Source organism: Streptomyces sp. a15, assembly GCF_059026085.1.
In genome coordinates this window covers 1-55,779 of sequence record NZ_JBWLKM010000050.1, presented here as the reverse complement: position 1 = coordinate 55,779, position 55,779 = coordinate 1, and the positions used below count along the sequence as shown (strand labels likewise).

General features: G+C 70.5%; 52 protein-coding genes. 31 read left to right on the top strand and 21 right to left on the bottom strand.

What is annotated here, in order from left to right; all coding sequences use genetic code 11:
* Positions 1-189 precede the first annotated feature (189 nt).
* The 4 genes from AC5P09_RS35160 to AC5P09_RS35145 all read left to right on the top strand — a co-directional run bounded on the left by AC5P09_RS35160 (position 190) and on the right by AC5P09_RS35145 (position 4,155).
* Positions 190-1,473 (top strand): adenylosuccinate synthase, encoded by a 1,284-nt coding sequence (locus AC5P09_RS35160; RefSeq protein WP_493877765.1) that lies wholly within the window; start codon positions 190-192, stop codon positions 1,471-1,473.
* 145 nt (positions 1,474-1,618) lie between these two features.
* Positions 1,619-2,917, top strand: coding sequence for a helix-turn-helix domain-containing protein (locus AC5P09_RS35155; RefSeq protein WP_493877764.1), 1,299 nt, complete (start codon positions 1,619-1,621; stop codon positions 2,915-2,917).
* Positions 2,918-2,975: 58 nt separating this feature from the next.
* The gene (locus AC5P09_RS35150; RefSeq protein WP_493877763.1) at positions 2,976-3,155 is read left to right on the top strand and encodes a hypothetical protein; all 180 of its coding nucleotides are present in this window, start codon (positions 2,976-2,978) and stop codon (positions 3,153-3,155) included.
* A 1-nt stretch (position 3,156) separates the two neighbouring features.
* Entirely contained in the window at positions 3,157-4,155 is a 999-nt protein-coding gene (locus AC5P09_RS35145) for a peptidoglycan-binding protein (protein ID WP_493877762.1), read from the top strand.
* Between the two features lie 93 nt (positions 4,156-4,248).
* Here AC5P09_RS35145 and AC5P09_RS35140 read toward each other — a convergent pair whose 3' ends face one another.
* Positions 4,249-4,848, bottom strand: a complete 600-nt coding sequence (locus AC5P09_RS35140) for a Uma2 family endonuclease (RefSeq protein ID WP_493877761.1) — start codon at positions 4,846-4,848, stop codon at positions 4,249-4,251.
* Positions 4,849-4,997: 149 nt separating this feature from the next.
* Between AC5P09_RS35140 and AC5P09_RS35135 the strand changes: the two genes are divergently transcribed.
* Positions 4,998-5,291: a hypothetical protein gene (locus tag AC5P09_RS35135; RefSeq protein ID WP_266436187.1), complete on the top strand. Its 294-nt coding sequence runs from the start codon at positions 4,998-5,000 to the stop codon at positions 5,289-5,291.
* 21 nt (positions 5,292-5,312) lie between these two features.
* On the opposite strand, the gene AC5P09_RS35130 is transcribed toward AC5P09_RS35135, so the two are convergent.
* The 3 genes from AC5P09_RS35130 to AC5P09_RS35120 form a co-directional block, all read right to left on the bottom strand.
* Complete coding sequence (locus AC5P09_RS35130; protein ID WP_266436186.1) at positions 5,313-5,963, bottom strand: putative DNA-mimic protein; 651 nt, start codon at positions 5,961-5,963, stop codon at positions 5,313-5,315.
* A 131-nt stretch (positions 5,964-6,094) separates the two neighbouring features.
* Positions 6,095-6,796, bottom strand: coding sequence for a GntR family transcriptional regulator (locus tag AC5P09_RS35125; protein ID WP_493877760.1), 702 nt, complete (start codon positions 6,794-6,796; stop codon positions 6,095-6,097).
* 216 nt (positions 6,797-7,012) lie between these two features.
* Positions 7,013-8,368, bottom strand: a complete 1,356-nt coding sequence (locus AC5P09_RS35120) for an aspartate aminotransferase family protein (protein WP_493877759.1) — start codon at positions 8,366-8,368, stop codon at positions 7,013-7,015.
* A gap of 192 nt (positions 8,369-8,560) precedes the next feature.
* On the opposite strand from AC5P09_RS35120, the gene AC5P09_RS35115 reads away from it, so the two are divergent.
* The 3 genes from AC5P09_RS35115 to AC5P09_RS35105 all read left to right on the top strand — a co-directional run bounded on the left by AC5P09_RS35115 (position 8,561) and on the right by AC5P09_RS35105 (position 11,736).
* Positions 8,561-9,202 carry a type 1 glutamine amidotransferase family protein gene (locus AC5P09_RS35115; RefSeq protein WP_493877758.1) on the top strand — a complete coding sequence of 214 codons (642 nt, stop codon included), beginning with the start codon at positions 8,561-8,563 and terminating at the stop codon, positions 9,200-9,202.
* On the top strand, positions 9,199-9,660 hold the full coding sequence (locus AC5P09_RS35110) for a MarR family winged helix-turn-helix transcriptional regulator (RefSeq protein ID WP_493877757.1): 462 nt from the start codon (positions 9,199-9,201) through the stop codon (positions 9,658-9,660). Before AC5P09_RS35115 ends, AC5P09_RS35110 begins: the two co-directional genes overlap by 4 nt.
* 84 nt (positions 9,661-9,744) lie before the next feature.
* A complete protein-coding gene (locus AC5P09_RS35105) occupies positions 9,745-11,736 on the top strand; it encodes a serine/threonine-protein kinase (RefSeq protein ID WP_493877756.1) in 1,992 nt (663 codons plus the stop codon).
* 243 nt (positions 11,737-11,979) lie between these two features.
* Here AC5P09_RS35105 and AC5P09_RS35100 read toward each other — a convergent pair whose 3' ends face one another.
* On the bottom strand, positions 11,980-12,729 hold the full coding sequence (locus tag AC5P09_RS35100; protein ID WP_493877755.1) for an SLATT domain-containing protein: 750 nt from the start codon (positions 12,727-12,729) through the stop codon (positions 11,980-11,982).
* Between the two features lie 334 nt (positions 12,730-13,063).
* On the opposite strand from AC5P09_RS35100, the gene AC5P09_RS35095 reads away from it, so the two are divergent.
* The 3 genes from AC5P09_RS35095 to AC5P09_RS35085 all read left to right on the top strand — a co-directional run bounded on the left by AC5P09_RS35095 (position 13,064) and on the right by AC5P09_RS35085 (position 14,798).
* On the top strand, positions 13,064-13,426 hold the full coding sequence (locus tag AC5P09_RS35095; protein WP_493877754.1) for a YbaB/EbfC family nucleoid-associated protein: 363 nt from the start codon (positions 13,064-13,066) through the stop codon (positions 13,424-13,426).
* 120 nt (positions 13,427-13,546) lie between these two features.
* Entirely contained in the window at positions 13,547-14,146 is a 600-nt protein-coding gene (gene recR / locus AC5P09_RS35090) for a recombination mediator RecR (protein ID WP_266436168.1), read from the top strand.
* A complete protein-coding gene (locus AC5P09_RS35085) occupies positions 14,139-14,798 on the top strand; it encodes a DUF5063 domain-containing protein (protein ID WP_493877753.1) in 660 nt (219 codons plus the stop codon). Before recR ends, AC5P09_RS35085 begins: the two co-directional genes overlap by 8 nt.
* A gap of 62 nt (positions 14,799-14,860) precedes the next feature.
* On the opposite strand, the gene AC5P09_RS35080 is transcribed toward AC5P09_RS35085, so the two are convergent.
* The 3 genes from AC5P09_RS35080 to AC5P09_RS35070 all read right to left on the bottom strand — a co-directional run bounded on the left by AC5P09_RS35080 (position 14,861) and on the right by AC5P09_RS35070 (position 22,640).
* Positions 14,861-15,394, bottom strand: coding sequence for a hypothetical protein (locus AC5P09_RS35080; RefSeq protein ID WP_493877752.1), 534 nt, complete (start codon positions 15,392-15,394; stop codon positions 14,861-14,863).
* A gap of 32 nt (positions 15,395-15,426) precedes the next feature.
* Positions 15,427-21,771 carry an RHS repeat-associated core domain-containing protein gene (locus tag AC5P09_RS35075; RefSeq protein ID WP_493877751.1) on the bottom strand — a complete coding sequence of 2,115 codons (6,345 nt, stop codon included), beginning with the start codon at positions 21,769-21,771 and terminating at the stop codon, positions 15,427-15,429.
* Positions 21,772-22,244: 473 nt separating this feature from the next.
* Positions 22,245-22,640: a hypothetical protein gene (locus AC5P09_RS35070; RefSeq protein WP_493877750.1), complete on the bottom strand. Its 396-nt coding sequence runs from the start codon at positions 22,638-22,640 to the stop codon at positions 22,245-22,247.
* Positions 22,641-22,787: 147 nt separating this feature from the next.
* On the opposite strand from AC5P09_RS35070, the gene AC5P09_RS35065 reads away from it, so the two are divergent.
* From AC5P09_RS35065 to AC5P09_RS35040, 6 genes are all read left to right on the top strand, one after another.
* Positions 22,788-23,540, top strand: coding sequence for a helix-turn-helix domain-containing protein (locus AC5P09_RS35065; RefSeq protein ID WP_493877749.1), 753 nt, complete (start codon positions 22,788-22,790; stop codon positions 23,538-23,540).
* Positions 23,537-23,722, top strand: coding sequence for a DUF397 domain-containing protein (locus AC5P09_RS35060; protein WP_493877748.1), 186 nt, complete (start codon positions 23,537-23,539; stop codon positions 23,720-23,722). Before AC5P09_RS35065 ends, AC5P09_RS35060 begins: the two co-directional genes overlap by 4 nt.
* Before the next feature lie 283 nt (positions 23,723-24,005).
* Positions 24,006-25,058, top strand: a complete 1,053-nt coding sequence (locus tag AC5P09_RS35055) for a hypothetical protein (RefSeq protein ID WP_493877747.1) — start codon at positions 24,006-24,008, stop codon at positions 25,056-25,058.
* A gap of 62 nt (positions 25,059-25,120) precedes the next feature.
* The gene (locus AC5P09_RS35050; RefSeq protein WP_493877746.1) at positions 25,121-25,396 is read left to right on the top strand and encodes a hypothetical protein; all 276 of its coding nucleotides are present in this window, start codon (positions 25,121-25,123) and stop codon (positions 25,394-25,396) included.
* Positions 25,393-25,782: a hypothetical protein gene (locus tag AC5P09_RS35045; RefSeq protein ID WP_493877745.1), complete on the top strand. Its 390-nt coding sequence runs from the start codon at positions 25,393-25,395 to the stop codon at positions 25,780-25,782. Before AC5P09_RS35050 ends, AC5P09_RS35045 begins: the two co-directional genes overlap by 4 nt.
* A gap of 17 nt (positions 25,783-25,799) precedes the next feature.
* The gene (locus AC5P09_RS35040; RefSeq protein ID WP_493877744.1) at positions 25,800-26,348 is read left to right on the top strand and encodes a Uma2 family endonuclease; all 549 of its coding nucleotides are present in this window, start codon (positions 25,800-25,802) and stop codon (positions 26,346-26,348) included.
* A gap of 13 nt (positions 26,349-26,361) precedes the next feature.
* Here AC5P09_RS35040 and AC5P09_RS35035 read toward each other — a convergent pair whose 3' ends face one another.
* Positions 26,362-27,096 carry a TSUP family transporter gene (locus tag AC5P09_RS35035; RefSeq protein WP_493877743.1) on the bottom strand — a complete coding sequence of 245 codons (735 nt, stop codon included), beginning with the start codon at positions 27,094-27,096 and terminating at the stop codon, positions 26,362-26,364.
* 76 nt (positions 27,097-27,172) lie between these two features.
* On the opposite strand from AC5P09_RS35035, the gene AC5P09_RS35030 reads away from it, so the two are divergent.
* The 3 genes from AC5P09_RS35030 (at position 27,173) to AC5P09_RS35020 (ending at position 28,587) form a co-directional block, all read left to right on the top strand.
* Complete coding sequence (locus tag AC5P09_RS35030) at positions 27,173-27,595, top strand: hypothetical protein (protein ID WP_493877742.1); 423 nt, start codon at positions 27,173-27,175, stop codon at positions 27,593-27,595.
* A gap of 143 nt (positions 27,596-27,738) precedes the next feature.
* On the top strand, positions 27,739-27,921 hold the full coding sequence (locus tag AC5P09_RS35025) for a hypothetical protein (RefSeq protein WP_493877741.1): 183 nt from the start codon (positions 27,739-27,741) through the stop codon (positions 27,919-27,921).
* Between the two features lie 159 nt (positions 27,922-28,080).
* A complete protein-coding gene (locus AC5P09_RS35020) occupies positions 28,081-28,587 on the top strand; it encodes an SgcJ/EcaC family oxidoreductase (protein WP_493877740.1) in 507 nt (168 codons plus the stop codon).
* A gap of 12 nt (positions 28,588-28,599) precedes the next feature.
* Here AC5P09_RS35020 and AC5P09_RS35015 read toward each other — a convergent pair whose 3' ends face one another.
* Positions 28,600-29,991: a sensor histidine kinase gene (locus AC5P09_RS35015; RefSeq protein ID WP_493877739.1), complete on the bottom strand. Its 1,392-nt coding sequence runs from the start codon at positions 29,989-29,991 to the stop codon at positions 28,600-28,602.
* Positions 29,991-30,683 (bottom strand): response regulator transcription factor, encoded by a 693-nt coding sequence (locus AC5P09_RS35010; RefSeq protein WP_493877738.1) that lies wholly within the window; start codon positions 30,681-30,683, stop codon positions 29,991-29,993. The genes AC5P09_RS35015 and AC5P09_RS35010 overlap by 1 nt, the downstream gene beginning before the upstream one ends.
* 199 nt (positions 30,684-30,882) lie before the next feature.
* On the opposite strand from AC5P09_RS35010, the gene AC5P09_RS35005 reads away from it, so the two are divergent.
* The 4 genes from AC5P09_RS35005 to AC5P09_RS34990 all read left to right on the top strand — a co-directional run bounded on the left by AC5P09_RS35005 (position 30,883) and on the right by AC5P09_RS34990 (position 35,464).
* The gene (locus AC5P09_RS35005) at positions 30,883-32,163 is read left to right on the top strand and encodes an aspartate kinase (protein ID WP_493877737.1); all 1,281 of its coding nucleotides are present in this window, start codon (positions 30,883-30,885) and stop codon (positions 32,161-32,163) included.
* Entirely contained in the window at positions 32,163-33,233 is a 1,071-nt protein-coding gene (locus AC5P09_RS35000; protein ID WP_493877736.1) for an aspartate-semialdehyde dehydrogenase, read from the top strand. The genes AC5P09_RS35005 and AC5P09_RS35000 overlap by 1 nt, the downstream gene beginning before the upstream one ends.
* Positions 33,234-33,707: 474 nt before the next feature.
* On the top strand, positions 33,708-34,304 hold the full coding sequence (locus tag AC5P09_RS34995; protein WP_493877735.1) for a SigE family RNA polymerase sigma factor: 597 nt from the start codon (positions 33,708-33,710) through the stop codon (positions 34,302-34,304).
* A 119-nt stretch (positions 34,305-34,423) separates the two neighbouring features.
* Complete coding sequence (locus tag AC5P09_RS34990) at positions 34,424-35,464, top strand: hypothetical protein (protein ID WP_493877775.1); 1,041 nt, start codon at positions 34,424-34,426, stop codon at positions 35,462-35,464.
* A gap of 113 nt (positions 35,465-35,577) precedes the next feature.
* Here the strand turns inward: AC5P09_RS34990 and AC5P09_RS34985 are convergent, their stop codons facing one another.
* A complete protein-coding gene (locus AC5P09_RS34985) occupies positions 35,578-36,372 on the bottom strand; it encodes an SURF1 family protein (RefSeq protein ID WP_493877734.1) in 795 nt (264 codons plus the stop codon).
* 52 nt (positions 36,373-36,424) lie between these two features.
* Entirely contained in the window at positions 36,425-36,799 is a 375-nt protein-coding gene (locus tag AC5P09_RS34980) for a nuclear transport factor 2 family protein (protein WP_329338572.1), read from the bottom strand.
* A gap of 119 nt (positions 36,800-36,918) precedes the next feature.
* Here AC5P09_RS34980 and AC5P09_RS34975 point away from each other — a divergent pair, with 119 nt between their 5' ends.
* On the top strand, positions 36,919-38,739 hold the full coding sequence (locus tag AC5P09_RS34975) for a S9 family peptidase (RefSeq protein ID WP_493877733.1): 1,821 nt from the start codon (positions 36,919-36,921) through the stop codon (positions 38,737-38,739).
* An 82-nt stretch (positions 38,740-38,821) separates the two neighbouring features.
* Here the strand turns inward: AC5P09_RS34975 and AC5P09_RS34970 are convergent, their stop codons facing one another.
* The gene (locus AC5P09_RS34970; protein ID WP_493877774.1) at positions 38,822-40,759 is read right to left on the bottom strand and encodes an NAD-binding protein; all 1,938 of its coding nucleotides are present in this window, start codon (positions 40,757-40,759) and stop codon (positions 38,822-38,824) included.
* Between the two features lie 200 nt (positions 40,760-40,959).
* Between AC5P09_RS34970 and AC5P09_RS34965 the strand changes: the two genes are divergently transcribed.
* Positions 40,960-42,006 carry a permease gene (locus AC5P09_RS34965; protein ID WP_493877732.1) on the top strand — a complete coding sequence of 349 codons (1,047 nt, stop codon included), beginning with the start codon at positions 40,960-40,962 and terminating at the stop codon, positions 42,004-42,006.
* Entirely contained in the window at positions 42,003-42,722 is a 720-nt protein-coding gene (locus tag AC5P09_RS34960; RefSeq protein ID WP_493877731.1) for a TIGR03943 family putative permease subunit, read from the top strand. The genes AC5P09_RS34965 and AC5P09_RS34960 overlap by 4 nt, the downstream gene beginning before the upstream one ends.
* A gap of 26 nt (positions 42,723-42,748) precedes the next feature.
* Here the strand turns inward: AC5P09_RS34960 and AC5P09_RS34955 are convergent, their stop codons facing one another.
* The gene (locus AC5P09_RS34955) at positions 42,749-43,594 is read right to left on the bottom strand and encodes a helix-turn-helix domain-containing protein (RefSeq protein WP_493877730.1); all 846 of its coding nucleotides are present in this window, start codon (positions 43,592-43,594) and stop codon (positions 42,749-42,751) included.
* A 121-nt stretch (positions 43,595-43,715) separates the two neighbouring features.
* Between AC5P09_RS34955 and AC5P09_RS34950 the strand changes: the two genes are divergently transcribed.
* Positions 43,716-44,504 carry an NAD(P)H-dependent oxidoreductase gene (locus AC5P09_RS34950; RefSeq protein ID WP_493877729.1) on the top strand — a complete coding sequence of 263 codons (789 nt, stop codon included), beginning with the start codon at positions 43,716-43,718 and terminating at the stop codon, positions 44,502-44,504.
* Here the strand turns inward: AC5P09_RS34950 and AC5P09_RS34945 are convergent.
* Together AC5P09_RS34945 and AC5P09_RS34940 are read right to left on the bottom strand one after the other, a co-directional pair.
* A complete protein-coding gene (locus AC5P09_RS34945) occupies positions 44,441-45,859 on the bottom strand; it encodes a serine/threonine-protein kinase (RefSeq protein ID WP_493877728.1) in 1,419 nt (472 codons plus the stop codon). The genes AC5P09_RS34950 and AC5P09_RS34945 overlap by 64 nt on opposite strands.
* Positions 45,860-45,994: 135 nt before the next feature.
* Positions 45,995-46,615: a nucleotidyltransferase family protein gene (locus AC5P09_RS34940; protein WP_493877727.1), complete on the bottom strand. Its 621-nt coding sequence runs from the start codon at positions 46,613-46,615 to the stop codon at positions 45,995-45,997.
* A gap of 119 nt (positions 46,616-46,734) precedes the next feature.
* Between AC5P09_RS34940 and AC5P09_RS34935 the strand changes: the two genes are divergently transcribed.
* Both AC5P09_RS34935 and AC5P09_RS34930 read left to right on the top strand, forming a co-directional pair.
* Entirely contained in the window at positions 46,735-47,979 is a 1,245-nt protein-coding gene (locus tag AC5P09_RS34935) for an amidohydrolase family protein (RefSeq protein WP_493877726.1), read from the top strand.
* 48 nt (positions 47,980-48,027) lie between these two features.
* Positions 48,028-48,216 carry a ferredoxin gene (locus tag AC5P09_RS34930; RefSeq protein WP_493877725.1) on the top strand — a complete coding sequence of 63 codons (189 nt, stop codon included), beginning with the start codon at positions 48,028-48,030 and terminating at the stop codon, positions 48,214-48,216.
* A 9-nt stretch (positions 48,217-48,225) separates the two neighbouring features.
* On the opposite strand, the gene AC5P09_RS34925 is transcribed toward AC5P09_RS34930, so the two are convergent.
* The 4 genes from AC5P09_RS34925 to AC5P09_RS34910 all read right to left on the bottom strand — a co-directional run bounded on the left by AC5P09_RS34925 (position 48,226) and on the right by AC5P09_RS34910 (position 55,018).
* The gene (locus tag AC5P09_RS34925) at positions 48,226-48,993 is read right to left on the bottom strand and encodes a glycosyltransferase family 2 protein (protein WP_493877724.1); all 768 of its coding nucleotides are present in this window, start codon (positions 48,991-48,993) and stop codon (positions 48,226-48,228) included.
* Positions 48,990-49,577 (bottom strand): UTRA domain-containing protein, encoded by a 588-nt coding sequence (locus AC5P09_RS34920; RefSeq protein WP_493877723.1) that lies wholly within the window; start codon positions 49,575-49,577, stop codon positions 48,990-48,992. The genes AC5P09_RS34925 and AC5P09_RS34920 overlap by 4 nt, the downstream gene beginning before the upstream one ends.
* Before the next feature lie 170 nt (positions 49,578-49,747).
* Entirely contained in the window at positions 49,748-53,710 is a 3,963-nt protein-coding gene (locus tag AC5P09_RS34915) for an nSTAND1 domain-containing NTPase (RefSeq protein WP_493877722.1), read from the bottom strand.
* A 498-nt stretch (positions 53,711-54,208) separates the two neighbouring features.
* The gene (locus AC5P09_RS34910) at positions 54,209-55,018 is read right to left on the bottom strand and encodes an MBL fold metallo-hydrolase (protein ID WP_493877721.1); all 810 of its coding nucleotides are present in this window, start codon (positions 55,016-55,018) and stop codon (positions 54,209-54,211) included.
* An 89-nt stretch (positions 55,019-55,107) separates the two neighbouring features.
* On the opposite strand from AC5P09_RS34910, the gene AC5P09_RS34905 reads away from it, so the two are divergent.
* Complete coding sequence (locus tag AC5P09_RS34905; RefSeq protein ID WP_493877720.1) at positions 55,108-55,707, top strand: CGNR zinc finger domain-containing protein; 600 nt, start codon at positions 55,108-55,110, stop codon at positions 55,705-55,707.
* Positions 55,708-55,779: the final 72 nt, after the last annotated feature.

Sequence of the window (55,779 nt, the reverse complement as noted above, 5' to 3'; positions counted from 1 at the left end):
CGGGTAGCATCTTTGTGCAAGAGCCCCTTGCGCTATTGCGCCAGGGGCTTCGTCTATTCCGGGGCATCCGGTCCGACGGGTTGCGGCCAACGAAGGTCGCCGGTGTACGAAACAGGCTGTGCGGCGCACAGTCAATGTCGCGTACGCCCCTGACCTTGGACATGCCCCGCCCGGAAGGGGTGTACGCGCGTGCCCGCACTTGTGCTGCTCGGTGCTCAGTGGGGTGACGAAGGCAAGGGAAAGGCGACCGACCTGCTCGGTGGCTCGGTGGACTATGTGGTGCGCTACCAGGGCGGCAACAACGCCGGCCACACGGTAGTCGTGGGCGATCAGAAGTACGCCCTCCACCTCCTCCCTTCCGGAATCCTCTCGCCGGGGTGCACCCCGGTCATCGGTAACGGAGTCGTCGTCGACCCGTCGGTCCTGTTCTCCGAGCTGAACGGACTGAACGAGCGCGGCGTCGACACGTCCAAGCTCCTGATCAGCGGTAACGCTCACATCATCACGCCGTACAACGTCACCGTCGACAAGGTGACGGAACGCTTCCTCGGCAAGCGGAAGATCGGCACGACCGGCCGTGGCATCGGCCCGACCTACGCGGACAAGATCAACCGCGTGGGCATCCGGGTCCAGGACCTGTACGACGAGTCGATCCTCACCCAGAAGGTGGAGGCGGCCCTCGACGTCAAGAACCAGATCCTCACCAAGCTCTACAACCGGCGCGCGATCGCCGTCGACCAGGTGGTCGAGGAGCTGCTGACCTACGCCGACCGGCTCGCGCCGTACGTCGCCGACACGGTCCTGGTCCTCAACCAGGCCCTGGAGAACGACAAGGTGGTCCTCTTCGAGGGCGGCCAGGGCACCCTCCTGGACATCGACCACGGCACGTACCCCTTCGTCACCTCCTCGAACCCGACCGCGGGCGGCGCCTGCACCGGCTCCGGCGTCGGCCCGACGAAGATCAGCCGCGTCATCGGCATCCTGAAGGCGTACACGACCCGCGTCGGCGCGGGCCCGTTCCCCACGGAGCTCTTCGACGAGGACGGCGAGGCGCTGCGCCGCATCGGCGGCGAGAAGGGCGTCACGACCGGCCGTGACCGCCGCTGCGGCTGGTTCGACGCGGTGATCGCCCGGTACGCGACCCGCGTGAACGGCCTGACGGACTTCTTCCTCACCAAGCTGGACGTCCTGACCGGCTGGGAGGAGATCCCGGTCTGCGTGGCGTACGAGATCGACGGCAAGCGCGTCGAGGAACTCCCGTACTCCCAGTCCGACTTCCACCACGCGAAGCCGGTCTACGAGATGCTGCCGGGCTGGTCCGAGGACATCTCCAAGGCGAAGTCCTTCTCCGACCTGCCGAAGAACGCCCAGGACTACGTCAAGGCGCTGGAAGAGATGTCCGGCGCCCCGATCTCCGCGATCGGCGTGGGCCCGGGCCGGGACGAGACGATCGAGATCAACTCGTTCCTGTAGGACCGGTAGTTCCTGCAGAGCCGGTAGTTCCTGCAGAGCCGGGAGTTCCTGCGGAACCCCGAGCATGAGCGCCCGGCCGGTCCTCCGGCCGGGCGTTTCCGTGCGCGTCCATCGGACGTTTATGCGCGTTCGTCACTCTGATCTCATGCGTACTCAGTCATTCGGGGGAAGACCGGCGGACGCCGCCGGGCCGACGGAGTCAGCGCACCCGGCCGTCCGCGCAGGCGGGACGATACGGGGCGTCACGGCATGGGCGAAGGCCCTGAGCAGCCTGTACGGGCCGGTCGGCGTCCACGCCGACCAGGGGTCATGCGCCGGCCAGGGGTTCCGCGCCGGCCAGGAGTCTTGCGTCGGCCAGGAGACTTGCGTCGGCCAGGAGACTTGCGTCGGCCAGGGCTTCCGCGCCGACCAGGGGTCCTGCGTCGGCCAGGGCTTCCGCGCCGACCAGGGGTCCTGCGTCGGCCAGGGCTTCCGCGCCGACCAGGAGTCCTGCCCCGGCCAGGGCTTCCGCGCCGACCAGGAGTCCTGCCCCGGCCAGGGCTTCCGCACCGACCAGGAGTTCCGCGCGGCCGTGCGGGTGCGGGAGTTGGGGGCCGTGCGGGTGTCCGTGGTGGAATGTTCGGCCGCGGAGGTACGGGGGTTGTCCGGGGCGTGTGAGGCGGGTGTGGCCCGGTGTCAGCTTGCCCTCACCCTTGTGCCGGTCGGCGAGGTGGTGCTGGAGCAGGCCGGGCGGACCGTGCGGGTCGGGGCCGGCGGCCTGGTGTTGTTCGACACGGACCGGCCGTTCCGGATGTGCCTGACCGGACTGCGGAACGCGATGGTCACGGTGCACCTGCCGGCCGCGGGCCGGGACGGCCTGGGGCGGTCGGCCGCGCTGGATTCACCGGGCCGTGAGCAACTCGCGGTGGTGGCGGCGGAGTTCCTCACCGGCCTCGTGCGGGACACGACCCCGTGCGGGCCGATCGGCGAGCTGCGTCTCGGCACGGTGGTGACCGAGTTGGTGCGGGCCCTGCTCGACCACCGGCTCGGCGACGAGGAGGGCCCGGCGCCCCCGGTACTGCTGCGCCGGATCCACCGGTACATCCTGGACCACCTCGACGACCGGCGGCTGACGCCGGACCAGGTCGCCGCCGCGCACCACATCTCCACCCGCTATCTGCACCGGCTCTTCCAGGGGCAGGAGCTGACCGTCGCCGCGTGGATCAAGGCCCAGCGGCTGGAGCGGTGCCGGCGCGACCTGGCCGACCCGGCGCTGCGCCGGCTGCCCGTCCACACCATCGGGGCGCGCTGGGGATTCGACCGGCCGGCCGACTTCAGCCGGGCGTTCCGTGCCGCGTACGGCATCACGCCGACGGGCTTTCGCGCGGGTGCGCTCCCTGCGCACAAACAGTGCGCGCCACGCCAACGACAGGTGTCCGCCGTCCCAGCAGACTTAACTGCCTGAGGGGACACGGCAGTTGCCGTACTCCTCACACCTTTCGGCAGACTCATGGGGGAACAGCATGACCGAACCCGAAGCACAGGTGAAAGCGACCGCGGCGGCGGCCGCACCGAGGGCCGTGGAGCCGCGCGGCGGTGCCGGGATCTTCGACGTCGACCCGGACCAGAGCAAGGTGAGCCAGGACCCGAAGGTCGTGGTCAAGGGCGACATCGCCGCCTTCCCCGAGAACGGGGAGGTGTGACATGGGGTCCGTGGAGGGAATGCTCGCGCAGATGCGCAAGCTGATCGGCACCGGTGAGAACCCGCCCGGGTCGAACAACAACTTCATCACCGACTGGTACGGCTTCGACGACGCGTGGTGCAACATGACCGTCAGCTACGCCGCCGCCAAGTCGGACAACCTCGACGCGATCTACGGCAAGCACGCGTGGACGGTCGCGCACGCCAAGAAGTTCAAGTCCAAGGGCCGCTGGCACTACGGGGTCGGCGGCATCCGCGCCGGCGACGTCGTGTTCTTCGACTGGAACGGCACGCGCTCCATCGACGCCATCGACCACGTCGGCGTGGTCGAGGCCGTGCACTCCAGCGGCAAGATCACCACCATCGAGGGCAACACCAGCGACAAGGTCCTGCGCCGGGACCGCTACTCCTCCGAGATCGTGGGCTACGGCCGTCCCGCCTACGGCAACGCCGCGCCGCTCCCGCCCACCGACGGCATCCTGCGCCGGGGCTCCAAGGGCGCGGCGGTGAAGACCCTCCAGGGCAACCTGAACAAGGTCATGGGCTCCAAACTGGTCACCGACGGGGACTTCGGCCCCGCCACCGAGTCGGCGGTCAAGGCCTTCCAGAAGAAGTACGGCCTCACGGCCGACGGTGAGTACGGGCCCGCCTCGGACAAGATGATGAAGTCCGCCCTCAAGGGCGGCACCAAGCCGCAGAAGCCGACGCCGCGCCCGCCGGGTGCCGGGAAGCTCGTCGTCGACGGCCAGTTCGGCCCCGCGACCTGCGCCGCGCTCCAGCGTTCGCTGAACAAGCACGGGGCGAAGCTGTCCGTGGACGGTTCCTTCGGTCCGCAGACGAAGAAGGCCCTCCAGGGCTATCTGAAGGTGACCGCGGACGGCGTCATCGGCCCGAACACGGTCAAGGCCCTCCAGAAGAAGGTGGGCTCGGGCGTCGACGGCAAGTGGGGCGCCGACACCACCCGCCACCTCCAGCAGGCCCTGAACGCGGGCACGTTCTGACTCAGTCGTCGCGCCCCGACATAGCGAGAAACGCGGCCCAGGCTTCACCGGGAACGGTGAGGCCTGGGCCGCTCGGCGCCGTCGACGTGAGGGTCAGCTCTCGGGCGGGGCCTGGAACCCGGTGGTGTCGAGCGTGCAGTTGAACGGCGCGGGGATGTCGATCTTGTCGCCGAACTGCTTGGAGCAGCGGGTTCGATACCCCTGGTCCGACGGATCGGAGAGCACCGTGGCCTTCTCCTCCTGCATGTCGAGGATCAGGTAGACGGGAACGCCTGCCTTACCGTACGTCTCGACCTTGTCGGCCAGATCGTCGTCGCGGGTGGCGGACGAGGTCAACTCGGCGACGAAGGAGAGGGCTTCTCCGTCGAGGCGGTTGCTCGACGTCTCAAGCGCCTGCTCGTGCGCTGCATGGATGTCCGGCCCGTAGGCACGCTCAAGCCCGGGAAAGACGAACAGGTTGGGAGCCTGGCTGATGAAGTGGCCGTCGGGGAGGTGTCCCTGAAGTTGCCTGCACACCAGGTTCATGACGCGGGTGTAGTACCCCTTCGACCACGGCGACATGACGATGCTCCCCCTGATGATCTCGGCCCTGTAGCCGTCCAACACGTCCAGCCTGTCGAGGTCGTCCAGCATCGCCTCGAAGCTGTGGGGCTCCGTGCTGCTTATCGTCGGTCGCTCAATCATCACTGTCATGATGCGCCCTCCCCTCCAAGATCTGCCATACGCCACTCAGGGTAGCCGACCGAACACGGGCCCGTAGGTGAACATGTACGCACCAACCAGACCTATCAGGCATAACCTGACCGTTGTATGCGTACGGTGACCAGAAGAAGGTGAATGCGATGCGCGTACTGCTCAAGGCATCGATGGACACGGAGAAGGCGAACGAGGCCATCCGGAACGGCACCCTGGGGAAACTGATCCAGGAGTCGGTCGAACAGATCAAGCCCGAAGCGGCCTACTTCACCGCCGAGAACGGCCAGCGCACCGCCTTCCTGGTCTTCGACATGCAGGACAGCTCGCAGATGCCGGTGATCAGCGAGCCGTTCTTCCTCCAGCTGGGTGCGAAGATCTCGTACACCCCGATCATGAACCTCGAGGACGTACAGAAGGGCCTCTCCCAGCTGGGGCGCTGACCACCGGCGGAGCCCTGGGGCTCAGCTGAAGATGATCATCGAGCCCTGCGCCAGACTCCGTGTCGCCGCCGCGTGCAGGCCCAGCCAGACGTGACGTTCACGGGCGAAGGGGCTGGGATCGTACGGCGGCGGTACGGCCGGCTCCTCCAGCTCCGTCGGGGCGAGCGGTGCCTCCGGGGGCGCCGGGGGGTTGGCCGGGTCGATGCCGAGTGACGGGGCGACGAACTCCAGTTCCCGCAGCAGTGTCTGGGAGGAGCCCAGCGGGCCGCCGCCCGCGAGGAGTTCGTCGTTGGAGAGCGGGTGCGGGAAGTCCACCGGGACGTAGGCGCCCGCGTGGTCGTAGTGCCACACCAGGTGGGACTGCTGGGCCGTCGCCTCGAACATCTCCAGCAACTGTTCGTAGTCGCCGCCCAGTTCGTCCACCGGTGTCACCGGCAGCCCGCACACCTGGAGCAGATAGGCGCGGCGCAGGAAGTGCAGCGCGTCGTAGTCGAAGCCGGCCACCGGGGCGACCTCGCCGGACAGGCCGGGCATGTACTGGTACACCGGCACCGGCGGGAGCCCGGCCTCGGCGAGCACCTTGTTGTATTGCGCGAGTTCCTCGGCGAACGGATTGTCCGGGGTGTGGCACAACACGTCCACGAGCGGCACCAGCCACAGGTCACAGGCCAAAAGTCAGCTCCTCGGTCACTCGCAGCGCTGCGGTCGTCACAGTGGTTGTCACACGGTGGTCAAGGCAGGGTAGTCGGTGCGGTGCGGACTTCGCTGCCGTCGTGCAGGTCCCATACCCGTGCCCGCCCCGCTCACCCGGCGGCGAGGCGTTCGATCAGCGCGAGGGAGTACGTGTTGTAGGCGGCGACGATCGAGCGGGCGGCCTTGGTGTTGTGCTCGGCCAGGGCGTCCACCAGTTCGGTGTGGCCGGACCACAGGCTGCCGCGCAGGTCGGTCAGCCGGCGCAGGTGCTGGACCGTGCACACCCAGGACTGCACCCGCAGCCGGTGCAGGAAGTCGGCCAGATAGGGGTTGCCGAAGAGGGTGCTCAGTTCGCGCCAGAAGCGCAGGTCGTAGCCGATCAGGACGGTGATGTCACCGGCGGCGGCGGCGCGCTGTGCCTCCTCGCCGCGACGGCGTACGCCCGCCACGGCGGCGGCCGTACGGGGGTCGTCGAGCTCGCGGTAGCCGCGGTGGCCGTGGTCGAGGGCCTGGAACATCCCCTCGATGACCAGGCCGCGGGCCTCGATGATGCCGCGGAAGTCCTCGTACGAGTACTCGTGCACGCGAAAGCCCCGGTGCTGGTCGGCCTCGAGGAGCCCCTGCGCGGAGAGGTCGACCAGTGCCTCGCGCACCGGTGTGGCGGAGACGCCGTACTGCTCGGCGATCTCCTTCACCGTGAATTCCTGCCCCGGCTGGAGCCTCCCGGCCAGCACCTCGTCACGAAGCGCGTCGGCGATCTGCTGCCGCAGGGTGCTGCGGGTCACTGCGCCGTTGCCGCTAGTGGCGGGCATGGTCGGGGCGTCTCCCTCGTCGCGATCGGGTGGCGTGCACGTATATGTCTACGAGCACGCCACCTTACGCGTTCGAGGTCGCGGGACGTTTTTCACCCAGTGATGACCGGCCACTGCCTGAACGACCGCGCGATCACCGCCTGAACGACCGCGCGATCACCGTCTGAACCACCGCGCGACCTGGTGCTTGAACCACTGCGCGACCTACCGCACGAACTACTGCGTGAACTCGTCCGCCACCGACAGCGCAGCGTCCAGCACCGCCAGCCCCTCCTTCAGCTCCGCCTCGCTCACGTTGCACGGCGGCACCACATGCGTCCGGTTCATGTTGATGAACGGCCACACGCCCTGGGCCTTCACGGCGGAGCCGAACGCGGCCATCGGCGCGTTCGCCTCACCGGCCGCGTTGTACGGCACCAGCGGCTCGCGCGTCTCCCGGTCCTTCACCAGCTCGATCGCCCAGAACATGCCGACGCCCCGCACCTCGCCCACCGAAGGGTGCCGCTCGGCGAGCTCCCGCAGCGCCGGCCCGACGACGTCCGCCCCGAGCCGGGCCGCGTTCTCGACGACCCCCTCCTCGGCCATCACGTTGATCGTCGCGACGGCCGCCGCACACGCCAGCGGATGCCCGGAGTACGTCAGCCCGCCCGGGTACGGCCGCTTGGCGAAGGTCTCCGCGATCGCCCCGGAGATCGCGACACCGCCGAGCGGCACATACCCGGAGTTCACGCCCTTCGCGAAGGTCATCAGGTCCGGCACGATGTCGAACAGGTCCGCCGCGAACCACTCGCCGGTCCGCCCGAACCCGGCCATGACCTCGTCGAGGACGAAGACGATCCCGTACTTGTCGCAGATCTCGCGGACGCCCGCGAGATAGCCCGGCGGCGGAACCATGATCCCGGCCGTCCCCGGAATGGTCTCCAGGAGGATCGCGGCGACCGTCCCCGGCCCCTCGAAGGCGATCGTCGTCTCCAGGTGCTCAAGAGCCCGCGCGCACTCCTGCTCCTCGGTCTGAGCGTAGAAGCGGGAGCGGTACAGGAAGGGCGCCCAGAAGTGCACTACACCGGCCGCGGCACCGTCGGAGGCCCAGCGGCGCGGGTCCCCGGTGAGGTTGACCGCCTGCTGGGTGCCGCCGTGGTACGAGCGGTACGCCGACAGCACCTTCGGCCGCCCCGTGTGCAGCCGCGCCATGCGCACCGCGTGCTCCACCGCGTCGGCACCGCCGTTGGTGAAGAAGATCTTGTCCAGGTCGCCGGGCGTCCGCTCGGCGATCAGCCGCGCCGCCTCCGACCGTGCCTCGATCGCGAACGCGGGCGCGAACGTCGTCATCGTCGCGGCCTGCTCCTGGATCGCGGCGACGACCTTCGGGTGCTGGTAGCCGATGTTGGTGTAGACGAGCCCGCTGGTGAAGTCGAGGTACCGCGTGCCGTCGTAGTCCCAGAAGTACGACCCCTCCGCGCCGGCGACGGCGAGCGGGTCGATGAGCTCCTGCGCGGACCAGGAGTGGAACACATGCGCACGGTCCGCGGCCTTCACGGCGGCGCCGACCTCGGGGTCTGGCTGAGGGGTCATGTGAGTGAGCGTAAATGTCCGCGATGCGGAAGCGGTATCGGCGTCCTGTCTGTGGACGGGGGGTTTCCGCGACAGGTTGTCGAAGGTCGAAGGTCGAAGGTCGAAGGGGGGGGGCCGGTCTAGAGTATTGACAGCTTCCTGTCGAAATGACAGGATGTTGTCATCAGGTGGTCAGTGAACGAGGAGGCAGTCATGAGCAGCCGTGATCGCAAGCCCGTGCATCACGCCGTGTACGACACCTACGCCGACTGGGAGACCGGCCACGCGACCGCGTATCTCGCCCGCGCCGGGTACGAGATCCGTACGGTCGGTCCGGCCGGGGAGCCGGTGACGTCCATCGGCGGTCTCCGCGTCCAGCCCGACCTGGCGCTGGACGACGTACGCCCCGAGGACAGCTCGCTGCTGATCCTCCCGGGCGCCGACCTCTGGACTGAGACATCAGCCGCTACCGCGGCGGGCTCGGACGACCTCGCCCCCTTCGCCCGCAAGGCGCGGGAGTTCCTGGACGCCGGCGTGCCCGTCGCCGCGATCTGCGGGGCCACCGCCGGCCTCGCCCGCGAGGGGCTGCTCGACGACCGTGAGCACACCAGCGCGGTCTCCTTCTACCTGGCCGCGACCGGATACGGCGGCGGCGGGCGGTACGTCGACGCGGACGCCGTCACCGACCGCGGCCTGATCACCGCCGGCCCGACCGAGCCCGTCGCCTTCGCGCGCGAGATCTTCGGACTGCTCGGGGTGTACGAGGGCGAGGTGCTCGACGCCTGGTACCGGCTGTTCCACCACTCCGACGCCGAGGCGTACGCCGTACTGGAGAAGGCGGGTGCGCAGCAGTGAGCCGCGAGCGGCAGGACCTGTTCAGCCGCAGTGCGCTCGGCGTCTTCCGGCTCAACGGACAGTTCCTCGCCGTGGCGGAGGAGTTGGCCAAGCCCGCCGGGCTCACCGCCGCCTGGTGGCAGGTGCTCGGCGCGGTGCTCGGTGAGCCGCTGCCGGTCGCCGGCATCGCGCGGGCGATGGGCATCACCCGGCAGAGCGTGCAGCGCATCGCCGATCTGCTGGTGGAGAAAGGGCTCGCCGAGTACCGGCCCAACCCCGCACACCGGCGCGCCAAGCTGCTGGCGCCCACCGCGGAGGGGCGGGCGGCGGTGTCCCGCATCGACCCCGGGCACGCGGCCTTCGCCGAGCGGCTGGCCCTGGCGTACGGCGACGACGCCGAACTCGCGGACGTCGTACGGGTGCTGGAACGGCTGTCCAAGGTGCTCGAACAGCTGGGCCCGCCTGTTACGGAACCGTAGACAAACCCCAGCTCACTGCGGTGTGGCCGCGCACTATCCTCGGGCTGTTGCTCACGTGCGGGGCGGGGGGAAGGCGGCGCGGCGATGGAGAAACTGGGGCCCGGGGATCCACAACGGATCGGTGCGTACCGGCTGCTGGCGCGGCTCGGCGCCGGCGGGATGGGGCAGGTGTACCTGGCCCGGTCCGACCGGGGGCGCACGGTCGCCGTCAAGCTGGTACGGGAGGAACTGGCCGCGCAGGACGAGTTCCGGGCGCGGTTCCGGCAGGAGGTGCAGGCCGCGCGGCAGGTCGGCGGGTACTGGACGGCGCCCGTGCTCGACGCGGACACCGAGGCCGCGGTGCCGTGGGTCGCCACCGGGTACGTCGCCGGGCCGAGCCTCCAGCAGGTCGTCGGCCACGACCACGGGGCGCTGCCCGAACGCTCCGTCCGCATCCTCGGTGCCGGTCTGGCGAACGCGTTGAAGGACATCCACGCCGCCGGGATCGTCCACCGCGACCTCAAGCCGTCCAACGTGCTGGTGACCATCGACGGCCCCCGCGTCATCGACTTCGGCATCGCGCGGGCGCTGGAGACGGTGACGGACGCGGGACTGACCAGGACCGGCGCGCTCGTCGGCTCACCGGGCTTCATGGCGCCCGAGCAGGTGCGGGGCGACCGGATCACCCCCGCGTGCGACGTCTTCTGCCTCGGCTCGGTGCTGGCGTACGCCGCGACCGGCAGACTCCCCTTCGGCACCGCCAACAGCGGCGTCCACGCCCTGATGTTCCGCATCGCCCAGGAGGAGCCCGACCTGGAGGGCGTGCCCGAGGGCATCGCCGACCTCGTACGCGCCTGCCTGAAGAAGGAACCGGGGGCGCGTCCGACGCTGGACCGGATCCTGGAGCGTACGGGGGCGGAGGACACGGTGTCCGGGGGGCGGTCGCGGGATCCGTGGCTGCCGGGGGTGCTGGTGGCTCAACTGGGGCGGCATGCGGTGCGGTTGCTTGATGCGGAGGATCCGGAGGGGGTGGGTGGGGGTGGTGGTGCGGGGCCTGCTCCCGAGGTGCCTCCCGTGGTGTCTCCGGGGGTGTCTCCTGAAGCGTCTCCCGAGCACGCTGCCGTTGCCGATGGCCCGTCTCCGTCTCTGTCCCCGAACCCTCCTCCGATCCCGAACCAGGCTCCCGGCGAGCCCTCCGGCCCCCCCGTGCCGGGGGAGCCGGGCAGCGGCGGACGGCTGGACCACCTGCCCACGGTCGTCGCAGGCCAGGGCGGTCCGGGCGCACCGCCCGCCCCTGCCCCGCCCGTCCCGTCCCCACCCGTCCCGGCCCACCCCGCGTACGGCTACCCGCAACAACACCCGCAGCCCTCGGCGTACGGCTATCCGCAACAGCCCGGCACCCCGCCGCCGTACAACCATCCTCACCACCCGTACGGCAGCCTCGGCCAGACCCCGCCCTACGGCCCGCCCCCGACCGCCGTCACCCCGCATTACGGCCCTCCGGAGCCCAGAAGGAACCGCCGCTCCACCGCCGTACTCGTCCTCGTCGCCCTGGTCGTCGCGTTGGCCGCCGGCGGCTCGGTCTACGCCCTGCTGAGCGGTGACGGCGACGGCGACGGCGACGAGGCGGCAGCCGGGGGAACCACCACCCCCTCCGTGACCGCGCCCACGACTCCCGGCCGGAGCACGCCCGAAGAACAACCGTCTCCCTCACAGCCGACGACCTCCGCCCCGCCGTCCGACGGCGCGATCCCCGCCGACTACCTCGGCACCTGGACCACGACGATCGACAACGCCGACGGCCTGCACACCCGCGAACTGACCCTGCGGCAGGGCGAGACGGGCGACACGGTCCTGTTCCTCGTCGCCGATGGCCCCACCGCGAACGGCACGTACCACTGCGTCTTCCAGGCGGACCTGGCCGAAGAGCCGAGCGGCGAGGGCCCGTTGAGCATCGGCCCGTCCACGGTCACCAGTGGCGAGCCGCGCTCGTCCTGTTCTCCGGGAGCGCCGACCGAGATCACCCTTCTGCCGGACGGCTCGCTGGAGCGCACGAACACGGGCACGGACGAGAGGCTGACGTACACCCGGCAGTGACCAAATCCCCTTCTCCTGCACGTCGTTGAACGTCAGGCGAACTTCCGCCGACCGGGCCGGAATCCCGCCTCGCACAGCCGTACGGTGACACCTCACGATTCGGGGGGTGCAGGGGACGGCAGTCCCCAGGCGGGGTTCAGGGGCGGAGCCCCTGGCGGGGTCGAAGGGGCAGCGCCCCTGGGGATGGGACGGGTAGGGGCGGCGGGGGCGAGGAAAATCCCACGCCAACCACCACACGCCCCGTCACCGCGGCTCCGGCGGCCGCTGCCGAGGCATGTTCGGCCGAGCCCCCGCCCCCGGCGGCAACGGAAACCGCCCCTGAGAAGCCCCTGAGTCCGTCCGCTGCCCCACGACCACCGCCGACTGGATACCGAGCGGCGCCGCACCCGTCCGGAACTGGACCATCCAGTCCGCCGTCTCCGTCCGCACCAGCTCCGTCACGTCCTCGGAGAACCGCCGAAGCACCCCCAGACACCGCTCGGCAGCCTCACTCGCCGTCCCGTCCGCCGGCCCCAACACCTCCCGCACACACTCCGAGGCCCAGTCGAACTGAAGCACCTGAAGCCGTCGCTGCACGGCCTGAGCCGTGGCCACGTCCCTTATCCAGCCGGACGTCACCCCGAAGAACCGGTCGACGGCCACGCACGCCACCCCCAGCAGCAGCGAGAGATACCCCCAGGGCGCGACGCCACCCACCACCCCCGTCATGTCCAGCAGCGGCAACGCGGCCCCCGCCACCGCACCCCCCGCCGCCCCCGCCCGCAACCCCCGCGCCCCCCGCCGCTTCCACACCCGGTCCGCGAGATACCAGGACGCCGTCTCCAGCGCCCCCCGCTCCACCCACCGGTACAGCTCGTCCAGCCGCACGGCGGGCTCCCCCCAGTCCCCGAGCGGAAACGCCCGCCCGGTCAGATCGCCCGGCCGCAGCCCGGCCGCACCCTCACCCCGCCCGTCCTGAGGAGGACCCTCGGGCTGCATCTCCGGCTGACCCACCCGGCACTCCCTACCCTCATCCCAACCGATCACGTTGCGTGACACAGTCCGCGTCACACCGTGACGCCTGATGCTGACGCGCCGCTACCCTTCCTAGCGCCCAATGGGTGGCGAAGGTGTAGCTTTCGCCTCTTTTCCGCTCGGAAGAGGCCCTTGATCAGGTATAGGATTCCCGGCCCACTCACTCGAAAGAGTGCTGGGGCGATGGCTGCGTGGAGCACGTAGGCTCGTGCTGAACGGCAAACCCGAACGGGAAACCTGAACGGGAATCCCGAACGGGAAACCCGAACGGGAAACCCGAACGGACACCCGTACCGACCAAGGAGAGCTGATCGTGATCCCCGGTGGTGGCCAGCCCAACATGCAGCAGCTGCTGCAGCAGGCCCAGAAGATGCAGCAGGACCTGGCGAACGCGCAGGAGGAACTCGCCAGGACCGAGGTCGACGGCCAGGCGGGCGGCGGCCTGGTACGGGCCACGGTCACCGGCGCCGGCGAACTTCGCGCGCTGAAGATCGACCCGAAGGCGGTGGACCCGGAGGCTGCATCCATTGAAGAGACGGTCGAGACCCTCGCCGACCTGATCGTCGCGGCCGTACAGGCGGCCAACGAGAACGCGCAGACGCTCCAGCAGCAGAAGCTCGGCCCGCTGGCGCAGGGCCTCGGCGGCGGCAGCGGTATCCCAGGCCTGCCGTTCTGACGTCCCGGAAACCGTGGGCCGACCGAAACCGGGGGCCGACCTGCCTTACTAAGACGGGCATCGGCCAACTACCGTACGTACAGAAGGACCCCCAGCAAGCACGGAAGGACGGGCAGTCCGTTGTACGAAGGCGTGGTCCAGGACCTCATCGACGAACTGGGGCGGCTCCCCGGCGTCGGTCCCAAGAGCGCGCAGCGGATCGCCTTCCACATCCTCCAGGCGGAACCGACGGACGTACGGCGCCTCGCGCAGTGCCTGATGGAGGTCAAGGCGAAGGTCCGCTTCTGCGCGACCTGCGGCAACGTGGCACAGGAGGAGCTGTGCAACATCTGCCGCGACACCCGCCGCGACCTGACCGTCATCTGCGTGGTCGAGGAGCCGAAGGACGTGGTGGCGATCGAGCGCACCCGCGAGTTCCGGGGCAAGTACCACGTCCTGGGCGGCGCGATCAGCCCGATCGAGGGGGTCGGCCCCGACGACCTGCGGATCAGGGAACTCCTGGCCCGCCTCGCCGACGGCACGGTCACCGAGCTGATTCTCGCCACGGACCCGAATCTCGAAGGCGAGGCGACGGCCACGTACCTCGCCCGCATGATCAAGCCCATGGGCCTCAGGGTCACCCGCCTGGCCAGCGGCCTCCCGGTGGGTGGCGACCTGGAATACGCGGACGAGGTGACTCTCGGCCGCGCCTTCGAGGGGAGACGACTTCTAGATGTCTGACGCCACGCTGCACGCGACAGCCCAGCAACCCGACGACTTCGCGGTCCAGATCGCGGACCAGGTCGAGAGCTTCCTGGTGGCCGTCACGGAGGTCGCGAAGGGTGACGAGCCGGACTCGGCGGTCCCCTTCCTCCTCCTGGAGGTCTCCCAGCTCCTCCTGGCCGGCGGCCGCCTCGGCGCGCACGAGGACATCGTCCCCGACGAGCGCTACGAGCCGGACCTCGGCCCGGAAGGCGACGTGGACGACCTGCGGGAGAACCTCGCCCGCCTCCTGGAGCCCATCGACGTCTACTCCGAGGTCTTCGACCCCTACGAGCCCCGCAAGGCGCCCGTCCCCGCCCGCATCTCCGACGACCTCACCGACGTCATCACCGACCTCCGCCACGGCATGGCCCACTACAAGGCCGGCCGCACCTCGGAGGCCCTGTGGTGGTGGCAGTTCTCCTACTTCTCCAACTGGGGCTCCACGGCGTCGGCGGCCCTGCGCGCACTCCAGTCGGTGGTGGCCCACGTCCGCCTGAACCAGCCCCTGGAGGAGCTCGACGGCCTGGACACGGACCAGGCGATGGGCGACGAGACCCTTGAGTTCGAGGCGGGCCGCGTGATGGCGGAGGAGATCGGGGGCCCGCTGGGCCTCCACCAGGCCAAGTAACGGCCGAGGCTGTTTGCCCGTTCGCCCTTGAGCCGTCTCGGCTCAAGGGCGAACGGATTCACTCAGTCTCTCCGCGACAGGTTGCTCTGGATGCCGGAGATCAGCGAAGCGATCTTCTTCATCCGCGGCGGGCTGCCCGGGAAGAGCAGCGGATGCCGTGGTGCGGCCTCGAGAACGATCGATTCCCGCGCCACGCTGACAGTGATGCGCGCGACCAGTCGGACACTCGCACCCAGGTCGATCTCCCAGGAACCCGAGCGGGAGGGCGTCACCCCTCTTACGCCCGGCACGGACCGGATGGATGCCAAGACGCGATCACCCTGATCACCGTGTCCGGCGGCTTTGGCCGAGCTGAACGTGACGCGGTGGACCGACCGCAGCGAGGCCGCTGTGAGTCGCCGCGTCCGGTGTACTCGTACGAAGTGCGCTCCGGTGGCCACTGCTGAGAGCACGGCGGCCGCGATGAGAGCCCTCTCCAGAGCGTGTGCTCCGGCCTGGGGAACGGGGTAGAAGAACACCCCTTCCAGGAACAGAAGGACGGTCAGGGAGAGGAAGAGGAACGAGAACTGCGCGGCCAGCATGGCGATTCCGAACATCACCATGCTCCTTACTCCGTCGTCTTCTCTGGTCACCAGCAATTTCTTCCTCCCACCGCTTCGGGATAGAGGGGGATGAACATGTACCCGATCGGGGTGTACGTGGGGTACGTGGTCTTCATCGCGAAGCAGATGTGGTGATTGTGGGCGCGGTCCGCCGCATCGATGATGGCCGACGTCATGATGGCGAAGTAGGAGCCGATGGCCAACGCGCAGTACCCGTTGCCCTCACACATGACCAGCCCCAGCAGGGCGCCGACTGCCGCGCCTACGGCCGCGGTGGTCCAGCCCCAGTCCGCCATCAGGTTGTACAGGTGGTTGCTTCCCCAGTGGCTCAGGTAGAAGGTGCAGGTGGTGTACCCGCACGTGACGTGGCCGTGCCGGAAGGTGTAGCGCCCGGAGATGTCGCTGTTGCCCACGGGGTTCTGGTCGGCGAAGTCGTAGGCGTTGGCGCCGCCTCCGGGGACGGGGTCGCGTTGGTCGAAGCGGCCCAGGTAGGGGTTGTAGCCTCGCACGCCCATGAGGATCTGACCGGCTTGGCCGGTGCCCGCACGCTGGGCGCCCGCCGCCCATCCGTACGAGGCCGCTGTGCCCGCTTCCACCAGCCCGAACTCGGTGTATGTGGAGGTGGACGTAACGGAGTTGCTCGCGACGTCCTCCGTGGCCATGAGGTCGCCGTGCAGATCCATCAGCTGCAGGGAGACACCCGATGCGGTGTCTGTGGCGGCCAGATGGTCGTCCGGGCCCAGTACGTTGCGCGTCCACGCGCCGTTGGACGCGGTGATCAGGTCCGGCTTGTCGGACTGGTTGGCGTAGTCGTTGGTGAAGGTGATGCCGCTGCTCGCCACGGTGGTGGTGGAGACGCGCGTACCCGTCGGGTCCAGCGTCCAGTTGGTGGAGCTGCCGGCCTGCGTCTGGCTCGCGAGCAGTCCGTTGGCGTAGTAGCCGGCTGTCAGGTCGCCGGAGCCTCCGGCGTCGACGGACGGGGTGGTCGTGATGTCACCGAGCGTGTCATAGGTGAATCCCGTGTCGGTGATCCGGTCCGCCGCGTCGTAGGCGTGGTTCTCGGTGGAGCTGGTGCTGGTCTGACACGTGCCGTCCGGGTTCGGGGCGCTCGTCGTCAGGTTCGTACGGTTGGAATCGGCGTCGTAGCCGTAGGCGCGCGTGGCGCACTGGCCCGACTGGGTGTCGGCTACGGCGGACAGCCGGTCCGCCGCGTCGTAACTGTACGTCTTGGTGGTGGACAGCTCCGAGCGGTTGGTCCAGTCTCCGGCGTCGTTGGTCTGGACGGAATCCGTCAGCGAACCGGACCAGTTGCTGTTCGTGTAGGCCAACGCGGTCGCGGCGCCCGTCGCGTCGAACGTGTAGGTCGCCGTGGTGCCGCCGGGGTAGGTCTCGGTGACGAGGTTGCCGTCCGGGTCGTAGGCGGCGCCGAAGGTCCCGGCACGGGTGTCCGTCTCGCTGGTGAGACTGCCGTCGTGCACGGTCCCGCCGTTGTAGCCGTAGGTCGTGGTGTCACCGCTGTCGCTTCGGCCGACGACGCGTTCCGCGAGGTCGTAGGTGTAGTTGGTGACCCTTCCGGTGGCGTCCGCGTAGCTGCTGGGGTCGCCGAAGTCGTCGTAGGTGGTTGCCAGGTCCGCCGTCGGGTTTCCCGAGGTGTCCAGGCTCTGCTGATCGATGGGCAGGCCCGTCGTGGAGCTGTAGACGGTCTTGGTCGGAGCCACCGCGGATCCCATACCGGTTCCGGTCGTGGAGACGGTGCTGCGCGTCGTACGTCCGGCCGCGTCGTAGGTGGTGGTCGTGGTGCGGGTGGCGGTGGTGCCGTCGGCCTCGGTGTACGTCTCGGTCTTGGTCAGTGGTTGCAGGTAGACGTTGTAGGTGTAGGTGGTGACCGGAAGGCTCGCGAGGCCGGACGTGTTGGGCTGGGCGGCGGGTTGGGTCTTGCAGATGAGGTTGGCCCAGGCAGGTTTGTTGCCGCAGCCGGAGTCGGCGCTGTTGCTGCCCGCGGTGTAGTAGACGGTGCGGGTGGTGCCGGCGCCCCCACCGCCGGTGTTGCTGGGCAGGCGGGTTTCGACGGGAAGGAACTCTCCTCCGTAGAGGGAGCTGTTCTCGTTGTAGACGGTGGTGCTGGTGATGTTGAGGTGGCCGGTCCCGGGGTCGGTGACGGTCTGCAGCGGAGTGTGCAGGGTCCAGCCGGTGGTGTCCGTGCCGTTGCTGTAGAGGTACTGGGTGGTGCGGGCGTCGACGTCGGAGGAGCCGGGGGCGCCGGCGCCGAGGCCGGCCGTCACGGTCTCGCTGGTCTTGAGCTGGTACGGGTTTCCGCCTGCGTCCTTGTCGCTGTTGGGGGCGCCTTGGTCGTAGACGTCGTGGGTGTGGGTGCGTACGGTCTGCAGGACGCCGGCGGCCATCGCCTGGTGGGCCGGGCCGTAGGTGTCGAGCAGTTCCGATCCGTCGGCGGAGTAGACGGACTCGGTGTCGAGCTGGCCGGCGACGGTCACCGACGTGGAGCCGGCGGCGAGGGCCGTGGCCCTGTTGGCGGCGCTCAGGTCACGGATGTCGTTGCCGTACTGGTCGTACTCGGTGGTGTTGACGTTCCAGCCGTTGTCGTAGCTTGCTTCGTTGACCTGGCGGCCGTTGGCGTCGTAGTACAGGATCTGCGCGTAGGTCCAGTCCGAGGGTGGGCTGGAGGTGGGGGCATGGTCGGGCGGGAAGATCGCCACGGCGGAGACCGGGGTGTCCTCCTGCCCCCACGTGGCGGTGGTGGCCGCGTCCATGGTGAGGGGGCCGCCGGCGGCGGTGGTCAGCGGGACGCTGTAGGCGATGACGCTCTTGGCGGCGCCTGAGCCGTTGGCCGCGTTGTGGGTACGGGTCACCGAGACGACCTTGCCGAAGTTGGCGTCCCCGGGCGTGTAGTCGTACGACAGTGTCCAGGGCTGCAGGACGTTGCTCGGCTGACCCCGGTCCTGGGCGGGATAGATGGCGGTGATGCGGCCGTAGTCCGAGTCCGACGCGGATTCGTCGTACAGGTACATCGACTTCAGCGGTGTGCTGACGCGCGGGTCCCACTCGTACTTCAGCCGGCCGGTGGAGTCGTAGGTGTAGTCGGCGACCGGGGTCTGGGTGAGGGTGGTGCCGTCGGAGCTGACGAAGTCGATCTCCGAGACGTTGCCCGTGGTCGCGTCGTAGGACAGCTTCAGGGCCCGGCATCCGGCGTCCCAGGTACTGGCGGCCGGCGGGTTCGGGCAGGAGGAGGTGGGGGAGGTGCCGGCGGGAACGTCGGCGTCCGGGGCGACGACCAGGACCGGCTTGCCGTAGGCGCTGTCCGAGCTGACGGCGTCGTAGACGTAGCCGGTGTTGTCGCCGCCGGCCTGCGTGACCACGGTGGGCAGGTAGGTACCCGCGGTGCCGCCCGCCGGAGTGGTGAAGGTGGTCACGACGCCGGTCGTGTCGGCGAGGGTGAAGACGCCGGACTTCTTGGTGAGGGTGAGGCCCGCGGCGACGGCCGGTCCCTGCGCGCTGTAGGTGGTGAGACCGCTGCCGTCGGTGCCGATGGTGGCGAAGGTCAGTTTGGAACCGTCTGCGCCGGTGAGGGTGGCGTAGCTGGTGGAGTTGGTGAGGGAGGACCAGGTCGCGCTGGTGCCCTGTACGGGGAGGCTGGTGGTCCAGCCGGGACCGAAGAGGGACGGCACCGCGGGCGCCAGCGAGTTGAACGTGCGGGTGACGCCAAGGCCGCTGCCGAAGCTCGCGATGGCGACGTCGCTCGCGGTGACGGATGCGTTGCCCGACTGCTGGCCGACGGTGACGGGGCCCACCTCGGTGGTGCCGAAGTCGGCGCCGGTGCCGATGCGGTCGAGGGTGACGCCGACCGGCGGGGTGGTGGCGGGGTTGTTGCCGGAGGAGTCGGTGAAGACCGCCTCTATCTGGAGCAGTCCGTCGTCGTTGAGGGTGCGCGTGACGTTCCACGTCAGCGCGGGCGACTGGACATCACTGGATCCACTGGTCGCGCTCACCGGCCAGGTGATCGCCGATGAGCCGTTAGTGACGTCGCCGGCGGGGATGGTGGTGAAGGAGCCGGAGGTGCCCTTGCGGTACTGGAAGGTCACCTTCGTCGAGCCCGGCGGCGCTGTGGCCTGGAGGGGGAAGGTGGTGGAGGTGGTGGCCTGATCGTCGGGCGCGGTCATGCCGGCTGATCCGACGCCGAACGAGTAATAGCCCGCAGGTCCCGCGGTGTTGGCGTTGTTGTGGTCGCGCGCCCACAGCGTGTGGAACCCGGCGGAGGGGTTGATGGTGATGGTGGGCGACGTGCCGGTGGTCCAGTTTCCGGGGTCGTTGTCGAGACCCCAGGTGTAGGCGTAGGTGTCACTGGCCGTGTCGGTCAGCGTGCAGGTGACACCACCGCCCGCCGCCGCGGTCCAGGTGTCGGCCGGGTAGCCCGGGCAGGAGATGCTGGGCGCGGGCGGTGTGGTGGTGTCGATCGTGAACGACCTGGCGGTGGTCCAGGCCGAGTAGTCCGCACCGTCGTAGGCGCGTACCTGCCAGGTGTAGGCGCCGTCGGCCAGGGCGGTCGTCGGCTTCCAGGTGGCGGCGGTGCCGGCGGTGACGAACGCGGTGCTCCCGGACGCCTTGACCGTCGTTCCGGACAGGACCTGGTAGTCCAGTCGCACCGTGTCACTGTTGGCGTCGGTGGCCGAGGACGAGAAGGTCGGAGTGCCGGTCGATGTGTATGCCGTCGAGCCGACCGTGTTCGACGGCGTCATCGACAGGTTGGACGGCGTGGCCGGCGGGTTGTTGTAGGTGATGGAGAACGTGGGATTCGCGGCGAACCGGACGAGGTCGACGTCGTTGGTCTCGGTCGCGTTGTACAGGCCCAGCGTCCAGTGGTTGAGATCGATGTTCGCGATGTCCTGCATGCCGGAGGTCACGTCGAAGGAGACCGGCAGGTTCGGGCTGGAGCTTGTCGTGGTGAACGTCGCCGAACCGTTCGCGCTCGGGTAGTTCGGGTTGGAGGCCCCGGTCGACTTCGCCGGCTGGGTGTTCCAGGTGGTCGAGGAACTGATGGATCCGGTGGAGAACGCCCCGACCGTCGTCGAGTTGGAACCGGACGCCGCCGCGTAGGTCACGGTGGTGTTCAGCTTGGCCGAGACGATGTGCGCGCCGAAGACCGACGAGGGGACACTCAGGTTGTAGAACGTCCGCTCGATGCCCGTCGGAGACGAGAAGCCCTGGTAGCCCACGGCCAGGCCGCTGCCGGGTGCCGCGTCGTAGTTGGACACGGTCGGATAGGCCTGCTGGACCTCGTCGTACTGCAAGGTCGACCCGGACGCCGGATGGGGAACGTACGCCGGATCGATGAACACCGGGTACGTCGTCGTCCTGCCCGTCAGCAACGCGCGGTCCGGCGTCAGCGCCAGCCGGTGTCCCGCCAGCCTCACTCCCACCCGCGCCACCCGCGCCCGCACGCCTGGACCTCGGACGCTGGACAAGGTTTTTGAGAGAGCCGCGGGGGACTCGGGTGCTGCCACACGCGTTCCGGCGTGTGTCGGCGCGGCCGGTGTGGCCGGTGTGGCCGGTGTGGCCGGTGCGGCCGATGTGGTCGTGCTGGAGTCCCACATGACCGGTGCCGGGGAGGTGATCAGCGCCCGGCCATGGCGGTCCTTGAACGTCAGGTTGCCGCCCGCGTCGGCCGAGAGCTTCGTTCCGCCGCTGGTGGCCGTAGCCAGCGTCAGGTTCGCCAGCGCCGGATCAGCGGCGGCCTTCGGGTCCTTGACGATCAGTGTCTCTTCCACGCCGCCCGCGGGCGTAGCCGTGACCTCGAGATCCACCCCGCTGGGGAGGACGTTCGCATACGTGGCGGTCGCGCCGGAAATCCTGGGCTTCGGCAGAACGGACGGCCAGCTGACCGACATCTTCCGGCCGTTGACCGTCATCGTGGCCAGCGGACCGCTGCCGCCTCCCGACAGCACCAGGGGCGACTCGGAGAGGGCGGGGACCACGGTGTGCGCGTGGGTCCAGGTCAAGGTCGCGTCCAACGACTTCCACGAACCGCCACGCTTCACCCAGCGCGGCTGCGCCGAGACCGAGTAGCTGAACGACCCGTTCGGGTCGGCGAACGTCTGCGAGGCGTCCGTCCGGTCACCGAGTACCTCTACCCGTGAGTGCTGCTTGCGTGCGGCCATCATCGCCGCCACCGCATCGGGGCGGGCACTTACGGCCTTCACTCTGCCCCTGGCCGGGGCGGCGACGGCCGGGGCGGCGACCGCCGTACCGGAAACCGCCGTACCGAGGAAGGTCGAGACCAGAGCCCCGGTGACCACCAGCGCTGTCCCGCTGCCACCAGGCAAAGGTCTCAGCCTGCTGTTGAACATGCGCAACCGCATCGCGCACTCCTTTTATCGACGTCAGCTCACCACTGACTGTTCACAGATCCCACATATGCGATCGCGAGCATGACATTCGCCTGCTCGTCGACCGGGTCCCAGCAGGAAGGGAGCCGGCGACATCAACGAAGCTGGCGGAAAAGGCGCTTGACCACCCTTGGGAGCTGATCACCGTGCGTGGCCCGGCACGTCGGGATCGGGCTCTTTGTCGAGTCACATGCCGTCAGGTGATGAACCGTCAGAGAGTCAGCGAGGTGGCAGTCCCAAGAGAAGCCCAAGCCGCCCAGGTCGAACCTTTAGGGAATGGCGACGCAAAATGGAATAAGGCATCAAAATGCTGCCTATGGTGCGCCTTGTATGGCTGCCCATGACAATTGGTATCACCGTGGATCACGTCTCTCCAGCGGCGGTAACGAGTTCGGCAAAACCAGCCAAGCTGGCAGAGCGCGGCGTAACCGTACGGGTACGGAGCGTCAACTGGTGAGCAGGGCAAGCAGTTGGTCGGCACGGACGTACGGCGTCGTCGGCGTCGGCTCGCTGTACCAGCGCAGGGGCCACGTGTTGCCGTCGAGCGCGGGGATCCCGATGTACGTGAGGGCGCGGTCCCCTCTGCTCCCGAACCGCTGCACACCGAGCGGCCAGCTGTGCCTGCGCACCTCCCCGGGCGCCAGCAGAAAGTACATCCACCGGAACCCGGAGGCCTCGCACACGACCGGCCCCGCGTCCCCGTCCGCCGCCTCGATGATCCGCTCGGCGACCACTTCGCCTCGTACGCCTTCGATCCGTACGGCATCGAAGTACACGCCGGCGAGACGGAGTTGGTGGCCGGAGGCGGGGATCCAGTCGGGGCGGTGAATTGCGTTCGTCATGGTCACACGGTGGCGTCCGCGAGGCTACGCTCGGTAGTGACTGAGGTGATACACGCCGGGGTGTATCCGTCGGAGGTGCGTGCTGTGTCGGGTCAGTACAACGTCAGCTCCCAGCCGCCTGTGGCCTGGCGGTACAGCGGCAACCAGATGAAGCGCTGGCGCACGAAGGCGGACATCACCCGCGAGGAACTCGCCGCCGCCTCCAACTACTCGCCGGACACCATCAAGTCCATGGAGCAGGGCGTACGGATGCCGACGCCGCGGGTGCTCGACGTGGCGGACGAGTTGTGCCGGGCGGAGGGGTTTCTGAGCGCGGCCAAGGAGTACTTGCAGAGGGAGAGGTTTCCGGCTGGAGCCCTGGACTTCATGCAGCGCGAGATGGAAGCCATCAGCCTCTGGTGGTACGAAGTGACCTATATCCCGGGGCTCTTGCAGACGAAGACGTACGCGACGGCCCTCATCGAGAACCACGTCCCCCTTCTGGACGAGGAGACGGTTCAAGAGCGGATCGCGGCACGCATGGAGCGGCAGACGATCCTCACCGGACGTAAGCCGCCCGTGGCCCTGAGCTTCATCCTCTACGAGGCCGCTTTGCGCAGCCCGCAGGTGGACGCTGAACAACTGGGCCGCCTGCTGGAGGTGACTCGCCTGAACAACGTCGTGATCCAGGTGCTTCCTCTCGAACGTGCCATCGCTCCGGCGCTCATGGGCCCCATGGTCCTGTTGGAGACCCGAGACCACGAGCGGTTCGCCTTCACGGAAGGGGCGTTGTCGAGTTCGCTCTCTGCCGATCCGAAGGTTGTCAGCCGGGCGAGCGAGATGCTTAGCATGATCCGCGCGCAGGCTCTCAGTCCCGATGAGTCGGCCCGTTTCATCGAGCGGATGGTGGATCAGCCATGAGTGACGATCAGTTGACGTGGTTCAAGTCGAGCTACAGCAACTCCGAAGGCGGCGCCTGCGTCGAAGTCGCGTTCTCCACCCGCATCCACATCCGCGACTCCAAGGTCCCCTCAGGCCCCGAGCTCCACCTCACCGCGCCCGTCTGGGAGGCGTTCATTTCCGCAGTTCAGCCCGGAGCTTGAGCCTCGGGCTCCGAGCTCTTCCCATGGGTTTTTGAGTTCTTGGTTTGGTTGAAATCCAACCCAACCAACCATGTCTGTACGTGAGTTGAGGCGTCGTACCTCGAATGGGTGACGTTCCGTGACCAGCTTGCGCCGGAGAGTAAAACCGCTCTAGGTTCGCGGCAATAGATCGGCCCCGGTCGGTGCGCCAACACCGGCTCCGGGGCCTAGCCCTACGGATCGAAAGCAGTCGATCGTGGCTTACGCCAACCTTAGTCCCGCCCTGCCGTCCCCGTCGCACCCCATGGCCAAAACGGGCTACGGAAAACGCTCCGCGGGTGACGAAGACCCGCACGCCGACCCGGACTTCGCACATCTGCTCCCGCGTGACGCCGAGGTCGCCGTCTTCATCGACCACCTCGACGACGGCCACGCGATGGGCCACAAGGTGCTCGCGGCGGAACATCCCCGTTACGGCCAGCAGGCGATGCGTACGTCGTTGAACCACCTCACCGAGGCCGGCCACCTGCGCTGGATCAAGGAACACATCACCCTCGCGGACAACTCGATGCGGTGGGTGACGCGGACGTACTGGTCGCGTACGCCCAGGTCGGCCCAGTGGTGGGCGGAGTTCGCGCGGGAGCGGCACGGCAAGGACGTGACGCAGGACTACCGTCCGGGCCTGGCTCGGACCGACGAACCGGCCCCGGAAGCCGACGTCGACGCCGAAGCCGTACCGGACGACGGGCCGGCTCGGGAAGAGCCCAGCATCGGGTACCTCACCCTCGCCCAGCTCCGCGCGGCCGACCCTCGTATGCCTCTCTCCGAAACCGACTGCCGGTCCCTCGAATCCCTCGCCGCGGAGTGGCTGTCCCGTGGCGCGACGCCGAACGACATCACCCGAGCCCTGACCGACGGGCTCCCATCCACCGTCACCAACCCGGGCGGATTCGCCCGCAAGCGACTGGAGGCCAAGATGCCCCCTCAGAAGGACGACACCGCCGCTGCCCCGACCGGCCCCATCCGTGGCCGTGTCACACGGGTGATCATGGCCTGCGCCACCTGTGACCAGGACGAACGCACGGTGAAGATCGACCGGGGTATCTGCGAGGACTGCCGAAAGGAGGACGCGGAGAACCCGATGGCCGACGCGGACATCGCGAAGGGCTTCGCCGAGATCGCCCACCTGGGCGTCACGTCCGCCTACTTCCTCAAGCGGAAGCTGGAGCGCGCCACGGGAGGCCCCGTCCCGGACACGTTCCGTCCCGTGCCCATCGAGGACCGCGTCTTCTACCACTACCGGGACAACCGCGACCGCATCGCGAACGGACTCCCGCCGAGGCGCTGGAAACCGTGAACCCGTGAACCCGTGAACCCGTGACGGTGGTTCCAGCAGCAGTTCCGGATTACATTCGTAATATGGCAGAGAAGGTGAAGTTCAGCGTGAGTCTCAATGCCGAGCTCGGCGAGGCGCTGCGGCAGTACGCCGAGGCCGAGGACGAGCAGATCTCGGCGGTGGTCAGCCGGGCACTGGAGCAGTACCTCGACAAGCGCCGCATTATCCGTGAGGGGCTGCGGGCGATGGAGGAGCACTTTGAAGAGCACGGATGGCCGACGCCTGAGGAGATGGCGGAAGCCGATGCAAGGATCGACGCCCTCTTCGGAGAATCGCGAGAGGACCGTCGCAGCGCATGAGCCACATCGTCTATGACATCGGCGCACTGATCGCTGCCGCCAAGAACGACCAGGCGTTCCTGCGCCAGCACTACAGGATGCTTGGCAGAGGGAAGATCCCCATCGTTCCCGCGGGGGTTCTCGCGCAAGGTTGGGACTCGCGCCCGAAGGCGGCGGCACTCCATCGTGTGCTCCATGGGTGCGAGGTGCTGCCGTTCACCGAAGCCCTGGCGAAGGCGGCGGCAGTGCTCTGCCAGAAGAACAAGACGTCCGACGTGATCGACGCCAGTGTCGTCCTGGCATCCATCGCCTACGACGAGGCGCCGATCTTCACCGACGACCTGGAAGACATCCGGGCCCTGGCCGACTGCGCGGGTCGTAAGCGAATCCTCGTCGACCGACCGTGACCAGGAATGAACGCCAAATGCTGGTTGAGGACTTCGAGGAACTCGCACGCCGGGCGCCGGAGACCGTGTGGCTGGAGTTCATCGAGGGTCGGCTGACGGTGAAGCGTGGGCCGGACGGCAACCGCAGCGAGATCATCGCCCGGTTGCAGAGGCTGTGGGCAGGGCAGGCGCGCGGCCTGTGGCTCTACGCATACCGCGGCTTGCAGACGGAGGCCGACGGCATGGGGCGGGCGCGTGCGGACGGTGTGCTCGCCCCGGGACGGCATTTCGTCGGACACGGCGACTGGAGCGACCCGGCGGGCGTGCTCATGGCAGTCGAGGTCACGGCACGCGATCCGGAAACGGACCGGTTCTCGCGCGTCGAGAAGCCCGACGGCTACGCCGCCGCCGGCATTCCCGTCTACCTCCTCATCGACCGCGACGACTGCTCCGTCGTCGTGTTCAACCAGCCGGAGGACGGCCGGTACCGGCACGCGGAGAAGCTGCCCTTCGGCGCGACGGTGAAGCTCCCGGAGCCTGTGAACGTCACGCTGGACACCGAGCCGCTCAAAGAGTTCGTCGACTGAACGCCGCCCGCTGTCAGAGCCCCCACGCTCCTTTCCCCACCGCCACAAGCCCACCCGCCAACGCCAGTGACAACACCAGCAGCCGGGCTCGTTCCTCGGACATCCGCCCCGCGAGCCCTCTGCCGATCGCCCCGCCCGCCACCATCGCCCCCGCGACCGAAGCCCACCGCCCCGCACTCAACTCCGGCACCCCGTTCGACGCCACGGAGAACGCGTTCACGACCACCCCGTAGAACTGCGCGTTCGGCACGAACTCCCATACCGTCCAGCCCGCGTTGACCGCGTACAGGGAAATCGGCGGGCCGCCCACGCCCGCCGCCGCGTTCATGAAACCGCCGGCCGCGCCGGCCGCCAGGGCGCCCCCGGTGCCTCGCAGTGCCCGTACCCGCGCGCCCCGCATCACCAGCAGCACGGCCACGGTCACCAGGCCGCCCATGGCCAACAGGAGTACCGGTTCCGGAAGTTGACGAGTGACCCACGTCCCCGCCGGTACCGTGCACGCCGCCACCACGCACAGCGGCAGCATCGCCGCCCACCGGACCTGTCGCCAACCGCCCACCAGCCCCACGACGCTGATTGCCCCGGCGGCGCAGTTGGCCAGGACGACCCCCTCGGCCGGTCCGAGCAGCAGGACCAGCGCGGGTACGGCGACCAGGGCGAAGCCCATGCCGGTGAGCCACTGGAGGGAGGAGCCGAGCAGGACGATCGCCGTCAGCAGTACGTCGCCCGCCCACCCGCTCGTCGTCATGATCGGCATCCTCCCCGGCCTGAGGCGCCGGGCCAACCCCCTGCGCCTCGGTCGCCCCGGGCGTCATGATGGCCGTATGACGGGGCGGTCGAGGGTGTTGATGTGGACGGGGATCGGGCTCTGTGTCGCGGGTGCGGCGGGGCTGGTCGTGGGGGGCGTGCTGGACGTCGACGCGGCGGATCCGTGGGCGAGTGTGGCCGGGGGAGCGGCGGGGTTGGTGGGGCTGGCGCTCACCATTTACGCCGTCTCATCGGGAGCATCGGAAGCCTCGGGAGGCCCTGGAACCCCGCACGCGTCGGTCACCGCGAGCGGTGCGCGGTCCGTCGCCGCGGGCGGGAGCATCGGGGCGGTTGTCACCGGCGACGGTGTCCAGGCCGTGGCCCCTATGGCCGTTCCCGGTTCGGCGCCGCCTTCCGGCGGGCGGCCCGTCACCGCCTCCGGGGAGCGGTCCGTCGCGGCCGGCGGGAACATCGGTTCGGTGTCGACGGGCGACGCCTGAGCGGCTCGTACGGTGTAGCCCGCTACACCATCGGTTCGGGAGAGCACTCCCTCGTGGCGGCCGTCGGAAGACGGAATGGTTGAGGGCACAAGGTCAACGGCCACAAACGGTCGGCGATGGCCCCTCACCCCAAGGGAAACGTCATGAAGTCGCTGCCCTCCTCCAAGCCCGTCCTGTGGTTCCTCTTCCTCTTCAACCTCGCCGTCGCTGCGGTCGCGCCGTTCGTGGTGGACGGGGCGCAGGGCGTCATGACGGCTGTCGGGATGGGCGTAGTGTCCCTGGGCGCCGGGGTGAGCCTGCTGCGGAGCCGGCGGAGCGCCGCGTAACCGGAGCGGTACGGAGCGTGAATTGGCTGAGTCCTGGCTCTGTGCTGTATCTCGGCTGCACGGGCCCTAACCAGCGAAAAGAGAGTCTGGAGTCACTCCACACCGCACCGAACGCGGAGGGAGAGACCCCCCCACCTCGCACTACCGCTGGAGACCACGATGACCCGTCCTTCCATAACCAAGCGCGCCGCCGTCGTCGCCGCCGCCGCCGTCATCGCCGTCGGTACGTTCACCGCCGGCGTCAGCCTGGCCGGCTCGGACTCCGACTCGGGGTCGAAGCCGAGCAAGAAGCAGATCGCCGCCCTGTTCGACGGCTGGAACGCCGCCCTGCAGACCGGCGACTCGGACAAGGTGGCGGACCTCTACGCGAAGGACGCGGTTCTGCTGCCCACCGTCTCCAACCAGGTCCGCAGCGACCGTGCCGAGATCGTCGACTACTTCAACCACTTCCTGGAGAACAAGCCGGTCGGGAAGAAGATCGACACGATCGTCGACGTCCTCGACAGCAACTCCGCCATCGACACCGGCGTCTACGAGTTCACGCTCACCGACCCCGAGACCGGCGCGAAGAGAGTCGTCGAGGCGCGGTACTCGTACACGTACGAGAAGATCGACGGCGAGTGGCTGATCGTCAACCACCACTCCTCGGGGATGCCGGAGAGCTGAGTCCTCGCGGGCCTAACGGTTGGCCGCGCGCAGGCGGATCTCCACGCACAGCCCGCGACCATGGGGGTCCCCCCGGTCGAGCGAAGCCGAGACTGGGGGAGAGTCCCGGAGCCTCACGGTCCCGCCGTCGTCCGTCACCAACTGCTTGACGACGGCGAGGCCGAGCCCGGAGCCGGAGCGGCCGGTCAGGCCCTGGCCGCGCCAGAAGCGGTCGAAGGCGCGGGACTTCTCCGGATCCGACATGCCGGGACCCTCGTCGAGAACCGACAGCACCACTTCCTCGCCCTGCTGCTCCATCCGTACGGTGATCGTGCCGCCGTCGGGCGACACCTCCAGGGCGTTCGAGAGCACGTTGTCCAGCACCTGGTCCAAGGCCCCGGGGCTGGACAGCACCAGCAGCCGGCCGTCGGCACTCCCCCTGAGCGCGACGGTGACTCCGCGCTCGTCGGCGGCCGGCCTCCACACCGCCAGACGCTCGTCCACGATGTCCGGCAGGGACAGCGGCTCCGCGGCCGTCACCTTGGCCTCGGCCCGCGCCAGCACCAGCAGGCCGTTGACCAGGCGGCTCATCCGGACCACCTCGGCGGTCGCCTGCTCCACGTCCTCCCGGACGAACTCGTCGTCCACGCCGTCCGCGATGTTGTCCAGGGACAGCCGCAAGGCCGTGAGGGGCGTGCGGAGTTGGTGGGAGGCGTCCGCCACGAAGATGCGCTGCGAGGCGACCAGGGTGTCCAGGCGTTCCGCGCCCTGGTTGAGGGTGCGGGCCAGCGTCTGGGTCTCCGGCGGGCCGGTCACCGGCGAGCGTGCGGTAAGGTCGCCGTCGCTGAACTTGCTGGCCATGCCGTTGAGTTCGCGCAGGGGGCGGGTCAGACGGCGGGCCACCACCGCGCCGATCAATGCCGCCACACCGAGCACCGTCACGGCGAGGCCCGCCCGGAAGCCCCAGATCGTCCACAGCCTGCGGGTGAGGCCTGACGTCGAGTAGACGATCCGTACGGCGCCGACGACCTGGCCGTCAGCCTTCGCGGGGACCGTGATCACCAGCTCGCGGCCCCAGATGAAGTCCGATCCCCAGTCGGTGGTCGAGCGCCCCTCCTCCCGGGCCTTCGTCAGCGCCGCGTCCTGCCCGGGCCGCGGTACGGCCGCCGCGCACTTGTCGGTGGCGCTGACCTGGACCTCGTCCTTCGTCTCGGCGGCGTAGGCCCTGGCCATGGTCGTCAGCGCCTGGCAGGACGCCTCGTCGCCGTTGGCCAGCAGCAGCGCCATGGTGGTCGCCTCGCGCTGGACGGACAGCTCGGTGTCGTCCCGCAGCTGCTTGGTGAGCGTGAAGGCCACCGGCACCGTGAACAGGAGGATGGCCACCGCGACGAGCAGGATGTAGCTGCGGATGAGCTGACGGTTCATCAGGCGCCGTCACAGGTCTCGCCGTTGGCGATCTCCAGGCGGAAGCCGACACCCCTTACCGCCTCGATCGTGATCGCACCCTTCAGCTTCCGCCGCAGCGCCGCCACATGCACGTCCAGCGTCTTCGTCGGCCCGAACCAGTTCGCGTCCCAGACCGCCTCCATGATCTGCTCGCGCGACATCAGCGCGCCCGGCTCCTCGGTGAGGAAGGCCAGCAGGTCGTACTCCTTGGGCGCGAGCGCGACCTCCTCGCCGTCCAGGCGGACGCGGGCGGCCTTGCGGTCGACGGTGAGGCGGGTGCCGTAGCGGTCCGGGCCGGCCGCGGCGGCTTCCACCCGCGGCTGCGTGCGCCGCATCACGGCTCGTATCCGCGCGATGACCTCCCGCACGCCGAACGGCTTGGACACGTAGTCGTCGGCGCCGAGTTCCAGGCCGACCACCCGGTCCGTCTCGTCGCTGCGCGCGCTGATCACGATGATCGGCACGTTCCCGCGCTCGCGGAGTGCTTTGCAGACGTCGAGGCCGTCGGTGTCGGGCAGGCCGAGATCGAGGAGTACGACGTCGTAGGGCTCGGGGTGGGCCAGGGCGGCGGCGCCCGTGGTGACCCAGTCGACCTCGAAGCCGTAGCGGGTCAGACCGCGGCGCAGGGACTGGGCGACCGGTTCATCGTCTTCGACGAGAAGTACGTGCACAGGCGGAACCCTAATGCTTGAAACTTAACTCACATAGATCACTTGTGACCCGTGGCACTTTTCCGAGTGTGAGTGCTGTGTCCAGGGCATGTGCAGTCCGAGAACGAGCATCCGGACATCTCACCATGCGGTATCCGGGAAGGGATTTTCGGACGCTCGTTAAACTGAGCCGACATACAAGACTGAGCGAGGAGCGCACGTGGGCCTTGTCGTGCAGAAGTACGGAGGCTCCTCCGTAGCCGATGCCGAGGGCATCAAGCGCGTCGCCAAGCGAATCGTGGAAGCGAAGAAGAACGGCCACCAGGTGGTCGTGGTCGTTTCCGCGATGGGCGACACGACGGACGAGCTGATCGATCTCGCCGAGCAGGTATCCCCGATGCCTGCCGGGCGTGAGTTCGACATGCTGCTGACCGCCGGAGAGCGTATCTCCATGGCACTGCTGGCCATGGCGATCAAAAACCTGGGCCACGAGGCCCAGAGCTTCACCGGCAGCCAGGCAGGCGTCATCACCGACTCGGTCCACAACAAAGCGCGGATCATCGACGTCACGCCCGGCCGGATCCGGACGGCGCTGGACGAGGGCAACATCGCCATCGTCGCCGGGTTCCAGGGCGTCAGTCAGGACAAGAAGGACATCACCACGCTGGGACGCGGTGGCTCCGACACCACGGCCGTGGCCCTCGCCGCCGCCCTCGACGCCGAGGTGTGCGAGATCTACACCGACGTCGACGGCGTGTTCACCGCCGACCCTCGGGTGGTGAAGAAGGCGAAGAAGATCGACTGGATCTCCTCCGAGGACATGCTGGAGCTCGCCGCCTCCGGCTCCAAGGTGCTGCTGCACCGCTGCGTGGAGTACGCACGCCGTTACGACATCCCGATCCACGTCCGCTCGTCCTTCTCCGGACTGCCGGGCACCTGGGTCAGCAACGAGAAGCCCGAGTCGCAAGGGGACCAGCAGGTGGAGCACGCCATCATCTCCGGAGTCGCCCACGACGTCTCCGAAGCCAAGATCACGGTCGTCGGCGTCCCGGACAAGCCGGGCGAGGCCGCGGTGATCTTCCGCGCGGTCGCGGACGCCGAGATCAACATCGACATGATCGTGCAGAACGTGTCCGCGGCCTCCACCGGTCTGACGGACATCTCCTTCACCCTCCCCAAGACCGAGGGCCGCAAGGCCATAGACGCACTGGAGAAGGCGAAGGGCGCGATCGGCTTCGAGTCGCTGCGTTACGACGACCAGATCGGCAAGATCTCGCTCGTCGGCGCCGGCATGAAGACCAACCCGGGCGTCACCGCCTCCTTCTTCCAGGCGCTGTCCGACGCGGGCGTGAACATCGAGCTGATCTCGACCTCCGAGATCCGCATCTCGGTCGTCACCCGCCAGGACGACGTCCCCGAGGCCGTCCGCGCCGTGCACTCCGCCTTCGGGCTCGACTCCGACAGCGACGAGGCCGTCGTCTACGGGGGCACTGGCCGCTGATGACCGTGGGTGCCGGGCGAACCGGCAGGCCGACGCTCGCGGTCGTGGGTGCGACCGGAGCCGTCGGCACGGTCATGCTCCAGATCCTGTCCCAGCACGCGGACATCTGGGGCGAGATCCGTCTGATCGCCTCACCGCGCTCGGCCGGCCGCAAGCTGGCCCTGCGCGGTGAGCAGGTCGAGGTGGCGGCCCTGACGGAGGAGGCCTTCGACGGGGTCGACGTCGCCATGTTCGACGTACCCGACGAGGTGGCCGCCCAGTGGGCGCCGGTCGCCGCCGCCAGGGGCGCGGTGGTCGTGGACAACTCGGGCGCCTTCCGGATGGACCCGGAGGTGCCCCTCGTCGTCCCCGAGGTCAATCCGCACGCCGCCCGGGTCCGGCCGCGGGGCATCATCGCCAACCCCAACTGCACGACCCTCTCCATGATCGTGGCCCTCGGCGCGCTGCACGCCGAGTTCGGGCTGCGCGAGCTGGTCGTCTCCTCCTACCAGGCGGTGAGCGGGGCGGGCCGCGCCGGTGTCGAGACCCTGCGTCAGCAGCTGTCCCTGGTCGCCGGTACGGAACTGGGGACCAGCCCCGGTGACGTACGCCGGGCCGTCGGGGACAACACCGGGCCGTTCCCGGAGCCGGTCGCGCTGAACGTCGTACCGTGGGCCGGATCGCTGCGCGAGGACGGCTGGTCCTCGGAGGAGATGAAGGTGCGCGACGAGTCGCGCAAGATCCTCGGACTGCCCCGGCTGCCCGTCGCGGTGACCTGTGTACGGGTGCCGGTCGTCACCACCCACTCGCTGACCGTCCACGCCCGCTTCGAGGGCGAGGTCACCGTCCACAAGGCGCGCGAGATCCTCGCCACGGCGCCCGGCGTCGTCCTCTTCGACAACCCGGAGGCGGGGGAGTTCCCCACGCCCGCCGATGTCGTGGGCACCGACCCGACCTGGGTCGGGCGCGTGCGGCGGGCGCTCGACGACCCGACGGCGCTCGAACTCTTCGTGTGCGGGGACAACCTGCGCAAGGGGGCGGCGCTCAACACCGCGCAGATCGCGGAGCTGGTGGCGGCGGAGTTCGGGTGACGCCTGAGCGGCCTCGTGCGCTGGTCTGATGTGTGACGCGTGTTGAGGTAAAGGGTTACCGCCGGAAAAGTCCTGGCTGAAACCGCGTACATTTGTAGGATCTGTATGAGAAGTGTGAGCCGGTCGATGGTCCGGACCACTTGAACCGAGCCGCCTCGGCGTCCGAAGATTTGGCTCCCCGTCCTCCGCAACCGCGCGGAGGGCGGGGAGCGTCTTTGCGAACGCCCTCCGGGGGCGCGGGGAAGCTTGACAGGGCGTGGGGACGCCCTGGCCAATCAGGACACAGGGGAAGAGCGGGTAGGGCATGAGCGCGTTTGACGCACGGTCAGTTGTGCTGCCTGGCAGAAGACGGTCGGCCGCGTACAACCCTGACGGGGGGAAGCGTGTCCAACTGGCGTGGCAGAGGTTCTCGACTTCAGAGCGGCGACGCGCGGCACGGCCCTTCGGCCGCCCCGGCCGTCCCTACGACCCCGCATGGCCGGCACGTCCGGTGGCATGCCGGTGATCGCCCCCATGCCCGCAGCGCGGCCCGCCCGCATCCCCGGACAGCGTGACGGCGCCGAAGAGGCCGTGACCGCCGGCACGACCGTCGACCATCTCACCGAGACCTACCAGGCGCACTACAGCTCGCTGCTGCGGCTGGCCGCCCTTCTCCTCGACGACACCGCCTCCTGCGAGGACGTCGTCCAGGAGGCCTTCATCCGCGTCCACTCCGCGCGCAAACGCGTCCGCGACCGGGAGAAGACCCTCGCGTACCTGCGCCAGACCGTCGTCAACCTCTCCCGCTCCGCCCTGCGCCGCCGCATCATCGGTCTGAAGCTGCTGTCCAAGCCGATGCCGGACATGGCGAGCGCGGAGGAGGGGGCGTACGACCTGCTGGAGCGCGACTCCCTGATCAAGGCGATGAAGGGGCTGCAGCGCCGCCAGCGCGAGGTCCTGGTGCTGCGCTACTTCGCGGACATGACCGAGGCCCAGGTCGCCGAGACGCTCGGGATATCGCTGGGCTCCGTCAAGGCGTACGGCTCGCGCGGCATCGCCGCTCTGCGGGTTGCCATGGAGGCCCCGGTATGAGCCGAGACAACGACGGGCGGCGTCATCTGCACGTCCCCCACGAGCCCTATGAATGGCGCGAGCCGACAGAGTCGTCGGACGAGCAGACGCCGAAGCAATCGCACGCTGGGAACGGAACTGTGAACCACGGCCCCGACGACCAGAGCCCCACCGGGCTCGACTCGGACGAGCTGGCACTGCGCGGCCTGCTGCACCAGGCGGTCCAGGAGATCGAGCCGCGCGACGGCACGCTGGACCACCTCCGCAAGGCGGTCCCCGCCCGGCGCGCACGCAAGCGGCAGGCCGTCGTCGGCATGGCGGCCGCGGCCCTCTTCGTCGGTACCGCCGTCCCGGCCCTCCTGCACGTCTCCAACTCCACGGGCGCGGACGCCGACCCGTCGATGGCCGGTCACTACTCCCAGGCGCAGGGCGGCGCGGGCCAGGGCAAGGGCAAGGGCCCCGACGGCGGCGAGAGCACCTCCGGCGGCTCCGCCGGGAAGACCGAGGGCAAGGGCAAGGGCGAGCAGAAGGAACAGGACAAGGGCAAGGGCACCGGCAGCGGCGCCGGGGCGAGCAGCGGCGCCGACCCCTCCGCCACCAGCACGGTCGGCGTCCCCGTCTGTACGGCCGCCGAACTCGGCTCGGCCACGCAGAGCGTCGACGCCCCCGACTCCGTCGGCACCGTCTACGGCACCTTCCGCATCACCAACACCTCCACCGCCGACTGCACGGTCGTCGGCCCCGGCACGGTCACCCCGACCGCGGCCGGCGCGGCGGACGCCACCAAGATCGGCACGGCCCGGCATGTCGCCGGGGACGCGGCGGCCGCACTGCCCGACCCGGCCCTCGAGGTCGCCTCGCTGGTGCTGAAGCCGGGTTCGGCCTACGACGTCAAGTTCGCCTGGGTGCCCTCGGAGACCTGCCCCACGACCGGCGACACGAACGGCGGCACGGGCACCCCCACGCCCGACCCGACGCCCACCGGGGACGCCACCACCGACGGCGGCACCACCACCGGCGGCGAGACCGGCACCTCGCCCCAGCTGGTCACGGAGGGCACGGCCGACGGCAGCGTGACCGTCACGAACACGGCGGAGGGCGGAGCGCCGTCGGTTTCGGCGACGGTGTCCAACGCGTGTGCGGGGACGGTCTATTGGACGGGCGTGCTGGCGGCTTCGTAAGGAGGCCGTTGGTTCGCGGGCATGCGTGCCGCCCCGGTGGGCGCGGGCGGCACGCCGTCAGCGCCGGGCCGTGCGACCCGCTGTGCGACCCACCTCCGAGCACCTGCCCCGGGTCACTTGCTCCCAACGTCCACGGCAACCGGCTCTTCGTCCGGCACCAGCCCCAGCTCCGCGTCCCGCAGGAACTCGATCTCCCGCCGCAGCAGCCGGAACCACATGAACACCACGAACCCGGCGAACACGAACCACTCCCCGGTGTACCCGAGGTTCTGGAACGCCTTCAGGTCCAGCCCCGTGTTCGCCGGCGCCGTCGCCGGCACGGCCGTCATCCCGGAGTCCGCCTCGGCGAGCGTGACCCACGCGTCGTACACGTCGTACGGCACGAGGTTCACCAGCGACGCCGCGCTGATCGCCCCGGTCTGCCCGGCCGGCAGCCCGCCCTGCGCACTGACGCCGTTGCTCCCGGGCGTCTCGGACGCCTGCAGCGCACCGGTGACGGTGACCTCGCCGGTGGGCGCGGCCGGGGCCTTCGCCGGGTCGGGGGTGCCGGGCAGCCAGCCCCGGACGACGGGCAGGGCCTTGCCGCCGTCGGTGCGCAGCAGCGTCAGGACGTAGTAGCCCGCCTTGTCGTCCAGTTCGCGGTCCGGGACGAGGAGCTGCCGGTCGTAGTGCCCGGTCGCGGTGACGAGCCTTCCGGAGGTCGCCTTGTCCACCGGGAGCAGCTCGGACAGTGGACGGGCGGCCTCCCGCTTGCCGGACTCGGCCTCGGCGGTGACGGTCTGCTGGTCCCGCATCCGGTCCTCGAAGCGGCTCAGCTGCCACGACCCCATGAAGATGCAGACGGGGATGGCGAGCAGCACGAAGACGTTGATCCCCCACCAACGGGGCGTCAGCAGAAACCGGTACACGCCTTCAAAGGTACGTGGCTGCCGCGGAGGGCCGGGCCGCGGGGTCGCGCGGTCAGTACCGCTCGACGAGGTGTTCCCGGCCGGCCGGCGGCTCGTAGGGCTCCGGCCAGAAGTCGGTGAAGGCGGATATACGGCCGCTCTCGTCCCCCGTGAAGAAGCCGATGCCGTACATCTCCTCCTCCCCGACCGTGAAGTGGACCCAGGTGACCACCTGATCCGCCTCGGCGACGATCCGCTCGACGCGCAGGTGCCAGTCGCCCGGATACTCCCGGTTGAACCGGACGAACCGCTCCCGTCCGCTGATCCGCTCCCGCGTCTGCGGCAGCGTGTACACGATGTCCTCGGCCAGGGTCTCCTCGAACGCACCCCAGTCCCGGGCCTCGGCGGTGGCCCAGAATGTCTCGACTGTCTTGCGCAGATCGGTCATGCCGAAGAGTCTGCACCGCGCCACTGACAATGGGGCCCGGCCATGGGGTTCGGTCGAAGTTATCCACAGGCTGGGGACCTGGTCAGCGCATTGTCGGTCGGGGCGGGCAGTATGGGGTCATGACTGAGAGCAACGGGTCCGCCGCGGCCGAGCGCAACGAGGAGATGCCGGACTGGGAGAAGCGCTTCCGGGCGCCCCGGGTGTCGCTGCCCGACTGGGCGGAGGACGCACCGGACCGCTCCCTGTTCGTGTCGAACGCGACGGGGACGTACGAGCTGTATGCCTGGGATCGCGCGACGGGCGAGCAACGCCAGGTGACCGACCGGCCGAACGGCACGACGGACGGAGTGCTCTCCCCGGACGGCACCTGGGTGTGGTGGTTCGACGACAAGGACGGCGACGAGTTCGGCGTCTGGCGCCGCCAGCCCTTCGGGGGCGGTGAGGACGAGCTCGCCACGCCGGGGCTGGAGGCCTCGTACCCGGCGGGCCTGGCGCTCGGGCGGGACGGCCGTACGGCGGTCGTGGGCCGCTCGACCGACGAGGACGGCACGACCATCCATGTCGCCCGCACCGGCGAGGACCCGGTGGAGATCTACCGGCACCGCGAGTCGGCGGGCGTCGGCGACCTCTCCCACGACGGCACGCTGATCGCGATCGAGCACACCGAGCACGGCGACGCGATGCACTCGGCGCTGCGCGTCCTGCGCCCCGACGGCACGCCGGTGGCCGAACTCGACGACACCAAGGGCGGTGAAAAGGAGCTGGGCCTCGAGGTCCTCGGCTTCGCGCCGGTGGCCGGGGACACCCGGCTGCTCATCGGGCACCAGCGGCGCGGCCGCTGGGAGCCCCTGGTGTGGGACGTGGCGAGCGGCGTGGAGAGCGACCTCGCCCTGGACCTGCCCGGCGACGTGAGCGCCGAGTGGTACCCGGACGGCACCGGGCTGCTCATCGCGCACAGCTTCGAGGCCCGCAGCGAGCTCTTCCGCTACGACCTGGCGACCCGTGACCTGGTCAAGGTCCCGACCCCGGCGGGCTCCGTCTCCGGGGCGACGGCCCGCCCCGACGGCAGCGTGGAGTACCTCTGGTCCTCCTCCGCCGAGCCCTCGACCGTCCGCTCGACGACCGGCAAGGTCGTCCTCGACCCGCCCGGCATGAAGTCCCCGGGGTCCGTCCCCGTGGAGGACGTGTGGGTGGAGGGCCCGGGCGGCCGCATCCACGCCCTGGTCCAGAGGCCGGCGGGCGCGACCGGCCCGATCCCCACGGTCTTCGACATCCACGGCGGCCCGACCTGGCACGACAGCGACGCGTTCGCGGCGGGCCCGGCGGCCTGGGTGGACCACGGGTACGCGGTGGTCCGCGTCAACTACCGCGGCTCGACGGGCTACGGCCGCGCCTGGACCGACGCCCTGAAGCACCGGGTCGGCCTCATCGAGCTGGAGGACATCGCGGCGGTCCGCGAATGGGCGATCACCTCCGGCCTGGCCGACCCCTCCCGCCTCGTCCTCACCGGCGGCTCCTGGGGCGGCTACCTCACCCTCCTCGGCCTCGGCACCCAGCCCGGCGCCTGGACCCTGGGCATCGCGGCGGTCCCGGTCGCCGACTACGTCACGGCGTACCACGACGAGATGGAAGCCCTGAAGGCGATGGACCGCACCCTGCTCGGCGGTACCCCGGAGGAGGTCCCGGAGCGCTTCGAGGCGTCCTCCCCCCTGACGTACGTGGACCAGGTCAAGGCCCCGGTGTACATCTCGGCGGGCGTCAACGACCCGCGTTGCCCGATCCGCCAGATCGACAACTACGTCAAGCGGCTGGAGGCGCGGGGCGCGGTGCACGAGGTGTACCGGTACGACGCGGGACACGGCTCGCTGGTGGTGGACGAGCGCATCAAGCAGGTGAGGCTGGAGCTGGACTTCGTAGCGAGGCATTTGGGGAGCTGGTAAGTGACCGAGTCGGGCGGTGGGTGGGCATAGGCCGGGGGGCCGGGGGGCGGAGCCCCCTGGCGGGGTTGCAGGGGCAGAGCCCCTACGCCCCGGCCCGTTCCCCCCGCTCCCGTCTTGCCCGCCGCCCCAGCAACTCCGCGAGCCCCCTTCGTGTGGCCGCCAGCACCACCCGGTCCGAGTCGCGCAGCACATACGTGTCCGGAAGGTCCCACACCAGCCCGGAAGCCCGTTCGTCCTCGTAGGCCTCCTCCGCGGCCGACTCCGCTCGCCGTCCGCCGGAGGCGTCCGTGTCCAGGGCCAACACCCGCCAGGCTCCCGCCCGGAACGCCTCCCCGACCGTCTTCCCCTCCAACTGCGGATGCCCGCGCACCTCTACGGCGGCGAACAGCAGCACCCGCCGCTCGACCGGGATCGCCCCCAGGATCTGCCGCCCCATCATCGCCCCGGCGAACGCGGGCGCCGCCAGATGCGTCACACTCCGGCTCCGCGTGCTCGCCCCCGGGTGCGCGGCCCGGAGGGTGCGGTACACGGCGGTCGCGAAGTCGTCGTCGTACAGCCGAAGCACGACCCGCAGACCGGGCTGTACGGACCGCGCGTACAGCGCGGCCTCCAGGTTCGTGGTGTCCGCGCTGGTCACCGCGAGCAGCGCGGTCGCGCGGTGGATCTTGGCGGCCTCCAGGACGCCCTCCTGGGTGACGTCGCCGAGGATCACCGGCACCCGCAGCCGCCTGGCCGTGGGGAGTCCGCGGGCCTCGGGGTCGGCCTCGACGCACACCACGGGGATGTGCAGTTCGCGCAGCCGGGTCAGGACCCGGGTGCCGATCTTGCCGAGCCCCAGCAGCACGACGTGCCCGCCGAGCCCGCGCGGCGGCTTGCGCAGTGCGGAGGCGCTGCGGAAGGTGCCCAGCGCTTCGAGGACCGCGGCGAGCAGCACCGGCAGGAGCAGCAACCCGACCAGACCGGACAGGAGCTGGAGGACCTGGCGGCCGGTGTCCGCGCCGATGGCGGGGTCGTTGATGGCGAAGAGATCCAGCAGGGTCAGGTAGATCGCGTGCAGCGGATGGTCACCGGTGACCAGCTTCAACGCGACCGCGAGCGCGACCACGCACCCCACGAGCCCGGCCAGCGACCACCGCAGCCGCCGCGAGAACAGCGAGGCGAACGGCGGCACGATCCCGCGCCCGGAGGACAGCGCGGGCCCGGAGCACGACACCTGCTCCAGTACGACGGTTCCGCGCCCGGCGGCGTTCCGTACCGTCGCCGCGTCGGGCAGCAGCAGCGGTCCCTGCTCCCCGCTCTCGGGACCGTTCGCGTCGCCGCCCGGTTCGTTGGAGGTCGCGGACAGCAGCGCGAGCGTGGCCAGCCCCGGGTCGGCCGTCTCGCCGGGCCGGGGCACCGGCCGCTCCACCGCGCGCAGCATCAGCCCGTCGGTCTGTACGACCTTGCTGGTGCCGGCGACGGCGCTCGCGGCCAGCGCGGGTGCGGCCGTGTCGGCGTCGGACAGCACGGTCGTAGAGGCATCGAACACCGCGGCGGGCCCCGTCGTCCCACCGGTCGCCAACGCGGCCGCCTGATCGAGGAGTTCCTCGATGTGCTGCCCCAGCCGCCGGTTGTAGAGCCGCAGGACGAGCCGCAGCGTGGGATTGAGGCGGCGGGCGGTGAGGGCGGCGCGGATGTTGGTCTCGTCGTCGTCGTACACGAGGGCCAGGGCGGCCGCCCGCTCCACACCCGCCTCGGCGAGCACACTCTCGGTCGCCTCGGCGGCCTCCACGAGCACCGGCTCGCTCCCCGCCGGTTCGCTCCGCGTCGGCTCGGCCGAAGCGGCGTTGCCCGCAGCCCGGTTGACGGCCGCGTTCACCACCCGGTCCAGCAGCGCCGAGGCCGCCCGCGCACGTCCGACGACCGGCGGGCGCACGGTGCGCTCGGCCGGCGGCACGACCAGCGTGACCTGCTCGCCGTACACCCCGCGCAGCTCGGCCGCCAGCCGGTGCGCGAGTCCGTCGTCACCGCACACCACCATGTGCGCGGTAGCCGCAGCACCCGCCGGACCCTGATTCGGAATGCTCACCACAAGGGCCAAGACTGCCTCACCGGTACCGGCGGTTGCACGGCCGGGTCCGGACGGAACCGCACATGATCCCGCGCGGAGTTGAACAACGGCGGCAGAATCCTCGTACAGGAGAAAAGGGATCGACCCCGACGCCCGGAGGTACCTCGCCCGTGGCCATCACCAGAACCGTCCCGCAGCGGACGGGCGAGGACGCGCGCCCGCCGGTGCACGGGGAAGAGGGGGAGGCGAGAGAGGAGCGGGAAGAGCGGGGGCGGCTCAGTTCCCCGCTCGCCCTCACCCTGCTGCTGGTCGTGATGGTGCTCGCCCAGGGGCCCATCCGAGGCGCGCTCGCCGCGCCCGTCATGCAGAGCTGGACGACCGTCTTCGTCGCCGTGATGGTGCAGGCGCTGCCGTTCCTGGTGCTGGGGGTGCTGCTGTCGGCGGCGATCGCGGTGTTCGTGCCGGCCTCGTTCTTCGCGCGGGCGCTGCCCAAGCGGCCCGCTCTGGCGGTTCCGGTGGCCGGGGCGGCGGGGGTGGTGCTGCCGGGGTGCGAGTGTGCGTCGGTGCCCGTGGCGGGGGCGCTGGTGCGGCGCGGGGTCACGCCGGCCGCGGCGTTGACGTTCCTGCTGTCCGCGCCGGCGATCAACCCGATCGTGCTGACGGCCACGGCTGTCGCCTTCCCCAACGACCCCGAGATGGTCCTCGCGCGTCTCGTCGCGAGCCTGCTGGTGGCGTGCGCGATGGGCTGGTTGTGGCTGCGGCTCGGCCGCACCGACTGGCTGCGGCCGCCCGCCCGGGAGACGTACGACGGTCAGGGCCGGGGCGCCGCGTTCTGGGGCTCGGTCCGGCACGACGTGATGCACGCGGGCGGGTTCCTGGTCATCGGCGCGATGGCCGCCGCGACCCTCAAGGCGGTCGTGCCGGAGGAGTGGCTGCAGGCCGCGGCCGACCGTCCCGTCGTCTCGGTGCTGGCGCTCGCGATTCTCGCCGTACTGCTGTCGATCTGCTCGGAGGCGGACGCGTTCGTGGCGGCCTCGCTGACGCAGTTCTCGCTCACCGCCAAGCTGGCGTTCCTGGTCGTCGGGCCGATGATCGACCTGAAGCTGTTCGCGATGCAGGCGGGGACCTTCGGGCGCGGTTTCGCGCTGCGGTTCGCGCCCACGACCTTCGTCCTCGCCGTCGCGGTGTCGGTGCTGACCGGGGCGGTGCTGCTGTGAACCGGCAGGCGCAGGCGGCGGTCCTGTTCCTGCTCGGCGCGGCCCTGCTGCACGCCGGGTTCACCGACCTCTATCTGCGGTACGTCAAGGCCGGGCTGCGTCCGATGCTGCTGGCCTCCGGCGTCGTCCTGATCGCGGCGGCGGTGGCGACCGTCTGGTACGAGTGGCGGGCCGGGAAGCAGCGGCCCCAGGACAAGGGCCACGCACATCCCGAGCCCCGCGTCTCCTGGCTCCTCGTCCTCCCCCTCCTCGCCCTGATCCTCGTCGCCCCGCCCGCCCTCGGCTCGTACAGCGCCCTGCGCACCGGTACGGCACTGCAACAGCCGTACGGCTACGCCGCGTTGCCAGCCGACGGGCCGCTCCGCCTCAACCTCGTCGACTACGCGGGCCGCGCGGCCTACGACCACGGGCGCTCCCTCGGCGACCGGCAGGTCAAGGTCGCCGGATTCGTCGCGCTGGACCGCACGGGGACGCCGTATCTGGTCCGGATGGCTCTCAACTGCTGTGCCGCGGACGCCCAGCCGGTCAAGGTCGGTCTGACCGGCCGGATTCCGCCGGTGCTGCAACCGGACACCTGGCTGGAGGTCACCGGCACGTACACGGCCAAGCGGACCAAGGACCCGGTCAACGGCGGCCCGATCCCGTTCATCGAGGTCACCGGTGCCGTACCGGTCGAGGCGCCCAAGGACCCGTACGACGAGACCTGGAACAACTGACCGTCGAGACCTGGAACAACTGACCGTCAGACCAGGGCGGTCGTCAGCCGTTCGAGGGCGGCGGCCTCCGCCGTGCCCTCCCCGGCGCTGAACACGTGCATGATCAGGCCCGTCTCACCGGGCGCGGCCGGCACGTGCAGGGTCTCGTAGTCGAGGTCGAGCAGTCCGGCGGCGGGGTGCCGCAGCCGCTTGCGTCCCGCCGCGCACATCATCACCTCGCCGGAGTCCCAGATCCGCCGGAAGTCGGCGCTGCTCCTGGACAACTCGGCGATGAGCGCGCCCAGTTCGGTGTCGTCGGGATAGCGTCCCGCGGCCACCCGGAGCTGCCCGACCGCCTCCGCCGCCCTCGCCTCCCACTCGGGGTACAGCTCGCGCGAGGCGGGGTCGAGGAAGAGGAAGCGGGCGTTGTTGCGGTCCCGGCGCCCGGGGTCGGCCAGGCCGCCCATCAGCTCGCCGCCCAGGTCGTTCCAGGCGACGACGTCGAGCCGGTGGTCCGTCACGAAGGCGGGCAGCTCAGCCATGGCCTCGAGGGCCCGCAGCAGCACGGGGCCGACGCGGAGCCTTGGCGTGGGCTCGGGCCTGCCGGTGGCCAGGGTGTCGAGGTGCCGGCGTTCCGCGGTGTCGAGCCCGAGGACCCTGGCGAGCGCGTCGAGGACCTCGGCGGACGGCTGGGTCGCCCGGCCCTGTTCGAGACGGACGTAGTAGTCGACGCTGATCCCGGCGAGCTGGGCCAACTCCTCCCGGCGCAGCCCGCGCACGCGACGCCGGCCGCCGCCGGCGAGCCCGACGCGCTCGGGTGCCACCCGCCCCCGCCTGGCCCGCAGAAAGCCGCCGAGTGCCTTGCCTTCCCCCACCCCGTGCACGCCGTCCATGCGTTCCAGTATGCGCGGCGCCCGCATCCCGTACGGGTGGCCCTGGCAATACCAGGATTCCGAAACCGCCGGTACCACAGGGTTCTGGCTACCCGTCAGCGCCCGGGACACCGTGAAGGGCATGACGGAAAACACCGACCAGGCCAAGAAGGTCCTCGTCGTCAGCGCCCACCCCGACCCCCGTTCCCTCCAAGCCTCCCTCACCGCCTTCGCCGCCGACCACCTCCGCGCGGCGGGGCACGAGGTACGGCTCAGCGACCTCTACGCGATGAAGTGGAAGGCGACGGTGGACGCCGACGACTTCCCCGAGCACGGCACCGACCGCCGCCTGCACGTGATGGACGTCTCCGAGGAGGCCACCCTCGCCGGCCACCTCGCCCCGGACATCGCCGCCGAGCAGGAGAAGATCCTCTGGTCGGACGCGGTGATCCTGCACTTCCCGATGTGGTGGTTCGCCGCCCCGGCGATCCTCAAGGGCTGGATCGACCGCGTCTTCACCAGCGGTTTCGCGTACGGCCCCCGGGTCGCGCCGCCCTACGGCGAGGACGCGCCGCTGGCGGGCCGCCGGGCCCTGCTGTCGGTGACGTACGGCGCCCGCGAGCGGTCCTTCTCCGACCGGGGCATCCACGGCCGCCTCACCGACGTCCTCCACCCGCTCCAGCACGGCCTGTTCCGCTTCACCGGCATGACCCCGCTGGAGCCGTTCACGGTGTCCGAGGCGAACACCCTCCCGGCGGAACACTTCGCCGCGGCCCGGGAGGCGTACGCCCACCGCCTCGACACCCTCTTCACGGCCGACCCGGTCCCGTACGAGGCGCCTTCGCGGACAGGACGGACCGTCGGGCCTCAGCCCTCCTCGTCCGGCTCGTCCCCCTCGTCCTCGTTCTCCTCGTCCTTGCCCTTGTCCTGACCGTCCTTGCCTTTTTGCCCGTCATCCGTCCTGGAGGGGGTGGGAGTGGGTGTGGGAGTCGGGGTGGGAGACGAGGGCGTGGGGGAGACCTCGGGGGTGTCGGACAGGTTGGTCGCGGATCCCCCGGATCCCCCGGATCCCCCGGGTCCCGCGGGCGCCTCGGACCCGGCGGACCCATCGGATACCTCGGATCCCTCGGACCCACCGGACGCCCCCGGCGTCGTAGCGCCCGGCGTGCCGTTCCCGGGGCTCTCCGCCGAGCTGTTGCCCGGCGAGAACCAGAGCATCCCGGCGAGCATCGCGGCCAGGAAGACCAGGACCGCGGCGGCCGTCGCCATCACCCTCGGCCGGTGCGCGACCAGGCCGCGGGCCCCGGGGGACCCGGTCGTGCGGGAGCGGGACGGCCGTACCGCGGCGGAGGGCAGTGCGTACGTGGTCGCGGGGCCGGCCTCCGAACCGCCGGGGACACCCGGTCCGGTCGGCGGCGGGATCAGCGAGGTCGCCGCCTGCCGTACGGGTGCCGGTTCCGGCAAGGGCTCCGACCGCCCCTGCCAGGCCCCGCCGCCGAACCACTCGGCGATCTGCTGCGTGGCGGGACGGTCCTCGGGCCGCTTGGCGAGGAGCCCGAGGAGGAAGTTCTCGAAGGCGGGCGGGAGTTCGGGGCGGGACTGCCGGGGCGGTACGGGGGTGGCGTCGAGATGCTGGTGGAGGATCGCGACGGCGGTGTCGGCCTGGAACGGGGGGCGCCCGGTGAGGAGTTGGTAGAGCAGACAGCCCAGCGCGTACACGTCCGAGGCCGGACCGGCGGCCTGCCCCAGCGCGCGCTCGGGGGCGAGATAGAGGCTGGTGCCGACGATCTGGCCGGTGGTGGTGAGCGCGCCGGAGGGGTCGTCGACGAAGCGGGCGATGCCGAAGTCGCCGATCTTCAGGGTGCCGTCGGCGTCCAGCAGCAGGTTGGCGGGCTTGATGTCGCGGTGCACGATGCCCTGCTGGTGGGCGGCGGCGAGCCCGGCGGCGGCCTGCGCCGCGATCCGGGCCACCTGCTCGACGGGGAGCGGTCCCGCGGTGCTGAGCCGGCGGGCGAGACTGTCGCCCTCGACCAGTTCCATCACCAGGAAGAGCCGGCCGTCGTACTCGCCGAAGTCGTACACGCCCACCACGTGCGGGTGGTTGAGCCGCCCGGCGGTCTGGGCCTCCAGCCGGAAGCGGGAGGTCGCCGTCGGGTCGGAGTCGTGGGGAAGGAGCAGCTTGACGGCCACCGTCCGGCCGAGCGTCTCGTCGAACGCCCGCCAGACCTCCCCCATCGCGCCGCGTCCGATGGGGTCGTGCAGCCGGTACCGGCCCGCGATCAGCACCTGTGTTTCATCCTCATGCCGTGATTGCCGTAATGACGTCTCGACCGCCGCAGGACTCAACGACCCACGGTGGCACGGGTGATGGTGGGGGGTGCCGCAGCCGACCCAGCCTACCGGCGCACGACCGCCCGGTGTTCACCCACAGGGGTCCTCCTTGATCCGTCCCGGCCACGGCAGAACGGTGAGTTCCGGCCACTGCTCCTGCCAGCGCCGCGTCTTGGCCTCGTAGACCTCGCGCGGGGCGAGGACCGGGTTGGGCCGGACCACGAGGTTGTAGACGTCGGAGAGGCCGTGCGGGGCGTAGACGCGCCATTCCCCGTCGGGCTCCAGCCGTACGCCCAGACAGCACGTCGTCGCCGCGAAGGAGTCGATCGCGGCCTCGGTGGACTCGTACGGCGGACAGGGCACCCCGAACTTCTCCTCGTACCAGAGGTGCACACGGGCCTCGTTGCGGATCTCCACCTCGCCCGGCACCCCGGCGAACACCGCCCTGCCCCCCCTGATGACGGCGTCCTCGGCCTCCCAGGACAGGTCGGTGTCGTCGAAGTAGAAGAGGTCGTAGTCCTTGATGCCGGCTGCCGGGGGCCTGTCGGTGACCACGTTCCACACGGTCTGGAACAGGCAGCCCGCCGTCAGGTACCAGCCGGGCAGCTCCAGTGTCGCCGCCCTGGTCAGCACGTCGGTCAGGACCTCGTTCCGGGAGAGCGTGGAGCGCAGGGCCGTGAGCTGTTCGGTGAGAGGGAGTCGCCCGGGCATGCCCCCTCCCTACCACGATCAAGGCGGCGTGTATTGCTGCCGCAGGAGCCGCCCCCTACGCTTAATCTGATGGGTCGTCAGATTCGTGCCGGGAGTCGGCAGGCAGTAAGGGGCACGCAGTGGTCAGTGTCGGTAGCGGTAGGAGCGGTAGGAGCGGCAGCGGGCTCGGTGGCAGGGAACTGCCCAAGGTCATCAGCGTGGACGATCACGTGATCGAGCCCGCGCATCTCTTCGAGACGTGGCTCCCGGCGAAGTACCGGGACAGGGGGCCGAAGCCGCTCACCGCGGGTATCGGTGACCTTCAGTACGTCGGGGGGAAGTACCGGTTCACCACCGACCCCGACGGCCAGATCACCGACTGGTGGGAGTACGAGGGCGAGCTCTTCCCGTACAAGCGCATCATCGCGGCCGTCGGCTTCTCGCGGGACGAGATGACGCTCGACGGGATCACCCGGGAGCAGATGCGGCGAGGCTGCTGGGACCCGAAGGCCCGGCTGGAGGACATGGACATGAACCATGTCGAGGGCTCGCTCTGCTTCCCCACCTTCCCCCGCTTCTGCGGGCAGACCTTCGCGGAGGCCAAGGACAAGGAGGTCGGACTCGCCTGCGTGCGGGCGTACAACGACTGGATGGTCGAGGAGTGGTGCGGCGACAGCGGCGGCCGCCTCATCCCGCTGTGCCTCATCCCGCTGTGGGACATCGACCTGGCCGTCGCGGAGATCCGGCGCAATGCCGAACGGGGCGTACGGGCCGTGACGTTCAGCGAGATCCCGACGTATCTGGGGCTGCCGTCGATCCACTCCGGCTACTGGGACCCCTTCTTCGCGGTCTGCGAGGAGACCGGGACCGTGGTGAACATGCACATCGGGTCCTCGTCGCAGATGCCGGCCGCGTCCCCCGACGCGCCCCCCGCCGTCCAGGCCGCGCTGAGCTTCAACAACGCGATGGCGTCGATGATGGACTTCCTCTTCTCCGGGGTGCTGGTGAAGTTCCCGCGGCTGAAACTGGCGTACAGCGAGGGGCAGATGGGCTGGATCCCGTACGCCCTGGAGCGCGCCGACGACGTGTGGGAGGAGCACCGGGCGTGGGGCGGGGTCAAGGACCTGATCCCGGAGCCGCCGTCGACGTACTACTACCGGCAGATCTTCTGCTGCTTCTTCCGCGACCGGCACGGCATCGAGGCCATCAAGACGGTCGGCGAGGACAACGCGACCTTCGAGACGGACTACCCGCACGTCGACTCGACCTGGCCGCACACCAAGCAGGTCGCCGAGGAGCACGTGGCCGGCCTCTCCGACGAGGTCACCTACAAGCTGCTGCGCGGCAACGCCATCCGGATGCTGGAGCTGCCCTTCGACCAGTAGGCCGGGAACGGGCGTCTGGAAGGGGCGTCGGCCGGGCAGGCACTGTCCATGAAGGTCTCCGTTGATTCCAGCCTGTGCTACGGCTCCGGCGAATGCGTCTACCGCGTTCCGTCCGTCTTCACGGTGGCGGACGGATTCGGCGCCGTCATACCCGGCCGCGAGAACACCGGCGACGATCCGGACGTACGGGAGGCGGCCGAGCTGTGCCCGTCACAGGCGGTCAAGCTCACCGACTAGGGCCGGGCTCTAGGACGCCGGCCAGCTCCACCCCGACCCCGCGAGCGCCCGCGCCCGCGCCTCCGCCACGGCCATCCGTGCCGCCCGCTCGGCGGTGTCCGCGTGCGCCGCCTGCCCGGTCGCCTGCCCTTCCCACTTCCGGTAGAGCAGCCCGACCTCGGCCGAGAACCACCCGCGGCTCACGGAGTTCAGCGCCAGCAGCAGCCCCGTGTCCTCGGACGCCGGCAGCGCCATCCAGCCGCCGAGGGCCAGCAGCAGATCCAGCCGTACGAAGAGGGTCGCCGGGTGGACCTGGGCGCGGAAGCCGTTGGCCCGCCAGAAGTCGAGCACGGCTCCGCGCTCGATCGGCCCCGTCGCCGGATCGCCGGGGAAGCCCACGGTCGAGCCGTCCGGCAGCCGGTCCAGGGCGCGGGAGGTCGCCCAGCCGAGCGTGCGGTCGGCTTCGAGGGCGGCCAGGTCGCGGGCCAGGGCGCCGGGCGTGAGCTGGTCGTCGGCGTCCAGGATCTTCACGTACGTCCCCTCGGCGTGCGCGAGCGCGATCGTGCGGGCGACGCCGGGGCCGCCGGGCCGCCCCTGCCGGAAGGTGATCCGGGCGTCGTCGGGGACGTAGGGGGCGACGGCGTCGGTGCGCCCGTCCTCCTGGATCACCCAGTGCCACTCCCAGCCCTCCGGCAGCTCCTGTGCGCACAGCGACGTGTGGGCCTCGGGGAGGAAGCGGGCCGAGGGGGCATGGACGGCGGTGACGACGATGACGCGCCGGGGCACGGCGGCACTCACCACCTTTCCAGGGGAGTGGTGAAGACGAGCTCGGTACGGTCGCCGGGGAGCGTGACGCGGCAGATGTCCACCACGCGTTCGTCGATGTCGTACGACGTCTTGCGCAGCAGGATCACCGGGGTCCCGGCCGCGAGCTCCAGCTCGCAACGCTCCTCGGGGGTCGGCGCACGCGCGGTGACCCGCTCCTCGACGCGGCCCACCTCGATGCCGACGGTGTGCAGCTGGTGCTGGGTGCCGCCGGGCCAGGGCTCGTTGGTGTGGTCCAGGAGGGCGGGGTTCGCCGCGATCATGCAGCGGACGAGGTAGGAGGTCGTGAGGCTGACCGGGGTGCTCTCGCAGGCGTGGCGGGTCCGGTAGGTGCGCTCGACGAGGGGGGTGGCCGGCGGGACGCCGAACGCCTCGGCCAGGTCCGGGGGCGCCGCGATCTCGCGGTACTCCGCGTGGAAGACGAGATTCCGGCGCTCGGACCCGGTGTCGCGTTCCGTGGCCCCGGTCCCGGCCCGCTCGGCCCAGGACGCCTGCACCCGGTTCTTCTCCCACTGGTGCCGCCGGTTGTCACGGACCACTTGGTACGCCTTCCGCACCAGGTCAGCGTACGACTCCCGACCCGTGGCCGCCCGGCGGCGGCGACACGGAAAGGCCCGACCGCTGGCGACGGGGGATGCACCAGCGATCGGGCTGTGGCCAACACTAACAAGGCTGCCTGCCCGGCGGGAGACGACTGCTGAGCCGTAGCAAGCAGGTGTGAGCGGGATCACTGGTCGCACGGAGGCTCGTACGACAGCCGCGGCAGGTACTCGTTCCACTTCTCCTTCGTCAGGACGCCCCGGGTGGTCGAGCAGATGTGGTCGATCGCGGCGTCGACGTCGAGGTTCCACAGCCGGACGGTGTCCGTGCCGCTGGACACCCCGAGCATGTGGCTCTTGGGGCTGAAGGACAGGAAGTTGCCGGTCTTGGCGTTGGGGCTCATCGACTGGCCGATGGGGGAGGCGTGGGCCGGGTCGCCCGCGTCCCAGAGCCGGACGGTGTTGTCGTTGCCGCCGCTGGCCAGGGTGTCGCCGTCCGCGCTGAAGGTCAGCGACACGACCGCCTCGGTGTGGCCGGTGAGGGGGGAGCCCAGCCGGGTCGCCTCGGCGGGGTCGGTGACGTTCCACAGCCGCACGGTGTCGTCGTCGCTGCCGCTGGCCAGGGTGTGGCCGTCCCGGCTGTAGGCGAGCACGTTGACCGGTCCGAGGTGGCCCGTGAGCGGGGCGCCCAGGGACTTCGTACGGCGGGGGTCGGTCACGTCCCACTGCCGTACGGTGCCGTCGGCGCTGCCGCTGGCGAGGGTGTGGCCGTCCGGGCTGAAGGCGAGGGCGTTGACGTAGCCCTTGTGGCCGGTGAGCGGCGCGCCGAACGCGGTGACGCGGGACGGGTCGCTCACGTGCCACAGCTGGATGGTGCGGTCGTCGTAGGCGGTGGCCAGGATGCGCCCGTCCGGGCTGAAGGCCAGCGCGTCCGGGCCCATGAACCGGGTGCGCAGGGTGATCGGCGGGCCGTGGGAGACCGGCCGGGTCGGGTCGGTGACGTCCAGCAGATACACCGCCCGGCTTCCGGTCAGCACCGCGAGGGTGCGGCCGTCGGGAGAGAACGCCAGCGAACGCTGGCCCTCGTCGCCGGGCATGAACGGCTCGCTCAGGGACACCGGCCGGTCGGGCGTGTCCACGTTCCACAGCCGGATCCGCCCGTCGCGCGCGGCCGTGGCGAGCACCCGCCCGTCCGGGCGGAACGCCCCGCTCCGGCCGATCATGTCCGAGGTCGGGACCGACCACAGGCGGACCTTGCTGTCGCCGCTCCCGGTGGCGAGAGTGCGGCCGTCCGGGCTGAAGCCCAGTGCGTACATCTCGCCGCTGCTGCCCGCGAGCGGCTCGCCGACCTGCGCCGGGAAGGCCGGATCGCTGACGTTCCACAGGCTCGCCGTGCTGTCCGCGCTGGCGGCGGCGAGTGTCTGACCGTCGGGGCTGAAGGTCACGGACCACACGGCACCGGTGTGGCCGGTGAGCGGCCCGCCGAGGGCCTCGGCGCGCCCGGGATCGGCCACGTCCCACAGCCGTACGGTGTCGTCGGCGCTGCCACTGGCGAGCGTCCGGCCGTCCGGGCTGAAGGCCACGGAGTGCACCAGGCCCGTGTGGCCGGTCAGCACCGGGCCGACCCGCTTGGGACGACGAGGATCGGCCGTGTTCCACAGCCGGATCGTGTCGTCGTCGCCGCCGGTCGCGAGCGTCCGTCCGTCAGGGCTGAAGGCCACGGCCCGGACCGCGGCCGTGTGCCCGGTGAGAGCCCCGAGCGCCTTCGGCCGGTCCGGGTCGGCCATGTCCCACAGGCGTACGGTCCGGTCCTCGCCGGCGGAGGCCAGGGTCCGCCCGTCCGGGCTGAAGGCGAGCAGGTAGATCGTGCCCTCGTGACCGGTCAGGGGCTTGCCGAGCGGGATCGGGTGCAGCGGGTCCTGCACGTCCCACAGGCGAACGGTGCCGTCGTCGCCGGCGGTGGCGAGGGTGCTGCCGTCCGGGCTGAAGACCGCGCTGCTGACCCAGCTCGTGTGGCCGGTGAGGGGCTTGCCCAGGGGCTTCGGGTGCGTCGGGTTCCGGACGTCCCACAGGCGTACGGTCCGGTCGTAGCTGGCGGTCGCCAGGGTGTGGCCGCTCGGGCTGAACGAGGTGAGGTAGACGGCGCCGGTGTGGCCGAGCAGCGGGGTGGCCAGCGGCGCGTTCACGATCGAGATCAGCCGGTTGTCGGTGCCCTCGTCGCCCGGCCGCAGGTCGTGGGCCACCAGGTCGAGCTGGGCGGACAGCGACGGGTCGGTGTACTGGACGCGGTCCGCCTCGGCGACGACCTGTTCGAACACCGCGTCGTTGCGCTGCTGCCACGCGATCAGCGCCGCGCCGACGGCCACCAGGGCCAGCACGACCAGCGCCGACACCGCGCCGCGGCTGATCCAGACGGTGCGCCGGCGCAGCCTGACCGAGGCGGCCAGGAAGTCCACCGCGTTGCGGGTCAGGAAGGTCTCGCCGGCGGCCTTCGCCCAGGTGTGGGCCTGTTCCAGCCGCGAACCCCGGTAGAGGAGGGACGTGTCGCGGTTCGAGCCCTCCCAGGCGCGGCCGTCCTCCTCCAGCCGCTGGCGCAGCAGATGGTCGCCCCGGCCCTCGTCGATCCAGTCGCGCAGCCGGGGCCAGGCGGTCAGCAGGGCCTCGTGGGTGATCTCCACCGTCTCCGCGTCGAGCGTCACGAGCCGGGCCTGCACCAGCGCCTCGAGCGACTCCTCCGTCTTGGCCGGGTCCCTCGACTCCTCCGCCAACTGCCGTCGCGTCCCGCGCCGCCGGGTCGCCTGGGTGTCCTCGCCCAGCCGGACCAGCCGGAGCAGCAGCAGCCGCGCGGCCGTACGCGCCGCCGGGTCCAGCGCGGACCAGGCCCGCTCGGCGGTCGCCGCCACCGCTCCCTGGATGCCGCCCGCCGCACGGTAACCGGCCAGCGTCAGCCGGCCCGCCTTGCGTCGCTGCCAGGTGGCGAGCAGCGCGTGCGACAGCAGCGGCAGCACCCCCGCGTCGTGCGCGCCGCGCGGCCCGTCGGCGCTCACCTCCCGGGTGATCAGCTCCGCCAGCCCGGGCTCCATCTCCAGCCCGACGGCCTTGGCGGGCCCGGTCACCGCCTCCCGCAGCTCCGCGGTGGTCAGCGGCCCGAGCACCATGTGCCGGTGCTGGAGCGCGTCGGCCAGTTCGGGATACCCGAGGCACTGCTCGTAGAAGTCGGCCCGGATCCCGAGGACCACGAGCACGGGCGGTGGCTCACCCGGACCGGCGGGCGTGCACGCGGCGTGCAGGAACTGGATGAACGTACGCCGGTCCGCCTCGTCGGAGCAGAGGGTGAACGCCTCCTCGAACTGGTCCACGATGACGACCGGAGGCGCGGGGTTCTCGCAGCCCGCCGCCCACGCGGCGACCGCGTCCCGGACCGCCTCGGACTCCTCCGCGGCGGCCCTGACATCCGCGAGCCCGGGGATCCGGCCGGTGAGCTCCGCGAGCGGATCGGCGCCCGGCACGAGCTGGAGCACCTCCCGCGCCGGGGCCTCGCCGTCGTCGCCCGGCGCGCCCTGCCGCAGGGCGGGCACCAGGCCGGCGTTGAGCAGGGAGGACTTTCCGGCCCCCGAGGCGCCGACGAGCATCACCAGGCCGCCCGTCTTCTCCGCCGCGCGCAACTGGGCGACGAGGGCCTCGGTGCTGCGCTCCCGGCCGAAGAACCAGCGGGCGTCCTGCTGACGGTACGAGGCGAGCCCGCGGTAGGGGCACACGCCGGCCCGCTGCTCCTCGTCCGCCTCCGGAGAGGCGGCGGGCCGCTCGCCGGCCGGATCGGCCACCGCCCGCTCCCACAGCCGCTGCCAGTGGGCCAGGTCGTACAGCCCGGGGGCCACCGGCGTGGGCCGCTCGCGGCGGGCCTGCGGTATCAGGACGTGCAGGACGGCGGACAGGGCGGCGAACTGCGCCGGTACGTTCTTGGCCCGCCGCCAGTCGCTGATCCGCTGGGCGGACACCCGTACGGCCCGCCCGCGTTCGTCGACCCGCTGAAGCCGTACGACCGCTTCGGACACGCTCTTGAGGGGAGGGTTCCCGGCCTCCCGGTACAGGAGCGCGAGGCGTTCCGCGAAGGCCGTGCGTGCCCCTGAGTCGGAACTCAAGGCGTCCACCCCTTACTTCCTCCGCGCTTGGACATCCGGACAACCGGACCGTCCGGACCTCTGGACCATCCGGACCGGAAAACTCACTTTATACGGCTGACCTGCGGTTAAGGATCCGGATCCGGACCGGAACCTCCCCAGCGGGGCCCCCTGCTGGCAGGATCACGACGCAACAGCGCAGCAACGGGACGTCGTCCGGACCGGCCACCAGCTCAGCGCTCGGAGAGACCACTCATGCCGCCGTATGTTCTCGGTCAACTTGCGCCGGAATCGCGACACGGCGCGCCGGTCTCCTTCCCTGAGCGTCAGAGCCCACCCAGAGCCGGTTCCGACCGGATCGCGCTTCCACCGACCAAGGGCCAGGCCGCTTCACGATCCACGCCGTCACGGCACGGATCGACGCCGCCCGCATGGTTCGGCACCGGTCCCCACGAGGGGAGGGACCGGTGCCGGACGACGCGTGGTGCGGGTTGGGCTGTGGGGTTCGCGTTGTGGGGTTCGGGTTGCTCAGCCGAGCTGTAGGCGGTCGGCCAGTCCGGCGGTCGTGAACGCCTTCACGACGTCGTCGCGGCCTTCGGTGAAGTGGGACCAGCTGTCGCAGTGCACCGGAACCACCCGGCGCGCGCCGAGGATCCGGGCCGCTTCGGCGGCCCCGGCGCTGTCCAGGACCAGCGGTTCGCCGTCGAAGAGCACCGGGAAGCGGGGGGCTCCGGCGAACAGGACGGCCGTGTCGACGGGCCCGAAGCGCTCGGCGATCCGCCGGACCGCGTCGAGCGAGGCGTTGTCGCCACTGACGTAGACGGTGGGCAGGCCCTCGCCGGTCAGGACGAAGCCGACGACCTGTCCGGCGATCGGCACGACCTCCTCGTGCGTCCCGGGTCCGTGGATCGCGGGCACGCCGGTCACGGTGACCGTGCCGCCGCCCGGCCGGTCCAGCTCGACGGACTCCCAGTCCTGCAGCCCCCTGGCACCGTCGCCCAGGCGCTGTCCGCCGGCGGGTGTGGTGAGGGTGAGCGGGACGTCGGCGAGCAGGGCACGGCCGGAGCGGTCGAGGTTGTCGGCGTGCTCGTCGTGCGAGAGCAGGACCACGTCGACACGGCCGAGCTCGCCGGGGGCGGCGGCCGAGGGCGCGGTCTTGGTCAGCGTCGGACGGCCGGGGTTCGGGTAGTCGCCGGGCGCGTCGAAGGTGGGGTCGGTGAGGAAGCGCAGGCCGCCGTACTCGAAGAGGGCGGTCGGGCCGCCGAGGACGCGGACGGGGAGCTGGGCGGCGGCTTGCTGGTCGGAGTGCTTGTCGTTCGTGCGGGCAGGGGTCGTCATGAAGGCACACCTCACGGATGGGAGCGACTCTATCCGTGAGAGACAGTAGTCGTGTCTCACGGATGGCGGCAAGCCGTACCATGAGATCCATGAAGGAGACCGTGACCGCCGAGCCCGCACCGCCGCCCGCGCCGGGCGCGGAGCAGTACCTCGCCCTGGACTTCGCCAACACCGCCATCGCCCTGCCCGGCGGCCAGTTCCTCGACCTCCTCGGCACCCCCGCCACCGCCAACCAGTGGCTGACCGAACGCGGACTCGCCCCGGTGGACGCCGGCATGCGGGAGATGTGCGCGGCACAGCTGCGGTCACTGCGCGAGAACGTCAGGGCGCTGCTCGCGTCCCGGGTCGCCGGGCTCCCCGCCCTTCCCCCGGCCCTCTCCGCCGTCAACGACGCGCTGACCAGGGTGCCCACGGCCGCCCTGCTGCACTGGGACGAGAAGAACGGCCCCTACCGCGCCGCCCCGCACCCCACCACGCAGATCGTCGACCACGCCCTGGCCACCCTCGCCGCCAACACGGCCGACCTGCTCACCGGCCCCGACGCCGAACGCCTCACCGCCTGCGGCTCCCCGCCCTGCACCCGCTACCTCCTCAGGCACGGCCGCCGCCACTGGTGCTCCACCCGCTGCGGCGACCGCGCCCGCGCGGCCCGCGCGTACGCCCGGCGCACGGGGCGCGAAACGGCCTAGGGCCTGTCCGGCGGATCATGCCGCAGACGCGGGGCAGCAGTGACATCAGCCGCTCCGCGGCGGGCGCCGATC

Coding starts and splice junctions, on each gene's coding strand:
- AC5P09_RS35115 (WP_493877758.1), top strand. CDS start 8,561: ATGAGCAGCCGTGATCGCAAGCCCGTGCATCACGCCGTGTACGACACC.
- AC5P09_RS34970 (WP_493877774.1), bottom strand. CDS start 40,759: ATGGTGGTGTGCGGTGACGACGGACTCGCGCACCGGCTGGCGGCCGAG.
- AC5P09_RS35080 (WP_493877752.1), bottom strand. CDS start 15,394: ATGTTCGGAATCGCCATGCTGGCCGCGCAGTTCTCGTTCCTCTTCCTC.
- AC5P09_RS35070 (WP_493877750.1), bottom strand. CDS start 22,640: ATGACGAACGCAATTCACCGCCCCGACTGGATCCCCGCCTCCGGCCAC.
- AC5P09_RS34905 (WP_493877720.1), top strand. CDS start 55,108: ATGAAGGAGACCGTGACCGCCGAGCCCGCACCGCCGCCCGCGCCGGGC.
- AC5P09_RS34955 (WP_493877730.1), bottom strand. CDS start 43,594: ATGGACGGCGTGCACGGGGTGGGGGAAGGCAAGGCACTCGGCGGCTTT.
- AC5P09_RS35030 (WP_493877742.1), top strand. CDS start 27,173: ATGACGGGGCGGTCGAGGGTGTTGATGTGGACGGGGATCGGGCTCTGT.
- AC5P09_RS34975 (WP_493877733.1), top strand. CDS start 36,919: ATGACTGAGAGCAACGGGTCCGCCGCGGCCGAGCGCAACGAGGAGATG.
- AC5P09_RS35120 (WP_493877759.1), bottom strand. CDS start 8,368: ATGACCCCTCAGCCAGACCCCGAGGTCGGCGCCGCCGTGAAGGCCGCG.
- AC5P09_RS35075 (WP_493877751.1), bottom strand. CDS start 21,771: ATGCGGTTGCGCATGTTCAACAGCAGGCTGAGACCTTTGCCTGGTGGC.
- AC5P09_RS35055 (WP_493877747.1), top strand. CDS start 24,006: ATGGCCAAAACGGGCTACGGAAAACGCTCCGCGGGTGACGAAGACCCG.
- AC5P09_RS34910 (WP_493877721.1), bottom strand. CDS start 55,018: ATGACGACCCCTGCCCGCACGAACGACAAGCACTCCGACCAGCAAGCC.
- AC5P09_RS35015 (WP_493877739.1), bottom strand. CDS start 29,991: ATGAACCGTCAGCTCATCCGCAGCTACATCCTGCTCGTCGCGGTGGCC.
- AC5P09_RS35125 (WP_493877760.1), bottom strand. CDS start 6,796: ATGCCCGCCACTAGCGGCAACGGCGCAGTGACCCGCAGCACCCTGCGG.
- AC5P09_RS35020 (WP_493877740.1), top strand. CDS start 28,081: ATGACCCGTCCTTCCATAACCAAGCGCGCCGCCGTCGTCGCCGCCGCC.
- AC5P09_RS35145 (WP_493877762.1), top strand. CDS start 3,157: ATGGGGTCCGTGGAGGGAATGCTCGCGCAGATGCGCAAGCTGATCGGC.
- AC5P09_RS35025 (WP_493877741.1), top strand. CDS start 27,739: ATGAAGTCGCTGCCCTCCTCCAAGCCCGTCCTGTGGTTCCTCTTCCTC.
- AC5P09_RS35000 (WP_493877736.1), top strand. CDS start 32,163: ATGACCGTGGGTGCCGGGCGAACCGGCAGGCCGACGCTCGCGGTCGTG.
- AC5P09_RS35155 (WP_493877764.1), top strand. CDS start 1,619: ATGCGTACTCAGTCATTCGGGGGAAGACCGGCGGACGCCGCCGGGCCG.
- AC5P09_RS35045 (WP_493877745.1), top strand. CDS start 25,393: ATGAGCCACATCGTCTATGACATCGGCGCACTGATCGCTGCCGCCAAG.
- AC5P09_RS34980 (WP_329338572.1), bottom strand. CDS start 36,799: ATGACCGATCTGCGCAAGACAGTCGAGACATTCTGGGCCACCGCCGAG.
- AC5P09_RS34950 (WP_493877729.1), top strand. CDS start 43,716: ATGACGGAAAACACCGACCAGGCCAAGAAGGTCCTCGTCGTCAGCGCC.
- AC5P09_RS35065 (WP_493877749.1), top strand. CDS start 22,788: ATGAAGCGCTGGCGCACGAAGGCGGACATCACCCGCGAGGAACTCGCC.
- AC5P09_RS34995 (WP_493877735.1), top strand. CDS start 33,708: ATGGCCGGCACGTCCGGTGGCATGCCGGTGATCGCCCCCATGCCCGCA.
- AC5P09_RS35105 (WP_493877756.1), top strand. CDS start 9,745: ATGGAGAAACTGGGGCCCGGGGATCCACAACGGATCGGTGCGTACCGG.
- AC5P09_RS35060 (WP_493877748.1), top strand. CDS start 23,537: ATGAGTGACGATCAGTTGACGTGGTTCAAGTCGAGCTACAGCAACTCC.
- AC5P09_RS35035 (WP_493877743.1), bottom strand. CDS start 27,096: ATGACGACGAGCGGGTGGGCGGGCGACGTACTGCTGACGGCGATCGTC.
- AC5P09_RS35050 (WP_493877746.1), top strand. CDS start 25,121: ATGGCAGAGAAGGTGAAGTTCAGCGTGAGTCTCAATGCCGAGCTCGGC.
- AC5P09_RS35150 (WP_493877763.1), top strand. CDS start 2,976: ATGACCGAACCCGAAGCACAGGTGAAAGCGACCGCGGCGGCGGCCGCA.
- AC5P09_RS34940 (WP_493877727.1), bottom strand. CDS start 46,615: ATGCCCGGGCGACTCCCTCTCACCGAACAGCTCACGGCCCTGCGCTCC.
- AC5P09_RS35140 (WP_493877761.1), bottom strand. CDS start 4,848: ATGACAGTGATGATTGAGCGACCGACGATAAGCAGCACGGAGCCCCAC.
- AC5P09_RS35085 (WP_493877753.1), top strand. CDS start 14,139: ATGTCTGACGCCACGCTGCACGCGACAGCCCAGCAACCCGACGACTTC.
- AC5P09_RS34930 (WP_493877725.1), top strand. CDS start 48,028: ATGAAGGTCTCCGTTGATTCCAGCCTGTGCTACGGCTCCGGCGAATGC.
- AC5P09_RS35040 (WP_493877744.1), top strand. CDS start 25,800: ATGCTGGTTGAGGACTTCGAGGAACTCGCACGCCGGGCGCCGGAGACC.
- AC5P09_RS35135 (WP_266436187.1), top strand. CDS start 4,998: ATGCGCGTACTGCTCAAGGCATCGATGGACACGGAGAAGGCGAACGAG.